Source organism: Aestuariivirga litoralis, assembly GCF_003234965.1.
In the GTDB taxonomy this organism is placed as follows: domain Bacteria; phylum Pseudomonadota; class Alphaproteobacteria; order Rhizobiales; family Aestuariivirgaceae; genus Aestuariivirga; species Aestuariivirga litoralis.
This window is the reverse complement of the sequence record NZ_QKVK01000010.1, coordinates 1-55153: the sequence shown is the minus strand read 5'-3', so window position 1 is coordinate 55153 and position 55153 is coordinate 1. Positions and strand designations below refer to the sequence as shown.

The window sequence follows — 55153 nt, the reverse complement described above, 5'->3', positions numbered from 1 at the left end:
TTCGAAGATCATCCGAAGCGCCGGTCCAGCCAGTCACGGGTGCGGAAGTAGCGCCCGATCCACGGCAGGAACCAGGTGTTGCCGGTGTAGAGCGCATGGTCCGGGAATTCCGGCCGGTCGAAGGCGCAGACATGGTTCACCTTGCCGGCAATCTTGCGCGCCGTCTGGTGGCCGAGATAGCTCATCATCGCCACGCCCGAGCCGTTGCAGCCCAGCGCGTAGTGCATGTTGTCGAACTTGCCCATGTGGGGCATCTCGTCCAGCGTGAAGGCCACGTTGCCGGTCCAGGCATGCGTGATCTTAGAGCCCTTCAGCTGCGGGAAGCGGTCGGTCATGAAGCCATAGAGGATCGGTGCCGTCTCCACCGGGTCGGTATGGCCGAACTTGGCGCGGCCGCCGAAGATCAGCCGCCTGCCATCGGGCGACATGCGATAATAGGTAAGCACGCGCCGGGTGTCCGCGAAGGAGCGGTTCTTCGGGCTGATGGTCGCGGCGAGGTCCGGGGGCAGCTCCTCCGTGGCGATGATGTAGGAGCCGACCGGCACCACGCGCCGCTTCAGCTCCGGCGTCACGTCGCCGGTATAGCCATTGGTGGCGATGATCACGTCGCCCGCCTCGATGCTCCCACGCGGCGTGTCTACCCGCCAGCCGGAACCCGTCTGGGTGAGCTTGGTCGCGGGCGTCTTCGTGGCGATCGGGATGTTGCGCTGCTGGCAGAGATCGAGAAGGCCCTTGAAGAACAGCGCCGGGTGCAGGTGGCCCGCGCGGCCCACCACCATGCCGCCGCGGTAATAGTCGGAGCCGATCTCCTCGCGCTGCCGTTCCGGCGGCACGATGTAGGCTTCCGACTTCGCGGTCTCGTTCAGCAGCTCCACCTTGTGGGCCATGCTGTCGTAATGGCTCTTGCACCAGGCGCCGAGGAAATATCCGGCGCGGTGCCAGCCGCAGTCGATGTTCTCGCGCGCGATCAGGGTCTCGACATGGCTGAAGGCATCGGCCGCGTCGTTGAGGAAGGGGGCGGCCTCCGCGTCCGACATGGCCTTGGCCATGTAGCGCTTGCCGACATTGACGCCGCCCGACACCATGCCGCCGTTGCGCGAGGAGCCGCCGAAGCCCGGCTCATTGGCATCGAGCACGATGCAGTCCAGCCCCTCGCGGTTCAGCTCGAGGGCCGCGTTGAGCCCGGCATAGCCCGCGCCGACGATCACGACGCGGGCCTGCTTCGGCAGGTCCACCTCGGGCAGCGGTTTCGGTTCATGGGCCTCCCACCAGAAGGGGCGGGGTTTGAAGTCCTTGGTGAAAATGGCGCTGTTCATGTGCGCAGATTGCGCGAGGAATGCGGGGGGATCAAGCGGCGCCCAAGCAACCCGGCCTTGCCAAGGGCACTGGGCTGTGGTCCTAACTCCGACCATGAAATCCGTCATCAAGGCCATCGTCTTCCTCATCATGGGGTTCACCGTCATCTTCTATGGCGGTGCGCTGCTGCTGCCGGGGGTGGCACGGGTGGAGCGGTCGATCGACATCGCCGCACCGCCGGAGAAGATCTATGCCATTGCGGCCGACCTGCGGCGCTGGCCGGAATGGTCGGCATGGCTCGAGGCCGATCCGCGCACGCGGTTCAGCTTCGAGGGCGCGGAGCAGGGCGCGGGGCAGGTCATGCGCTGGACCTCCGGCAACCCGATGGTCGGCAGCGGCACGATGACCGTCACCGATGCCTTGCCGCACGTGCGCGTTTCGACCCGCTCTGACTATGCCGGTTTCGGCACCTCCACCGCAGCGATGGATTTCGCCCCGCAGGGACAGGGCACGCGGGTGACATGGCGTTTCGAATCGCAGCTTCCCGGCGTCATCGACCGCTGGGCCGGGCTGGGGATGGACCGGACCGTGGGAGCTGATTACGACGCGGCGCTGAGGAACCTCAGGACACTGGCAGAACGGCCATAACGACTGAAAAGACACTTTTTGGTTGAAATCGGGCGCAATCCGGATAACCCTGCGGCCAGACGCTGCCGAGGTTCCAGATGTTGCGCCTGCTTGCCCTGTCTGCCGGACTGATGATCGCCCTGCTGGGGTTCAGCGAGGGGGCCACTGCGTCCGACACCTGCCAGCGCGCCACGGGCGGAAGATGCAAGACAAGCCAGTCATCGCCGCCCACCAAGACCAAGTCCGGAGCGGTGACGCACAAGAAGGTGCAGGCGCCCGCCAAGGGCAACCACAAGGGCCGGAATGAATACACCGCAGCGCAACGTGAAAAGATGATGGAACGGGCGCGCGAAATCTGCCGGACGCAGTTCGGCGCCCCGTCGCGGGTCTATCGCATCGACTACAAGAAAAACCAGGTGTGGTGCGTTCCACCTGCCTACTGATCTTCTGGCCCGCACGGCCCGCATGCCTTCTGCACTTTGAGCCTGCGCCCCAAATCACCTAAGCTGCGTCGGCTGAATGGGGAAGGACATGGCTGACGGACGGATCGCGCTGGTCACCGGGGCGGCGCAGGGAATGGGTTACGCCGCGGCGAAGAAGCTTCTGGAACTGGGCTTCGGCGGCGTGTTGCTGCTGGACCGCAACGCGGAAAAGCTTGCCGAGGCTGCCACCCGGCTGAACACCCTGGGCCGGGTTGAAACCCTCGCCGGCGACCTGCTGGATGCCAGCCTTCCGGCCCGCGCGGTGGCCGCTGCCATGAGTGCCTTCGGCCGCCTCGACGTACTCATCAACGCGGCGGGCAACACCGAGCGCTGCGGCCTTGACGACACCACGCCCGAGGCCTTCGAACGCCTGTTCGGCGTCAATGCGCGCGCCCCCTATTTCATGATGCAGGAGGCGGTGAAGGCCATGCGGGTGAACCGCTGCGGCACCATCATCAACATGTCCTCCATGCTGTCGCATGGCGGGCCGCCCAACCTCACCACCTATTCGGCGTCCAAGGCGGCGCTCAACATCCTCACCCGCTCCTCGGCGCAGAAGGTGGCGCGCGACGGCATCCGCATCTTCGCCATCAACCTCGGCTGGGTGAATTCCGACGGCGAGCACGCGCTGCAGACGGGCTTTCACAACATGCCGCAGGACTGGGCGGAGGCCATCGGACGGCGCATGCCGGCGGGCCGCATGATCACGCCCGAGGACGTGGCGGGCCTCGTCGCCTATCTCGTCTCGCCCTCGGCCCAGATGATGACGGGGGCCATCATCGATTACGAGCAGATGCCGGTCGCCGTGTTCGAGCAGCATCCTGCCCTTTCACCGGAATGAGTTCGCAAGGGCGCACGCCGCTCCTTCTCCTCACGCTCTCGATCGCCGCCGTCGGCATCCAGGCGCTGATGCTGTCGCCGCTCCTGACCGACATCGCGGCGGGGCTCGGCACACAGGCGAAGGAAATCGGCTTTGCGGCCTCCGCCTATGGCGTGGGCGTGGCCACCGCCGCGCTGCTGGCGGCCCCGCAACTTGGCCGCTGGCCCAAGCGCGGTGCCATCCGCATCGCCTTCGCGCTGCTCGCCGTGTCGCTCTTCCTCTGCGCCTTCGCCTGGGACTGGCGTGTGCTGGCGGGCGCTCAGCTGGTGGCGGGTCTCGCCTCGGGCGTCATCATCCCGGCCACCTATGCGCTGACGGGCGACATCGCCCCGCCGGAGCGGCGCTCGCAGGATTTGGGAAAGGTGCTGTTCGGCTGGTCCATCGCCATGGTGGCGGGCGTGCCGCTGGCCGCCGTGCTCTCGGCCTTCGTCGGCTGGCGCGGCACCTTCCTGATCGTCGGGCTCGTGGCGGCCGCCATGCCGTTTGCAGGGAGTCTTCTTCCACGCGGCTCCGCGCAGGCCACGGCGGAGCGCGTGCGCTACATGGACGTGCTGCGGCTGCCCGGCGCCTGGACCGGTTACCTCGCCACCTTCGCCTACATGATCGCCTTCTACCAGACCTATACCTTCATCGGTGATCATGTGCGCCAGACGCATGGGGCAGGGGCCTGGCTCGGCGGCACCATCTCGCTCGCCTATGGCGTGGGCTTTGGGCTTGGCGTCATCTTCGACAAGTGGATCGACCGCAAGGGCCCGGTCCGCATGCTGCCGCTGGGCCTCGCACTCGTCGGCGTCAACTATCTCGTCCTGCCCTTCGCGGCGGAGCGCATCGTCAGCGTGGCGCTGTGGCCCTTCTTCTGGGGGCTCGCCAACCACTTCTGCATGACGACGCTGGTCTCCTACATGAACACGCTCTCGCCGCGGCTGCGCGGCACGATCATGGGCCTGTTCTCCTTCACCACCTATGTCTCGCTGGGCACGGCGGGTGCCGTCTACGGCCCGGTCTACCAGGCGCACGGCTTCTTCGCGGTGGCTTTCGCCTCTGCGGCGACGGTTGCCGTGGCGGCGGTAATTGCACTGAAGAGGAGCCTGGCCTCGCCAGCCTGAACCGACCATTCATCATGCCCGGGCTCGTTCCGGGCATCCTTTTCCACAGGCGAAGAGGGTGGCCGGGACAAGCCCGGCCATGATGAGGACGGGAGCCTACCCCTGGCTTGCCGCCGCTTCCGCGATGATCCAGTTGCGGAAGGCCCTGGTCATCGGGCGTTCCGCCGTGTCGCGCCGCGTGATCAGGTGATAGGCGAATTGCGCCGGGCTCCGGAGCGAGAGCTCGAAGGGCTTCACCAGCCGCCCCGAGGCGAGGTCGTCCGCCACCAGCGTCGAGTCGCCCAGCGCCACGCCATGGCCATCGACGGCGGCCTGCACGGCGAGCGACGTCTGGCTGAAATGGAGGCCGCGCGTGTCGTTGAAGTCCTTCACGCCCGCCGCCAGCATCCACATGCGCCAGTTGGGCCAGACGGCACCCTGCGCCTCCCATTCGAGGTGGATGAGCGTGAACTGCAGGAGGTCCTTCGGCTCGCGCAGCGGCTTCGCGCCCTTCAGCAGCTCCGGGCTGCAGACCGGGAACAGCGTGTCGTGGAACAGCTTCTCGACCACGAGGCCGGGATAGACCCCGTCGCCGAAGCGGATCGCCACGTCGATGTCCTCCCGGTCGAAATCGAGGGGCTCGGAGGAAACGTCGATGCGCACGTCGGCGCCGGGCATCGACTCGAGGAAGCGGTCGATGCGCGGCACCAGCCACTTGGCGGCAATCGAGGGCGAGGCGGTGACGCGCACCTGGGTCGGGTTCTCCACCTGGCGCAGCTTCTGCAGCGCCCGGGTGAGGCCTTCCAACGCATCCGCGATGGCGGGCTTCAGGATCTGGCCCTGGCGGGTCAGCTGCATGTGACGTGAGGTGCGCTGGAACAGGGGTACACCCACGGCCTCCTCCAGCTCCTTGATCTGGTGGCTCACCGCGGCCGGGGTGACGTTCAGCTCGGCGGCGGCGCGGGTGAAGTTCAGGTGGCGGGCTGACGCTTCGAAGGCCTTTAACGATTGCAGGCCGGGAATGTGGCGTAACATGGGCAATCCTCAAACAACGTTTGAAGATTAATCTAGAAAGCTTCGTTTGTATAGCGAGGGTGCGGGGCCTATTTTCAGTGCCAACAGTTGAGCTCTTAACAAAAGATTGAAGATCATGACCCGCCTCATCGCCACGATGCCCGCCACCCCGGTCTGGACCAGCCTTGGCAGCGCCATGCGCCAGACCCTGCGCAGCCTCACCGCTGCCGCCGACACCTCGGCGCTGGACAGCGAGCAGGCCCGCATCCGCCAGTCGAGCCGCCACTGGCTCGTCGGCTGAACCCTCTCTCCCCTGAAGGCCCCGGGGTCACAGCCGGGGCCATTTTTTTGTGTCGCGTTACTTGCCCTTCCACTGCGGCTTGCGCTTCTCGGCGAAGGCGCGGGCCCCTTCGAGCTGGTCCTCGCTGGAATAGAGGACGTCGACGGTCTTCAGCTTGCGCTTGGTCACCATGTCGAAGGCCTGCTGCACCGGGAGGTGAGCGGTTTCGCGCGTGATTTCCTTGATGGCCGCGAAGACCAGCGGCGGGCCGTCGGCCAGCTGGTCGGCCACGGCGCGGGCGCGTTCCATCAGTTGGTCCGCCGGCACCACCTCGTTGATGAGGCCCCAGTGCTTGGCTTCCTTCGCATCGATGCGCCGTCCGGTGAACAGCATCTCCATGGCGACCGCGTAGGGAATGCGGCGCGGCAGCTTGATCGAGGCTGCATCGGCCACCGTGCCGGAGTTGATCTCCGGCAGCGCGAAGGTCGCGTGCTCGGCGGCGATGATGATGTCGCACGAGATCATGATCTCGAAGCCGCCGCCGAAGGCAAGCCCGTTCACCGCGCAGATCACGGGCTTGTTGAGGCCGGGGAGTTCCTGCAACCCGCCGAAGCCGCCCACGCCATAATCCGAATCCGGCGCCTCGCCCTCGGCCGCGGCCTTGAGGTCCCAGCCGGGGCAGAAGAACTTCTCGCCCGTGCCGGTGAGGATGGCGACGCGCAGCTCCGGGTCATCGCGGAAGGAGGCGAAGACATCGCCCATGATGCGGCTCGTGGCGGCGTCGATGGCATTGGCCTTGCCGCGCTCGATCCTGACTTCGAGCACGCGGCCGCGCCTGGTGACATGGATCGGTTCCGTTGTGGTTTCCTTGATGGTCATGGCGTCCTCATCTTGATCAGGGCATCGACGGCGACGGCGCCGTCCTTCAGAACGAGCAGGGGGTTGACGTCGAGTTCCTCGACCAACCCCCGGTTGGCATTGGCGAAGTCCGCCACCGCCTCGACGGCGCGGAACACGGCCTCCTGGTCGCCCGACTTGCCGCGGAAGCCCTCGACGAGGGTCCACACCTTCAGCGTCTTCAGCGCGCGCTCGATCTCGCTGCGCGTGGTCGGCAGGATCAGCGTCACCGAGTCCTTCAGGAGTTCGGTGAGGATGCCGCCCGCGCCGACGACAAGTGCGGTGCCGAATTGCGGGTCGGAGGTGAGGCCGATGATGAGTTCGGCGACCGCGCCGGTCACCATGCGCTCGACCAGTACGTCGGGTGCGAGCCTGGCCATGCGGGTTGCGGCTTCGCGCACCTCCTCGGCGTTCCGCAGGTTCAGCGCCACGCCGCCGGCCTCGGTCTTGTGGGCAATTGCCGCAGAGGAAACCTTGAGCGTCACCGGGTAGCCGAGCTTCTCTGCGGCGGCCACCGCGTCTCCCGCCGGGCAGACGATGCCTTCGGGAACGGCGAGCCCGTGCTTCTTCAGCAGCTCCTTCGCGGCGGACTCGCTGAACACGTGCTCCTCGCCGCCCTTCCTCATCGGCGGCAGCATCGGCGGCGGCTCCTCCGCTCGCGCCCAGTTGCGGCCGATGAAGGCGGCGGCCTCGAAGGCGGTGAGCGCATCATCGAGGCCCATCATCGGGGCCACTCCCGCTTGCGACAGTTCGTCGGCGAGCGACAGCGGCATGCCTTCCGACAGCGAGGCGACAACGGCGGCACGTGCGCCCGTCGCCTTCGACGCGGCCGCCATGGCACGCGCCGTGGTGGCCCAGCTGTCCGGCTTCATCTTCGGGTGGGTGGGCGTGTCAAGGATCACCATGCCGACGTCGAAGCCGCCCTTCAGCACCTCTGTGAAGGTGGCGGTCAGCTTCTCGGGCTGGCCCCAGATGAAGGTGTGGTAGTCGAGCGGGTTGTCGATCGCCACATATTCGTTGAGCGTCGCGGCGACGCGCGGCTTCGTCTCGGCATCGAAGGGCGGGAAGCTCACGTGTCTCTCCAGCGCCATGTCGGCCACCAGTGCCGCCTCACCGCCCGAGCAGGAGAGCGAAACGAGCCGCGAGTCCGCGATGGGCCCGCCATTGTGCAGGAACTTCAGCGTCTCGGCGAAGGCGGAGACGGACTTCATGCGCGCGATGCCATAGCGCTCGAACAGCGCATCATAGAGCGTGTCCGCCCCGGCGAGCGACGAGGTATGGCTCATCGCCACCTTCGCACCCTGTTCGGAGCGCCCCGTCTTCAGCACCACGATGGGAACCTTGCGGCTCCGCGCGATGGCCGCGGCCCTCGCGAAGGCGGCGACATCCGGCAGGCCCTCGACATGGAGGCCGATCGCCGAGATGCGCGGGTCGGCGGAGAGCGTCTCCACCATGTCATGCATGCCGACGTCCACCTGGTTGCCGATGGAGAACACGGCAGCGACGGGCAGGCCCCGCATCATCATGGTGAAGTTGCAGGCGATGTTGCCGGACTGGGTGATGAGCGCGACGCCACGCGCCACCGGCTCGAGCCCCGTCTCGTCCGGCCACAGGGCTGCGCGGGAAAGCGTGTTGACGAAGCCATAGCAGTTGGGCCCCATCAGCGGCATGCCCCTGGCGGCCTCGAGCAGCTCGCGCTGCAGTTCGGTGTTGCCGGTCTCGGCGAAGCCCGCGGCATAGATGACGGCACCGCCGCAGCCTTTCTTGGCGAGCGCGCGCACCACCTCGATGGTGGGCTCGTTCTTCACCGCGATGAAGGCGGCATCGACGGCTTCCGGAATGTCCTCGGGCGACTTCAGCGTAGGGATGCCGGAGAGCTCGTCACGCTTCGGGTGCACGGCATGGATGGTGCCGGTGAAGCCCAGCTCCCGCGTGCGGCGGATGGCGATGGCGCATTCATTGCCGCCGACGAAGGCGATGGACTTGGGGTTGAGGAGGCGGGTGAGGTTCTTCATGTCATGCTCTTCTTCGGGCCGTCACGCTCCCTTTTACTCGTCACCCCGGCGAAAGCCGGGGCCCAGCTTTGCCGGGCGTGAAGGAAGCTGGGTCCCGGCTTTCGCCGGGATGACGGCCATAAAACTAGCCCCCCAGCGGCCGCAGCAGGGCCCGCGAAATGATGTGCCGCTGGATCTCGCTCGTCCCTTCCCAGATCCGCTCCACGCGTGCGTCGCGCCAGATGCGCTCGAGCGGAAGGTCCGACATCAGCCCCATGCCGCCGTGGATCTGGATCGCCTCGTCGGCGACGAAGGCCAGCATCTCGGTGGCCTTGAGCTTGGCCATGGCCATGTCCATGTCGGTCACGGTCTTGTTGTCGAACTTCCAGGCGGCTTCGAGCGTCAGGAGTTCCGCCGCCTTCAGCTCCAGCGCCATGTCGGCGAGCTTGAAGGACACGCCCTGGAACTTGCCGATCTGCTGGCCGAACTGCTGGCGGTCCACCGCATATTGCTTGGCATGGTCGAGTGCGCGCTCGGCACGCCCGATGCAGGTGGCGGCGACCTGCAGGCGCGTGGCGCCAAGCCAGTCATTGGCCACCTCGAAGCCCTTGTGGATCTCGCCGAGGATTTGGGCTTTGTGCACCCGGCAATCGGTGAACTCCAGGATGCAGTTGTTGTAGCCGCGGTGCGAGACGTTCTTGTAGCCCGGCCTGACGGTGAAGCCCGGCGTTCCCATGTCGATCAGGAAGGCGGTGATCAGCTTCTTCTTGCCGCGCGGGGTCTCTTCCTCACCGGTGGCGGCGAAGAGGATGACGAAGCTCGCCTCGTCGGCATGGCTGATGAAGTGTTTCGTCCCGTTGATGACGAACCAGTCCCCATCCTGCTTGGCGAAGGTCTTCATGCCGCGCACGTCGGAGCCGACACCGGGCTCGGTCATGGCGAGGCAATCCGACTTCTCGCCCTTGACCGCGGGGAAGAGGTACTTCTCGCGCTGCTCTCCCTCGCAGGCCATCAGGATGTTGGAGGGGCGCGCCACGCAGGTCCAGTGCAGCGCGTAATTGGCGCGGCCCAGTTCCTTCTCGTAGAGCACCCAGGTCAGCGTATCGAGGCCCGCACCACCCACTTCCGCCGGCATGTTGGCGGCATAGAGGCCTGCCTCGATGGCCTTGGCCTTGATCTGGTCGCGGAGGTCATGGCGCAGCACGCCTGTCTCCTCGATCTCGGCCTCGTGCGGGTAGAGCTCGTTCTCGACGAAGTCCCGCGTCGTCTTGACGATCATCTGCTGTTCGTCGGAGAGATTGAAATCCATCAGGTCACACTCACTTGATGTGGAAGGTCTCGACATGGCCGTCGATGGCGATGTCCTGACCGTTGATCATGAAGGCGGCGGGCGAGGCGAGGAAGACGGCCAGCGCCGCCACCTCATGAGCCTCGGTCAGGCGTTCGAGCGACTGGTTGCCGACGATCTCCTTGGCCACCACCTCGAAAGGCACGCCGCGCACGTCGGCCTCGCTCTGGATGACGCGGTTGATGCGGTCGCCCTTCACCGAGCCGGGGCAAATCGCATTCGAACGGCAGTTATAGGGGCCGAGCTCGATCGCCAGCGACTTGGTGAGGCCGATGACGCCCCACTTCGCCGCCGCATAGGGTGTCCTATTGCCGAAGCCGTGCTGGCCGGCGTTCGACGACATGTTGAGGATGAGGCCGGACTTCTGCGCCTTCATCACCGGCGCGGCACGCCGGGCACAGAGGAAGTAGCTGTCGAGGCAGATTTCGAGGCATTCGCGCCAGCCCTCGAGTTCGATGTCCTCCACCGGGGCGGTGGGGCCCTTGATGCCGGCATTGTTCACCAGCACGTCGAGCCCGCCCAGGTCTTCGAGCGCGTCATCGAACCATGCGTCGATCTCGCCCTCGCTCCTGACGTTCACCTTGCTCGCGGCGACATCGGGGAACTCCTTGCGGAATTGCGCGAGGGCCGCCTCGTTCACGTCGCAGATATGGACCCTAGCTCCTTCCGCCGCGAAGGCGCGGGCGATGGACTTGCCGATGCCGTCCGCCGCGGCGGTGATCATCACGCGTTGCTGGGGCATTGGAACCTCCTCAGGCCTTGGCCTTCTTCTTCCGGGCTTTCTCTTCGCGGTCGAGCACCAGGCCGGAGCCGATCTTGTGCTTCTTGAACAGCTTCATCATGTCCACCAGCACGGCGTTGCGCTTGGCCTCGATCTCGGAGACCTTGCGCCCGGCGGCCTGCGCCTCGCAACCCTCGACCAGGCGCTTCTCCAGCGCGTCGTTCCACTTGGGGAACTTGAGGTCGGTCCAGTCGAGCTCCAGCGTGGGGTCGAACTGCTTGATGAAGTCGCGCATGCCGCCGGGTCCGCCCGCCACGTGATAGGTGAGGAAGGAGCCCATGAAGGCCCAGCGCATGCCGGCGGAATAGACGATCGAGTCGTCGATGTCCGCTGTCGTGCCGATGTCCTTGTTGAGGATGTGCAGCGCCTCACGCCACAGGGCCTCCTGCAGGCGGTCGCAGATATAGCCCATGATCTCCTTCTTCAGCCGCAGCACATGCATGCCGATGGCCTCGAAGTATTCGCCTGCGCGGTCCATCGCCTCGGCCGACGTCTTCTCGCCGGGCACGAGCTCGACCAGCGGCAGGAGGTAAACCGGGTTGAAGGGATGACCGATCACCACGCGGCCCGGATGCCTGCACTGGCTCTGGAGATTGGTGGGCAGGAAGCCCGAGGAGGAAGACGCGATCACCACATGGGGGGCCGCCACCGCGTCGATGTCGCGGAACAGCTTGATCTTCAGCTCCTCGCGCTCGGGTGCGGCTTCATGGATGAAGTCGGCCTTGGAGGCCATCACCTTCAGGTCGGTTGTGAAGGAGAGCTTGCCCTTCTTCCTGGGCTTGCCCAGCAGCGCCTCGAGCGAGGGCCAGGCCGTCTTGATCTGGGCCTTCAGCCTTTCCTCGGCTGCGGGCGAGACGTCATAGGCGATCACGTCGTAACCGCGGAACAAGAGCCGCGCCGCCCAGCCCGCGCCGATCAGGCCGGTGCCGGCAATGCCGACGGTCTTGATCTTGGGCGCGGCGGCGCTCTTCTTCGCCGGAGCCTTCTTGGCGGGTTTCTTCGCGGGCTTCTTCGCAGCGGCCTTGGCCATGGTGTCTCTCCCTGTCGTTTCTGTTGCCCCTCCCCACAAGGGGGAGGGGGACTTACCGTAACTTACTTCCTTGGCTTCAGCTTCAGGATCTCGCGGCCCTCATCGGGTGAGGCGACCCTGGTGCCGAGGAGCTCGATGATCTTCACCGCCTTCTCGACCAGCGTGCCGTTCGAGGCATGCACGCCGCGCTCGAGCCAGAGATTGTCCTCGAGGCCGACGCGCACGTGGCCGCCGAGCAGCACGGCCTGCGCCACCGCCGGGAACTCGTTGCGGCCGATGCCGAAGGCAGCCCAGACCGCGCCTTCCGGCAGCTGGTTCTTCTGGTAGGCCATGGTCTCGGTGTCATAAGGCGCACCCCACGGGATGCCGAGGCAGAGCTGGAACATCGGCGGGCCGTCGATCAGGCCTTCGGCCACGAGCTGCTTGCCGAACCAGAGGTTACCTGAATCGAAGATCTCCATCTCGGGCTTCACGCCATAGGACTTGATGAGCTTCGCCTGCTCGCGCAGCTGGGCGGGGGTCTGGACGACGATCGAGTTGCCGTCGCCGAAGTTCAGCGTGCCGCAGTCGAGCGTGCAGATCTCGGGGCGGAGTTCCTTCACGTGGATGAGGCGCTCCTCGGGCCCCACGCAATCGGTGCCGGGTCCGAAGTCGAGGGGCCTGGCGCCCGAGCCCACCTCGACGTCGCCGCCCATGCCGGCGGTGAGGTTGATGATGACTTCCTTGTTCTTCGCCCGGATGCGCTCCATCACCTCGGCATAGTATTCGACCTTGCGGGAGCCCTTGCCGGTCGAGGGTTCGCGCACGTGGCAGTGGACCACGGTGGCGCCGGCGCTGGCGGCCTCGAGGGCGGAATTGGCGATCTGCTCCGGCGTCACCGGAATGGCCGGGTGCTTGCCGACGGTGTCACCCGCTCCGGTGACCGCGCAGGTGATGATGACTTTGGGCTGCATGGAATCCTCCTGACTATGGTGGCGGAGGCTAGGCCCGCGGCGAAATCGGCGTTTGACTTTTTCCGTCAGAGGCTTTCCTATTTTCGCCATGGCCCGATATGACGTCGCCTTCCTGCTGGTCCCGAAGTTTTCCATGATCGCGCTCTATGGCGCGCTGGAGCCCTTGCGCGTGGCCAATCGTTTCGCAGGTGCGAACACCTTCTCGTGGCGCTTCGTCTCGGCCGACGGTCAGCCGGTGGCCGCCTCGAACGACATTCCCATCTCGGTGTCGGGCGGTCTTGCCGACATCGGCAAGCCGGACATGGCGGTGATCTCGGCAAGCTACGAGCCGGAGAAGGGCATCACCCGGCCCATGCTCTCCGCCGTCAAGGCGCTGGCGCGGAAGCGCGTGCTGCTGGCGGCGATCGACACCGGGCCCTTCCTGCTGGCTGAGGCCGGCCTCCTCGACGACTATCGCGCCACCTGCCACTGGGAGAGCCTGCCGGGCTTCCGCGAGAGCTTCCCCAGGGTGCAGGCCGAGCAGGCGCTCTATGTCACCGACCGCGACCGCATGACCTGTGCCGGCGGCGCGGCGGCGATCGACATGATGCTGGACTGGATCGGGAGGCTGCTGGGGCGGCCTCTCGCCGTGCTGGTGGCGGACCAGCTGGTGCATTACCGCTCGGCCGAGCAGCCCGGCGCAGCGCGTCTTCCCGCCGCCGCGCGCTATGGCACCACCGACGCGCGGCTCCTGAAAATCATCACCGCCATGGAAGAGCAGGGCGAAGACCCGCTCGATGCGGAGGAGCTCGCGGCGACGGCCAGCATCTCGGTGCGCCAGATGGAGCGCCTCTTCGCGGAAAAGCTGGGCGAGCGGCCGATGGGCTTCTACCTCAAGCTCCGGCTCGAGAAGGCGGAGCGCCTCATCACCTATTCCACCATGAGCATGCGGGAAATCGCGGTGGCCTGCGGCTTCTCCTCGCTGCCGCTGTTCTCGCGCAGCTTCCGGGCGCGCTATGGACGCCCGCCCTCGGCGCTCAGGGCCTGAGCCTCACAGGGGGGATCCCCCCGCCTGCCACTGGCGGATCGCGTCGACGGGCCAGACGAGCATGATGATGTTGAGGGTGAGGTTGTCGCGGATCATGTAGCCGACGAACAGCTCGAGCGCGATGGCGATCGACACCGTGGCCCAGACCGGCAACCTGCTGGCGAGCCAGAAGCCCAGCACCATGGCCATGATGTCGGAGACGGAGTTGAGCACGCTGTCGCCGTAATAGTCGAGCGAGATGGTGGCCTCGCGGTAGCGGTTGATGATGAAGGGCGTGTTCTCGAAGATCTCCCACGCGGCCTCCACCAGCGTGGCGATGACGAGCCGGGTGCCGACGGGCAGGCGGCGCGCCACCAGCCAGAGCAGGCCATAGAACAGGAAGCCGTGAATGAGGTGGGACGGCGTGTACCAGTCCGAGATGTGCTGGGAGTTGCCGGAACTCATCACCTGCCCCTCCCACAGCTTCACGTAGCCGCAGGCGCAGATGGGCACGCGGCCCATCAGCCACAGGGTGACGGCGGTGACCGCGATGATGGCGGCCACGGCAACAAGGCTCGGCCGGGAGAAGCGGGCGCGCGTCACACCGGCACGTTGTCGATGAGGCGCGTCTTGCCCAGCCAGGCTGCGGCGAGGATGCGCAGCGGCTCGTCGCGGTGCTGGGGCGGGGCGAGCGTCTCGGCATTGCGCACCGTGACGTAGTCGACCTTGAAGCCCAGCGTCATCAGCGTGCGGGTGGCGAGCGTCATGGCGGATTGCAGGTCGAGTCCGCCGCGGATGCGCTCTGCGGCGTGGCTGATGCTCGAATGGATGGCGAGGGCCTGCTGGCGCTCCTGCTTCGAGAGGTAGACGTTGCGGGAGGATTTCGCCAGGCCGTCGTCCTCCCGCACCGTGGGGATGCCGACGACCTCGATGGGCAAGTCGAGATCGCGCGCCATGCGGGTGACGACCTTGAGCTGCTGGTAGTCCTTTTCCCCGAACATGGCGAAGTCGGCCCCGGTCTGGGTGAAGAGCTTGGCCACCACGGTGGCGACACCATCGAAGAAATGCGGGCGGAACTTGTCCTCGAGGCCAGCCCTGGCGGGGCCGCCAAGCATGACCGTGGTGCAGAAGCCCTCCGGATAGATTTCCTCCGGGTTCGGCAGGTAGATCATGTGGCAGCCGGCCTGGCCGAGCTTCCGGACATCGCCTTCCTCGTCGCGGGGATATTTGTCGAGGTCCTCGTGGGCGGCGAACTGCTTGGGGTTGACGAAGATGGTGGTGATCACCCGGTCGGCGCGCTTCAGCCCCTCCGCCACCAGATGCGTGTGGCCGGAGTGGATGGCGCCCATGGTGGGCACGACGGAATAGGTGAGGCCCTCGGCGCGCCACCTGGCGGTTTCGCGGCGGAGGGCGGCAAGGGTGCGGACGAGCTTCGGCTTCATGATGCGAGAATCTGGAAATGCCCCGGGAAGCTTGCTTTAGCCTGTCCGGGGCGCGGCCGGGAAGGGTCAGTCATCCGAGCCGAAGCCGATGCCGCGTGCCACGGCGGCGCGGCCGAACTTGTCGCGGATGCGGTCGACCGCCAGTTCCACCCTGGCACGCGCCGCGGTGGTGACGTCGAGCGTCTCCGTCTCCTGCTCGGGCCGCGCTTCGACGAGGCCTGAGATGCCGACCCCGATGAGGCGGAAGGCCGTGCCCGTCGCCTCGCGCTGGAGAAGGGGGAGGGCCGCGTCATAGATGCGGCTGGCCAGGAGCGTCGGGTCGGCGAGCGAGACGTTGCGGGTGCGCAGCCTGAAATCGGCCGTCTTGAGCTTCAGCACCACGGTGTGGCCCGCCACGCCCTCTGCCTTGGCACGGCGCGACACCTTCTCGGCCAGTGGCCAGAGGATGCGTTCGAGTTCGGCGCGATCGGCGATATCGGTGTTGAAAGTGGTCTCGGCGCTGATTGACTTGGAGTGGTCATCGGTCGACACGATGCGCTGGTCCTCGCCGCGCGACAGGTGATAGAGGCGCGCGCCCATCGAACCGTAGCGCCGCATCAGCTCGTTCTTCTCCATCTGCTGGAGCTGGGCGATCATGGTGATGCCGCCCCTGGCGAGTTCCTCCTGCATTGCCTTGCCCACGCCCCAGATGAAGCCGACGGGCTTTGCCGCAAGGAAACTGAGCGTTTCGGCCCTGCCCAGAACCGAGAATCCGCGCGGCTTCTCGAGGTCGGAGGCGAGCTTGGCCAGGAACTTGTTGTGCGACAGGCCGACCGAGGCGGTGATCCCCACTTTCTCCGTGATGCGCTGGATGAGGTGGGCGAGCGTCAGCGCCGGGCTCATGCCATGCAGCCGTGCCGTTCCGGTGAGGTCGAGGAAGGCTTCGTCGATGGAGAGGGGCTCGACCAGCGGCGTCACCTCCAGCATGAGTTCGCGCACCAGCTTGCCGGCGGCGGCGTATTTCGCCATGTCGGGCTTGATCACCAAGGCCTCGGGGCAAAGCTTCAGCGCCTTGAACATCGGCATGGCCGACCTCACGCCATGGATGCGCGCGATGTAGCAGGCGGTGGAGACCACGCCGCGTGTGCCGCCGCCGACGATCACCGGCTTGTCGGCCAGTTCAGGGCGGTCGCGCTTTTCGACCGCGGCATAGAAGGCATCGCAGTCGATGTGGGCGATGGAGAGCTGGTGCAGCTCCGGGTGGCGCAACAGGCGCGGGCTGCCGCAAGCCTTGCAGCGCCGCTCCGCGCCCGCAACGGGCGTGAAGCAGTCGCGGCAGAAGCCCACCGTCGCAGCATCATCTTGCATGCAGAACATGCTAGCGCAGGTCGCCGAATTGGGGAACACTGCCCTCGGGGCTGGTGCAATGAGCGGAGAACGGGATGTACAAGCTCTATAACGTCAAGACTTGGGGATCACTCGCCATCCATTGCCTGCTGGAAGAGATGGAGGCGCCCTATACCAATATCTGGATGTCGCCGGAGCAGGTGCGCGAGCCCGAGTTCCGCTCCGTCAGCCCGCTCGGCATGATTCCGGCGCTGGGGCTGGCCGATGGGCGGACGCTTTATGAATCGGCAGCGATCGTCGCCTTTCTCGTGGCCGCGCATCCTGACAAGCACATGTCGCCGGCGCTGGGCTCGCCCGACTATGGCGAATTCCTCAGCCTGCTCGTGTTCATGAGCACGGAGATCTATGGTTTCGGCAACTTCGCCTTTTCGGCCGCCGACTACGTCGACGACGCAGCCGGGCGCGACATGCTGAAGGCCAGGGTTCGCCAGCGGGTCGATCAATTCTGGGCAATGCTCGAGAAGCGCCTTGCCGCCTCGGGCCCATGGCTGATGGGCCGCGAGTTTTCCGCCCTCGACCTCTACGCCTTCATGCTGTCGATCTGGGGCTCGCCAACCGAGGAGGCGCTGCACGCCAAATGCCCGGCGGTTGCAAAGCTCGCCACGGCGGTGCGCGCACGGCCCAAGCTGAAGGCCGTGCTGGAATCGCATGGCGTGCTGAAGCCGGGCGGCTACGTCTCCTCCGACCTCGCGTAGGGGGTCAGCCTTCAGGCCCCGGGCATCGTCGAAATCAGGCTCATCACGAAGGGCCGCGCTTCGGCCCAGCTGTCGGTGCGCAGCGCCACGTAGTCGAGCGGGTCGATGTGCCTGGCGAAGCGCTGGTCATGAAGGAAGTGGACGAGGTGCACCTCGGGCGCAAATTCATGCGCCGAGGCGATGAAGGCGGGGCTGTCGTCGATGAACACCGTGGTGTTGGCGGCCCTTGCCGCCAGCGCGTGGATGGCGGGCCCCTTGGGGCCGGAATTGGTCACCACGGGGTAGGGCAGGCCGTGGCTCTTCAGGTTCTCGCGGCGGTGGTCGCCCGCCGTGTGCGGCAGGTTGGTGAGCAGCACCACGTCCGCCCTCTCGCCGAAGGCCAGCAGCGCGGCGACGGCGCCGTCGATCTCCTGCATGTGGCGGGTGCGGGTTTCGAAGAAGCTGCCGATCAGCTCCGCCACCTGTGCATCCGGTGCCGGCGCATTGGTCTCGCGCTGGCGGATGTTGCCGTTGAGCGCGAAGCTCGAGGTATCGAGCCACAGTCCGTGGAGGCCGATATAGTCCTCGAAGTCGCGGGTGAAATGCACGATCACCTCGTCGACGTCGCAGATGACCAGCGGCCGGCCGGTGAGGTGCAGGCCAGCAAGCTGGCCCTGGGTGATCTCAGAAATCAACGGCGGCTCCCGGGAGTTTGCGGCGGAGTTCGGCGATGCGCTCGGGGCGAAGCTGCTGCTCTTCGGCAAAAATCAGCAGCAGGCTTTCATCGCCGAGCAAGTGGTCGAGGATGCCGCCCAGAAAGGCGGGCCTGGCCGCACCGGCACGGATCGCCGCGACGTCCAGCCCCGAGAGGTCCATGAATCGCTGCAATCGTTCGCCATCGGAGGCGAGGAAGCCCAGTGCGTTTATCGCAAGGATTTCAGCCTCTTCGGAATTGGTCTTCGTCTTGGGTCTCATCATGGTGAATCACAATTAACCACCCCGGAACCGCGTTGAACAGGGAGCGCTTTGGGTTAAGCTGTTGGTTACCCAAAATGGTCCAGAAATGGGGCATGCAAAGGGGCTTGGGTTGCGGGTCTGCGGGACCCGCGGGAATCCGAGCCAGATGGGTGCGAATGTGTCAGTATCGGCGGGACCGATGAGAACGCCAGAGATGCGACCGGCCATGGCCAAGAAGGTGCTGGTGGTCGAGGACAACGAGTTGAACATGAAGCTGTTCAACGACTTGCTCGAGGCCAATGGCTACCAGGTGATCCAGACGCGGGATGGCCTCTCCGCGCTCGACCTCGCACGCCTGCACCGGCCCGACCTGATCCTTATGGATATCCAGTTGCCCGAAGTCTCCGGCATCGAGGTGACCAAGTGGCTGAAGGAGGATGACGAGCTGCGCGTGATCCCCGTCATCGCCGTCACCGCCTTCGCCATGAAGGGCGACGAGCAGAAGATCCGCGAAGGCGGCTGCGAGGCCTATATTTCCAAGCCGATCTCGGTGGTGAGCTTCCTGCAGACCATCGACAGCTACCTGAAGACCAGGCAATGACGGCCCGCGTCCTCGTCGTCGACGACATCCTCGCCAATGTCCGCCTGCTGGAGGCCAAGCTCGCGGCGGAGTACTTCGAGGTCGTCACCGCCATGAACGGCGCCGACGCGCTGGAAGCGGTGAACCGCACAAGGCCCGACATCGTGCTGCTCGACGTGATGATGCCGGGGATCGACGGCATCGAGGTGTGCCGCCGCATCAAGCAGAACCCGGCAACCCAGCATATCCCGGTGGTGATGGTCACGGCCCTCGACCAGCCCGAGGATCGCGTAAGGGGCCTCGAGGCGGGGGCCGACGATTTCCTGACCAAGCCGGTCAACGACGTGGCGCTGTTCTGCCGCGTCAAGGGCCTGGTGCGGCTCAAGATGCTGACCGATGAGCTGCGCGCCCGCACCGGTGCCGATCCGCTGGGCCTCGCCGCCAGCGAGCCGCCGGCCGAGGCGGTCTCGGGGCGCATCCTGGTGCTCGACAATCGCGTGGCCCCGGCCGAGCGCATCCGCAACCTGCTGTCGCCCCGCCACGAGGTGACGGTGGTGTCCGAGCCGCAACAGGCCTTCGAGGCCTTCGGCGCGGCGCAGGGCGGCTTCGACCTCATCATCGTCAATCTCGATCTCGAGGGCATGGATGGCCTGCGCATCTGCTCGCAGCTCAAGTCGGTGGAGACGACGCGCCAGACGCCGATCCTCATCCTCGTCGACCCGGAAGATCACCAGCGCCTGCTGCGCGCCCTCGACATGGGGGTGAACGACTATCTCATCCGTCCGATCGACCGGCAGGAACTCCTGGCCCGCGTCGCCACGCAGGTGCGCCGCCACCGCTATACCGAGCAGCTGCGCCTCACGGTGCGCGCCTCGATGGAGATGGCGGTGACCGATGCGCTCACCGGCCTCTACAACCGCCGCTATCTCGAAACCCAGCTCACCCAGTTGATCGAGCAGTCGGCCGACCGCGGCAAGGGCCTCTCGATGCTCAGCCTCGACATCGACTTCTTCAAGTCGGTGAACGACACCTATGGCCATGACGCGGGCGACCGCGTGCTGCAGGAAGTGGCCGGCCGCATCCGCGGTTCGGTGCGTGGCGGCGATCTCGCATGCCGCACCGGCGGCGAGGAATTCGTGGTGGTGCTTCCCGGGGCCGACCTTGCGGTCGCCGAAAAGGTGGGCGAGCGGATCCGCAAGGCGATCGCTGCCAAGCCCTTCATGCTGGGGCCCGGCTCGCACCTCACCGTTACCGCCTCGCTCGGCGTGTCGAGCCTGCTCACCACCGAGGACACGCTGGAGGGGCTGCTCAAGCGGGCCGACCGGGCCCTCTATCGTGCCAAGCGCGAGGGCCGCAACCGCGTGGTGCCCGTTGCCGCGTGATGGCATTTGCGCCGCCGCCGTTTCGTTGTAGACCCCCCGGATCATGAGGTCCGCCGAACCCATCCGCGAGGAACTGCCGGAAAGCCGCCGCTGGGGCACCCGCGGCACGGCGGGCGCCACCTTTGCCGGCCAGCTGACCTTCGAGAACGTGTCGCGCCGCTTTGGCCGCACTGCCGCGGTGGAGGATGTGAGCTTCACCCTGAAGCCGGGCGAGATCGCCTGCCTGCTCGGGCCGTCCGGCTGCGGCAAGACCACACTGCTCCGCATCGCGGCGGGAATCGACAAGCCGGATGCGGGGCGCCTGCTGTTCGACGGGCAGGAAATGGCCGGGCCCGAGCGCTTCGTGCCGCCCGAGAAGCGCAACATCGGTCTGATGTTCCAGGATTTTGCCCTGTTCCCGCACCTTTCCATCATCGACAACGTGGCCTTCGGGCTGAATTCGCTGCCGAAGGGCGAGGCGCGCGGCATTGCACTCCACGCGCTGGAGCGGGTGGGGCTCGCCCATTACGCCCACAGCTATCCGCACAATCTCTCGGGTGGCGAGCAGCAGCGCGTGGCGCTGGCCCGCGCGCTGGTGCCGCGCCCACAGGTGCTGCTGATGGACGAGCCCTTCTCGGGCCTCGACCAGCGGCTGCGCGAATCGGTGCGCGCGGAAACGCTGACGCTGCTGCGCGAAACCCGCGCCTCCTGCCTGCTGGTGACCCATGACCCGGTGGAGGCGATGGGACTTGCCGACCGCATCTTCCTGATGCGCCAGGGCCGGCTGATCCAGGCCGGCACGCCGGAGGAGCTCTACCGCCACCCGGCGGATGCTCCCGCCGCCCGCTTCTTCTCCGACACCGACGAGGTGCGTGGCGAGGTGCGGGATGGCCTTGTGGTCACGCCGCTCGGCACCTTTGCCTGCCCCGAGCGGGTGAAGGGCCCGGACGCCCTGGTGCTGATCCGCCCCCAGGGCATCCGCCGGGCCGCGGCAGGGGAGACGGGGGTCGAGGGACTGGTCACCGAAACCCGCTTCCAGGGCGACGACGTCAAGTGCCGGGTGCTGTTCAAGGGCCTCGACGAGCCGCTGACGGCGCTGCTTGGTTCCAAGGCAGCCCCCCAGCGCGGCGAAACAGCGCTGTTCCGGGTCGATCCGGACCATGTTTTCGTCTTTGAATTGGCCAGTTTGCAACCTATCTGAGGGTCATTCCGCCTTGGTTGCGGCGCGCCGGGGTTTCTGCTTTAGTGCCGCGAAACGCGAGGAGAGAGTGTCCTCTCTCCGGATATAGGGAGTTTGTCTTATGGGTTCGCTGTCGATCTGGCATTGGGTTCTCGTCATTCTGGTCGTGGTGCTGCTGTTCGGCCGCGGCAAGGTGTCTGACCTGATGGGCGACGTCGCCAAGGGCATCAAGAGCTTCAAGAAGGGCCTGGCCGACGACGACACCCCCGCCGCCACCACTGCCGATCCCAAGCCCATCGAGCAGCAGACGGCGGTGAAGTCGGAAGCCGAGAAGGCCCAGAGCTGATAGGCACGCCGGCGCGCCTCTAGCCGGAAACGCACATGTTTGATTTCGGGTTCGGCTATAGCGAAATGTTCGTCGTTGCCGTGGTGGCGATCATCGTCATCGGGCCGAAGGACCTCCCCAAGGTGCTGCGCGCGCTGGGCAAGACCGTCGCCAAGATGCGCGGCATGGCCCGCGAGTTCCAGGGTCACCTCGACCAGGCCATGAAGGAAACCGGCTTCGACGAGGTGAAGAAGGAATTCGACAACATCAAGAACCCGGCCAACTTCATCGACCCGACGATGGCCAAGAAGGCCGCCGAGGACACGAACAAGAAGCAGGTCGACGATTTCAAGAAGCTGTTCGGCGACGTGCCGGCGACTGATGCGCCCAAGCCTGCCGCCACCACGGCCTCCACGGACACCCCCGCAGCCGCCTCATGACCCAGCAGGACATCGACGCCTCCGAAGCCCCGCTGATCGAGCACCTGATCGAGCTGAGAACCCGCCTCATCTGGTGCGTGGTCGGCTTCATCGGCGCCTTCATCTTCAGTTTCTTCTTTTCCTCCGACATCCTGCATTTCCTCGTGCTGCCGTTCAAATGGGGCACCGGTCAGGACGTCTCGCTGATCTCCATCAAGCTTCTCGGCGTGTTCCTCGTGAAGCTGAAGATCGCCTTCTTCGGCGGCCTGTTCATCGGCTTCCCGCTGATCGCCACGCAGATCTACCGCTTCGTGGCGCCCGGCCTCTACAAGCATGAGAAGGCGGCCTTCCTGCCTTACCTCATCGCCACGCCCATCTTCTTCATCCTCGGCGCCTCGCTGGTCTATTTCTTCCTCCTCCCGGTGGCGATCCATTTCTTCACCGCACTTGCCGGCACTTCCGGCGTGGCGCTCATGCCCGACATCGAGGCCTATCTCGATTTCGTGATGATGCTGATCCTCGCCTTCGGCCTGTGCTTCCAGCTTCCCGTGGTGCTGACGCTGCTGGGCCAGATCGGCATCCTCAGCTACGACCAGCTGAAGAGCGGGCGGAAATTCGCCATTGTCGGCGTGTTCATCGTCGCCGCCGTGCTCACCCCGCCGGACCCGATTTCCCAGATCGCCATGGCGGTGCCGCTGATGGCCCTCTACGAGGTGTCCGTGCAGGCTGTGCGCTTCATCGAGGCCCGCCGCAAGAAGCGCGAGGCGGCGGAAGAGGCGGCCTGACCTCCGCATTGCGGTCTTCCCGTTGCGGTTCCGCCGTCCTATAGGAGGGCCCGGAAAGAGGACTCGAGACCCATGCATGACATCAAGGCCATCCGCGACAACCCGGCAGCATTCGATTCAGGGCTCGCCCGCCGCGGCCTCGAGCCGGTCGCCTCGCAGCTGCTGAAGATCGACGCCGAGCGCCGCGACCATGTGCAGAAGCTGCAGGACGCGCAGGCCCGCCGCAATGCCGCCTCGAAGGAAATCGGCGAGGCCATGAAGACGGGCGACAAGGCCAGGGCCGAGGCGCTCAAGGCCGAGATGGGGTCGATCAAGGATTTCATCGCCAGCGGGGAGGCGATCGAGCGCGACATCGACCAGCGGCTCACCGCGGCTCTTGCCGTGATCCCCAATATCCCGCTCGATGACGTGCCGGACGGCAAGGACGAGACGGGCAATGTCGAGGTCCGCCGCTGGGGCGTGCCACCCGTCTACAATTACGAGCCGCGCCAGCATTTCGACATCGGCGAATGGCTGGGGCTGATGGATTTCGAGGCCGCCGCGAAGATCGCCGGCGCGCGCTTCGTCATCCTGAAGGGCCAGCTCGCCCGGCTCGAGCGCGCCGTGGCGCAGTTCATGCTCGACCACCAGACGGGGGTAAACGGCTATACCGAGCACTATGTCCCCTACATGGTCAACGACGCCGCCATGTATGGCACCGGCCAGCTGCCCAAATTCGCCGAGGACCTGTTCCGCACCACCGATGGCCGCTGGCTGATCCCCACGGCGGAGGTCTCGCTCACCAACCTCGTGCGCGAGTCCATTCTCGAGGAGAAGGACCTGCCGCTGCGTCTCACCGCCTATACGCCCTGCTTCCGCGCCGAGGCGGGGGCGGCGGGGCGCGACACGCGGGGCATGATCCGCCAGCACCAGTTCTCCAAGGTCGAGCTCGTCTCCATCACCACGCCTGAGCAGTCGCGCGAGGAGCTGGAGCGCATGACGGGTGCGGCGGAGAGCGTTCTTCAGGCGCTCAAGCTGCCCTATCGCGTGATGCGCCTGTGCACCGGCGACATGGGCTTCGGAAGCCGCATGACCTATGACCTCGAGGTTTGGCTCCCGGGGCAGAATGCCTATCGCGAAATCTCGTCCTGTTCCGTCTGCGGCGACTTCCAGGCGCGGCGCATGGATGCGCGCTTCAAGCCGGCGGATGGCAAGGGCACGCGCTATGTCCACACGCTCAACGGCTCCGGCCTCGCAGTGGGCCGCACCATGGTGGCGATCCTCGAGAACTACCAGAATGCCGACGGGTCGGTGACGATCCCAGAGGCGCTCCGCCCCTACATGGGCGGCGCTGAACAGATCACCAGGGGCTGACGCACATGCGCATTCTCGTGACCAACGACGACGGCATCCACGCCCCGGGCCTCGAAACGCTGGAGCGCATCGCGCGCTCCATTTCCGACGACGTGTGGATCGTGGCCCCGGCTGAAGAGAATTCCGGGGCAGGTCACTCCCTTTCGCTCGCCGACCCGATCCGCTACCGCAAGCTCGCCGACAAGCGCTTCGAGGTGGCGGGCACGCCCACCGACTGCGTGGTGATGGCGGCGCGCAAGATCCTGCCCGGTGATCCGGACCTCGTCCTCTCCGGCGTCAACCGCGGCCAGAACATCGCCGACGACGTCACCTATTCCGGCACCATTGCCGCGGCAATGGAAGGGACGCAACTCGGCTTCAAGTCGATCGCGCTCAGCCAGGTGACGGGCATCCACGGCAACGGCTTCTCCTATGAAGTGGCCGAGCACCATGGGCCTGCCATCGTCAAGAAACTGATCAAGCTCAGCTTCGGCCCCGGCATCCTGATGAACGTGAATTTCCCCGACTGCCGCCCCGACGAGGTGCAGGGCGTCGAGGTCACGCGCCAGGGCAAGCGCGACGTGAACCTGCTCACCGTCGACGAGCGGGTCGACATGCGCGGCAACAACTACTACTGGCTGGGCTTCAAGCGTGAGCGCGGCAACCCGCCCGTGGGCACCGACCTCTGGGCCGCCTTCAACCGCCGCATCTCGGTGACGCCGCTGCACATGAACCTGACCCAGACCGAGGCCATGGACGCGGTGCGCGCGGTGCTCGACACCTAGTCTCGCTTCGCTGCTTTCCTACGGCTGCTCGAAATCCCGGATCGGCTCCACATGGCGCACCCGTTCGCGCCAGGAGATGTAGATGGCGCAGGCGATGAGGATGCCGACGCCGACGAAAGTCCACAGATCGGGGAAGTCGCCGAAGATGTACCAGCCCAGCACGGTGGCCATGATCATCTCGGTATAGGCCAGTGGCGCCAGCAGCGAGGCTTCGGCGTGGTCATAGGCGCGGATGATCAGGTAGTGCCCGCCATTGGCAATCGCCGAAAGCAGCACGAAGAAGCCCCACTGGGCCGGTGTCGGCGTCTGCCAGACGAAGACCACGATGACGCTCATGATGATGGCGCCCATCAGGCTGGTATAGAAGGTCGTCACCATGGCAGGCGCCGAACCCGAGATGCGCCGCGTCAGCAGCAGGTAGATGGCGAGGCAGAAGCCTGACGCAAGCGCCATGAAGACGCCGGGGTTCAGTTCCTGGAAGCCCGGCCGGATGATGATCAGCGTCCCGATGAAGCCGATGATCACCGCCACCCAGCGCCGGATGCCCACCGTCTCGCCCAGCACCAGCGGCGAGAGCAGGGTGACGATGAGGGGCTGGACGAAGAAGATCGCCAGCGTGTCGGCGATCGAGAGATAGTGCAGGCCCATGAAGAAGAAGGCCGTGGCGGCGATCATCAGCGTGGCGCGCACCGCATGCATCAGCGGCATGTTGGGGATGAGGCCCCTGGGGCCCGCAAGCTTCAGCGCGAAGGGCATGGTGAGGAAGGCGCCGAAGAACAGCCGCGCCCAGACGATCTGCATCACCGGCACACCCTGCTGGCCGAGGTACTTGGCGATGGCATCGAGGAAGGGCAGCACCGCCATGGCGGTGAGCATCAGGCCGATGCCGACGAGGGTGCGGCTGGAAGCGGGAGTGGTCATGCGGGCATGTCAGGCGGATGGGCTGCCCTTGTGCGCCGGCTGCAGCAGGTCCCACTTGTTGCCGAAGGGATCCTGGAACACCGCAACCGTGCCATAGGCCTCGTGCCGGGGGGCTTCGAGAAAGGCTACGCCTGCCGCCAGGTAGCGTCTGTGGTCGCGCTGGAAGTCATCGGTTTCAAGGAACAGGAACACCCGCCCGCCGGCTTGCCGCCCGATGGCCGCCGCCTGCTCGGGCGAGCCCGGTTCGGTGAGCAGGAGCCGCGCGCCGCCACCGCCCGGCGGCGCAACGGTGACCCAGCGCTTGCCTGAGCCCAGCGCCGTGTCCTCGACGAGGCGGAAACCGAGCGCATCCACATAGAAGCTGAGCCCGGCCTCATAGCTCGGCACCAGCAGGCTGACGGTGGCCAGTGCCTGTTTCATGAAGCCATTCTAGGCGCGCAGCCGCTCGTTCGCGGGATCCCAGATCGAGTCAGGGATGATCCGCGCCTTACGCATCTGCGTGAACATCATCACCTCGAGCTCGGTGCCCACGGCTGCCAGTTCCGGCGGCACATAGGCGAAGGCCAGTGACTTGCCCGTCTTCTGGCCGAAGCCGCCCGATGTCGTGACGCCCACCACCTTGCCGCCGTGGTAGACCGGCTCGTTGCCCACGCAGTCGCTGTCGGTGTTGTCCACCTCCATGTAGACGAGCTTCATGCGCGGGCCCTGCTGCTTCCTGCGCAGTGTCGCCGCCTTGCCGATGAAGTCCTCCTTGTCGAGGCGCAGGAAGCGCTCCATCGAGGCCTCGATCATGTCGATCTCGGTGGTGAGCTCGGAGCCCCAGCCGCGATAGGCCTTCTCGATGCGGAGCGCATTCATGGCATAGGTGCCGAACAGGCGGATGCCATGCGGCTTGCCCGCCGCCATGAGGGCGTCGAACACCTTCGGCATCTGTGCCATCGGCACATGCAGTTCCCAGCCCAGCTCGCCCACATAGTTGACGCGCAGCAGGCGGACGCCGGGCACACCGGCCACCGTCGCCGTCTTGCCGGTGAGCCAGCGGAAGGAGGCATTGGTGAGGTCAATGTCCGTGCACTTCGCCAGCACCTCGCGCGACAGGGGTCCGGCGAGCACCAGGACGCCGAAGTCATCCGTCACGTCGGTGATCGTCACCTGCTCATCCGCGCGCTTGCGCCAGTTCATCTGGTCGAGGTCGTGGAGCTGGGCGACGGCGGCCGAGAGCACATAGAAATGATCGGCGGCAAGCCGTGTCACGGTGATTTCGGATTCGATGAAGCCATTCTCGTTGAGGAGGTGGCCGAGGATGATGCCGCCATCCTTCGCCGGGATCTTGTTGGCGCAGATGCGTTCGAGGAAGGCATAGGCGTCCTTGCCCGTCACCTCGTATTTCGAGAAGGTCGAGAGATCCATCAGGCCCACGCCATCGCGCACGGCAAGCGCCTCTTCCCTCACCGCGGGGAACCAGTTGGAGCGCTTGAAGGAGTATTTCTCCCCTTCGCCGGTCGTGTCGTACCAGCGCGGCCGCTCCCAGCCGAAGATCTGGGCGAACTGCGCGCCCTCGGCCTTCAGCCTGTCGTAGAGCGAGGACTTGCGCAGGCCACGGCCCACCTGGTGCTGCTCCGCCGGCTTGTAGCAGTAATACATGTGGTGATAGTCGGCGACGGAGACTTCCTCGGTGTAGTCCTTGGTCGCCCAGTTGCCGAAGCGGCGCGGGTCGAACTCGCGCATGTTGATCTCGGCCTGGCCATGCACCATCCACTGCGCGAGGTATTTGCCTGCTCCGCCGCCCTGGCAGATGCCGATCGAGGCGCCGCAATGCATCCAGTAGTTCTTCGGGCCCGGGGCAGGGCCCGAGAGATAGACGCCGTCCGGCGTGTGGGTGATGGCGCCGGAGATGATCGACTTGACGCCCGTTTCGCCGAACAGCGGCAGGCGCTCCGTGGCGCGCTCGAGCCAGGGCATGATGCGGTCGAGCTCGGGGGCCTCGAGTTCGCTCTCGTAATCCCAGCGCGGCGGCTTGCCGTCCCAGCACACATGCGCGGTCGCCGTCTCGTAGGGGCCGACCAGCACGCCGTTGGTCTCCTCGCGGAGATAGGCGTGGGAGTAGGGGTCGCGCACCACGGGAAGTTCCATCTCGAGGTCGATCAGCTCCTTGAGCGGCTCGGTGATGACGTAGTGGTGCAGCATGTTGGCGATGGGCACGTTGTGGCCGGTCCAGCTTCCCACCACGTCGCAGTAGGAGCCCGCCGAATTCACCACGTGCTCGCAGTCGATGGTGCCCTGCTCGGTGAACACGCGCCACTCGCCATTGGGCAGCAGCTTGATGTCCATCACCCGGTTGCGCCGCACGATCTCGGCACCCAGCTGGCGCGCACCCGCTGCCATGGCATTGGTGATGTCGGCCGGCGCCACGTGCCCGTCATGCACGGTGCGGAAGGCGGCCTTCACGCCCGTGGTGTCGAGGAAGGGGTGGTGCTGCTTGATCTCTGAGGGGCCGATGATCTCGCATTCGTAGCCTGCGAGCCGCGACACGCCATAGACGTATTTGAGCCAGTTCACCTCCTCGTCGGTGCAGGCGAGCCGGAGGCCGCCGCAGCCATGCCAGGACACGGCCTGTCCGGTGAGTTTTTCCAGCTTCGGGTAGAGCTCGGTGCCATAGACATGCACCTTGGTCATGTTGAGCGAGCCGTTGAAATGCGGGCACTGGCCCGCCGCATGCCAGGTGGAGCCCGAGGTGAGCTCGCCCTTCTCGATGAGGACGATGTCCGTCCAGCCTTCGAGCGCCAGGTGGTAGAGGAGCCCCACGCCCATCACGCCACCGCCAACCACCACAACACGCGCATGCGACTTCATGTCTGTCTCCGGAATCTGCTGGCGAGAGATTAGGCCGGAGGGCCGGTCCGGCTCAAGGTCCAGTCAATCCTGTTCAACCGTCCAAGGCTGATTTCAGGGCGAAATCGGGCCGAGGGTGGTGAGCAGGCCTCAACTCTCAGAGCTTCTGCGCCTCGAACAGCATGAGCCCCGTGGCAATGGCGACATTGAGGGATTCCGCAGCCCCCTTCATCGGAATGCGGACGAGGGTGGAGCAGGCGGCGGCCGCCTCCTCGGACAGCCCCTTGCCCTCGCTGCCCATGACGAGGAGGGAAGGAGTACCGTAGGCGCGGCGATAGGTCTCCGTCGCCTTCAGGTGGGTGCCGACGCTCTCGCCCGGCCAGTCCTTCAGGAGGGACAGGAAGCCCTTCTGGTCCATCCGCACCAGCGGCATGCCGAAGATCGACCCCATGGTGGCGCGCACGCAGTCCGGTCCCCACGGGTCGCAGGACTGGCCGGCGAGGATCACCCCCGACGCCCCTGCCGCGTCGGCGGTGCGGATGATGGTGCCGAGATTGCCAGGGTCGCGCATGTCCTCCAGCGCCAGCCAGACGCCGGTCGGGGTCACGGTCTCCGCCCAGCGCTGGCGGAACACCCCGATCTGCTCCGGCGGGTTCTTCTGGGCGCTCACCTGGCCCATGACGCGCTCATCCACCTGGATCAGCGCCGCCTTGCCCCAGGGTGCGGCCTGGCCCGTGGTGAGAAGATAGACGAGTTCCCAGCCCTCCTGCCGGGCGCGGTCCAGTACCTGCGACCCCTCGGCGACGAACAACCCATGCTCCTGCCGGTGCTTCTTGTCCGCGAGCGAGCGGATCAGCTTGATGGTCGGGTTCTGGGCGGAGGAGACGATGAGCATCCAGCCTACATAGCCGCCTCCCACGCCTCCGTCACCCCGGCGAAAGCCGGGGCCCAGCTTTGCCAAAAACAAGCTGGGTGCCAGCTTTCGCTGGCATGACGGAGGAAGAGGAAGTCGCTATACTCCGCCACCATGAACATCCTGCCCAACATCAAGACCGGCATTTCGGTCTGCCCGCATGACTGTCCCTCCGCCTGCGCGCTCGAGGTGGAGGTGCTGGACGAGCGCACCATCGGCCGCGTGCGCGGGGCGAAGGACAACAGCTACACGCTCGGCGTGATCTGCGAGAAGGTGTCGCGCTATGCCGAGCGCATCCACCATCCGGACCGGCTACTGCATCCGCTGAAGCGCAAGGGGCCGAAGGGCTCGGGCGAATTCCAGAGGATCTCGTGGGACGATGCCCTGGCCGAGACGGCGGAGGCCATGCTGAAGGCCGAGGCCGACTACGGCCCCACCTCCGTCTGGCCCTATTTCTACGCCGGCACCATGGGCTACGTGATGCGCGACGGCATCAACCGGCTGCGCCATGCCAAGGGCTATTCCAACCTGGGCGACACCTTCTGCGTGGCGCTCTCCTGGTCCGGCTATCTGGCGGGAACGGGCTCCGTCTCCGGCGTCGACCCGCGCGAGATGCAGGTGTCGGACCTGATCGTGGTGTGGGGTGGCAATCCGGTGAACACCCAGGTCAACGTGATGACCCACGTCGCCATGGCGCGAAAGAACCGTGGCGCCAGGCTGGCCTGCGTCGACATCTACGAGACCGGCACGATGAAGCAGGCGGACCTCAAGCTGATCATCCGTCCGGGCACCGACGGTGCGCTGGCCTGCGCGGTGATGCATGTGCTGTTCCGCGACGGCCATGCCGACTGGGCCTATCTCGAGAAGTTCACCGACGCGCCGCGCGAATTCGCCGCGCACCTGAAGGCGAAGACGCCGGAGTGGGCCGCGAAGATCTGCGACATCCCGGTGGCCGATATCGAGGCCTTCGCCAGGCTGATCGGTGAAACGAAGCGGACCTTCTTCCGCATCGGCTATGGCTTCACCCGCTCGCGCAACGGTGCGCCCAACATGCATGCGGTCAGCTGCATCCCGGCCGTGACGGGCGCGTGGCAGCATGAGGGCGGGGGTGCTCTCCATTCGAACAGCGGCATGTACCGCATGAACAAGACGATGATCGAGGGCCTCGACGTGAGGAAGCCCGGCATCCGCATCCTCGACCAGAGCCGCATCGGTGCGGCCCTGCTGAACGACCCTTACGACCTGCAGGGCGGCCCGCCGGTGAAGATGCTGCTGGTGCAGAACACCAACCCGGCCTCGGTGGCGCCCGACCAGACCAAGGTGAAGCAGGGCCTGGCGCGGGAGGACCTCTTCACCTGCGTGCACGAGCAGTTCATGACGGAGACGGCGAAGTTCGCCGACATCGTGCTGCCCGCCACCATGTTCCTCGAGCACGACGACATCTACCAGGGCGGCGGCCACTCGCACCTGCTCTATGGCCGCAAGCTGGTGGAGGCGCCGGGCGAGTGCCGCAACAACCATGAGGTGATCTGCGATCTCGCGCGGCGCGTCGGCGCCGAGCACCCGGGCTTCGCCATGAGCCCGCGCGAGCTGATCGACTGGACGCTGGTCAACTCGAAGAAGCCCGGCCTCGATCTGCTCGATCAGGAGAGCTGGGTCGACGTCATGCCCGATTTCGAGCAGGCGCATTTCCTCAAGGGCTTCGGCTTCCCGGATGGCAAGTTCCGCTTCCGCGCCGACTGGCGCAAGGTGCGCTTCCGCTCGACCGAGGTGCCTGTGGGCCCGGTCGAGATGCTGCCCGGTTTCCCCGACCATTGCGAGACCATCGAGGAGGCGACGGCGGACTATCCCTTCCGGCTCGCCACCAGCCCGGCCCGCACCTTCCTCAACTCCACCTTCAACGAGACGCCCTCGTCGAGGAAGCGCGAGGGGCGGCCCACGGTCTTCGTCCACCCGGATGACCTTGCAGCGCTCGGCCTCGCCGATGGCCAGAAGGTGAAGGTCGGCAGCGCCCGCGGCACCGTCACGCTCCACGCCAGGGCCCATGCCGGGCAGCGCCGCGGCGTGCTCATCGCCGAGTCGATCTGGCCCAATGAGGCGCATGAGGACGGGCAGGGGATCAACACCCTGACCGGGGCGGACCAGCCCGCCCCCAATGGCGGCGGCGCCTTCCATGACAACCGGGTGTGGATCCGCGCGGCCTGACGTCGTTAACGATTTCCCAATCCGTGTACGGAGGGAACCCGCGCGCGCCATTCCACGTTGTGGCCGCAATCATGCCCCGAACTCAGCGCCTTTGGGCGCGATAAGGGTGCATCGAATCGAGGTTACACCCATGTCCCGCCGTGCAATGTTGCTCATGGCCGTCCTGCTCGCCGCCGCCACGGCCGCCACCGCCGCCTCCGCCGTTCCCGCTCCCTTGCGGGCCGTGTCGGAGTTCGTGCTGTCGGTGGCTTAGTTTCCGCTGGGCGCTGAGGCCTTCGGGCAGCGCTCGGTGAGGTCCTGGTTCATCAGCCCGTTCCGCCGCGAGGGCGTAAAGTCGCCGCGCACATGGTCCAGCCAGAGTTTCAGGTAGGTGCGCGGGTTTTCCCGGCAGAACACGTCTGGTGCGATTTCCTTCAGCTTCGGCAACCTGTTCCACGGCACGTTGGGGAACGTGTGGTGCTCATGATGATAGCCCGTGTTGAACAGGAAGAGGTTCTGGAACCGGTAATCCGAATAGGTCGGCTCGATCTCGTCCATGCCCTCATGCTCGCTCAGGGACTGCCCCAGGTTCGACACGCCCATCTTTCCCAGGAACAGGGACAGCGACCAGTTGTGATAGAGCCAGCCGAGGAAGCCGAAAGCCATGAACAGGAAGACGTTCACGGCCAGCGACACGGCGACGAACAGCAGGGTGAGGTTGCGCGGCACCTTGCGCGCCCCGATGTGGCGGCTCCTGTCCTTCATGCTGCGCCCCGATGCCCTTTCGTAGAGGGGAACGAGGATCTTGTCGGAAAAGATGAAGCCGAAGGGCAGAAGGTGAAGCACCAGGGTCAGCAGGGTCAGCAGGTGCTGCGTCACCGGGTGTGAGGCCTTGATGGTGCGGCGCGCGTTGAAGCTGCAGATATCCTCGTGCTCGTAGTCACGCTCGTAATTCCCGAGGAAGGGGTGGTGGCTGGTGACGTGTTCATACTGGTAGGTCAGCTGCTTGCCGAAGGACGCCAGGATGAGCTCGAGGCCGAGGTCGAAAGCGAGCTTCGGTCCGGTCCGGTGGAACACCAGGCGGTGAGCCGTCTCGTGCAGAAGCGCACCGGCGGAATGGATGATGAACTGACCCACGAAGAAGGCCGCGAGAAAGCACCAGAGCAGGTTGGTCTGCCCCACGACATAGGCCATGCCCCAGTGCAGCGTCAGCAGCACCGGCACGGCCAGCGCGGTCCAGGGGTTGGGGCCCGCCAGGGCGCGCGCATCCGGATGGCGGCTGATCACCGTCTTCCGCTGGATGTTGTGGCGCAGCGCCTGCGGGGAAATATGTTCCAAGGCCTTCTCCCTGTCGCGGACCGATAGGCAATCCTGAGTGGCACTATTGCCCTGTTCAGGGCAGCCGCGCAATCCGCTCCGCCAGCAGATGGAAGAAGCCGTCAGCCTCCACCTCGCGGATGACGGTGACGTTCGCCGGCCGCTTGGTCACATGCCACCAGTCGATGACCGTGGCCCCCATGGTCAGCTCGGACTCGCATTCGACCGAGACATTCACCAGCCGTCCCTTGAACAGCTCCGGCTTGAGGAGCCAGGCGATCACGCAGGGGTCGTGCAGCGGGCCGCCGTCGGTGCCGTATTTGTTCTCGTCGAAGCGCTCGAAGAAATCGAGCATCGCCGCCGTGGCGGGACCCGACTTGTTCGGCATCCTGCGGAACGCCTCGACGCGTTTTGCCGTGGTCAGCGCCTGGTGGGTGCAGTCGAGCGGGATCAACGTGACCGGGATGCCGCTGTCGAACACCAGCCGCGCCGCATGCGGGTCGACATAGATGTTGAACTCAGCCGCCGGCGTCACGTTGCCCTGCTCGAAATAGCCGCCACCCATGGCCACGATCTGCTTCACCCGGCCCGCGATGCGCGGCTCGCGCACCAGAGCGAGGCCGATGTTGGTGAGGGGGCCCAGCGTACACAGCGTCACGGTGCCCGCCGGGCGCGACATGATGGTCTCGACGATGAAGTCGACAGCGTACTGGCCCTGGAGCGGCATCTGCGGCTCGGGCAGCACGGGGCCGTCGAGGCCGGTCTTGCCGTGCACTTCCTCGGCAGTGACGAGAGGGCGCACCATGGGGCGGATGGCGCCGGCGAAGACCTTGGTCTCCGGCTTGCCGGCCAGTTCGCAGATCTTGCGGGCGTTCTTCTCGGTCAGCGCCAGGGGCACGTTGCCGGCGACCGCGGTGATGCCCAGCACCTCGAATTCAGGGGACGCCAGTGCCAGCAGGATGGCCACGGCATCGTCCTGGCCGGGATCGGTGTCGATGATGATGGGGAGCGGCTTGGTCATTCACGGTCCTCGATGATGCGGTTGGCAAGCCAGGCGAGGGCCTGCGGGTAGATCCTGTGTTCCTGTTCCAGCACGCGCGCGGCGAGCGTGTCGGGCGTGTCTCCCGGCAGCACGGACACTTCGGCCTGCAGCAGCACCGGCCCGCCATCCAGTTCCGGCGTCACCAGGTGCACGCTGCAGCCGGCGACCTTCGCACCGTCGGCAATGGCGCGCTCATGGGTGTGCAGGCCCTTGTAGGCCGGGAGCAGGGAGGGGTGGATGTTGAGGATGCGGCCGTCCCAGCCGGAAATGAACTGCGCCGTGATCACGCGCATGAAGCCCGCCAGCGCAATGGCCTCGACATGCATGGAGCGGAGATATTGGTCGAGTGCGGCCTCGAACGCTTCGCGCGATGGATAGGCCTTGTGGTCGATCACCCTGGTGGCGATGCCGTTCGCCGCTGCGAACTCAAGGCCCTTGGCATCGGCCCGGTTGGAGACGACGCAAACCACCTCCGCCGGGAAGTCGGCGGCCCGCGCCGCCTCCACCAGCGCCATCATGTTGGAGCCGCGCCCCGAGATCAGGATGGCGGTGCGCGCCCTGGTCATTTCACCGCGAGCGCACCCTTCAGCGCCACCTGTTCCTCAGCACCCTTGCGCTTGCGGATGGTCCCGAGCGTGACGACCGTCTCGCCCGAACGCTTGAGCGAGGCCGCGACCTTCCTGGCATCCTTCGCCACCACGACGACGATCATGCCGATGCCGCAGTTGAAGGTGCGCAGCATCTCGCGCTCGGCCACCGATCCCACCTCCTGCAGCCAGCGGAAGACGGGCATATAGGGCACGGCATCGAGGTCGATCTCGGCCACGGTGGTCCTGGGCAGCACGCGCGGGATGTTCTCGATGAAGCCGCCGCCGGTGATGTGGGCGAGCGCCTTGATGGCATCGGTCTGCTTCATCGCCTTGAGGATGGGCTTCACGTAGATGCGGGTGGGGGCGAGCAGGGCATCGCCCAGTGTCACTTTCCGGTCGAAGGGCGCCTTGGACGAATACCTGACCCCGCTCAGCGCCACCAGCTTGCGTACCAGCGAATAGCCGTTGGAGTGCGGGCCCGAGGAGGCGAGGCCGAGGATCACGTCCCCCGGCTTCACATCACGGGGAAGCAGTTTCCTGCGCTCGGCGGCACCCACGGCAAAACCGGCGAGGTCATAGTCGTCACCGTGATACATGCCGGGCATCTCGGCCGTCTCGCCGCCGATGAGGGCGCAGCCGGCCTGCTTGCAGCCGTCGGCGATGCCGGCAATGACCTGTGCCGCAGCCTTCACGTTCAGCTTTCCGGTGGCGTAATAGTCGAGGAAGAACAAGGGCTCGGCACCCTGCACCACGAGGTCGTTCACCGACATGGCCACGAGGTCGATGCCCACCCCATGGTGCCGCCCGGTCTCGATGGCGATCCGGAGCTTGGTGCCCACCCCGTCATTGGCAGCCACCAGCACGGGGTCCTTGAAGCCGCAGGCCTTGAGGTCGAACAGCCCGCCGAAGCCGCCCAGGGCCGAATCGGCGCCTTTCCGGCGGGTGGACTTCGCCAGCGGCTTGATCGCGTCCACAAGGGCATTTCCAGCCGAAATGTCGACCCCTGCGTCGGCGTAGCTGACGCCTTTTCCTGCTGCTTGTTTCGCCCTGCTCATGCCGCTAGTTTGCCCCAAATCTCTGGTGGAGGTGCCCGATGGGGCGTCCTTAGCCCGAAGCGCTCACGGAATAAAGCGCGGAAGGGACGCCGGACAGGTGTGTGGAAAGTTGGGACCGGCAATTTGAACGTCATTCGCATGTTGCAGGGCCGCGCTGTCGCGGCGGCTCTCGCCGGTCTGGTGGCGCTTGCCGCCCTCGTCCTGCCTGTCGGGGCGGGCGGCCCCGTCGAGACCAGCCCCTTCGCGGTCCAGGGGGTGGAGGTGGACGTCACCTCCACCGATGCCAATTCGGCCAAGAACCAGGCGCTGATGGACGTGCAGGTCAAGGCCTTCTTCCTGCTGGTCGAGCGGCTGGGCTCGATGGAGCTTGCCGAGCAGCTGAAGGAGAAGCTGAAGCCGGAGGACATCGCCCCCTTCCTGCGCTCGCTGTCGATCGAGAAGGAAACCTCCGGGCCGGGCCGCTACATCGGCACCTTCACGGTGCGCTTCCTGCCGGCCAAGATGCAGAAGTTCCTGGCGGGCTACAACATCAACGTCCCCGCCCAGCAGGCGGACCCGGTGCTGGTCATCCCCGTCTACCGCGCCCCGGACGGCCTCAAGCTGTGGGAGGACAATCCCTGGCGGCAGGCCTGGATCGACCTCAAGGGCGAGCAGGGCGTCGTCCCGATCATCATTCCGCTGGGCGATCTCGAGGATACCGAGGCCCTCACCGCCGAGGACGCGGTCAATGGCGACACGGTGAAGCTTGATGCCATCCGCAAGCGCTATGACGCGGCCAGCATCCTGGTGGCCCAGGCCCAGCCCACCGAGACGACCGATCTCCACGTCTATATCGAGGGCGACACCAAGCTCGGCCACGTGAACATCAACAAGGTCTACTCGCCCGAACCCGCCGAGGACGGCACCACGCCGCCGGTCGAGACCACCGCCGCCACGGCGTTCCAGAAGGTGCTCTACAAGGCCTATATCGCCCAGGCGGCCAAGGTCGCGGAAGAGAAGGCGGCGCGGGACAATACGCCCCAGTCGCTGGCCGTCACCGTGCCGTTCAGTTCGCCGCGCGAATGGAACGCCATCCGCTCGCGCATCCTCAATACCCCCAATGTCTCGGGCGTCGATCTCTCCAGCCTCGACTTCAACGGCGCCACCATCCGGCTGGTCTACACCCACAGCCTGGAAGAGCTGCAGGGCAACATGCAGCGGGTGGGTCTCAGCCTCTCGCAGGGCGGAGGCGGCTGGGTGATCCAGCCCATGTAGGGCAGGGCCATGCACAACATCCCCAACCTCATCTCGGTCGTCCGGCTGCTGCTGGTGCCGCTCACGGTGTGGCTGATCATCTCGGAAGCCTATGGCTGGGCCTTCCTCACCTTCATGGCGGCGGGCATTTCGGACGGCGTCGACGGCTATCTTGCCCGCCGCTTCGACTGGCGCACCCGGCTCGGCGCCTATCTCGACCCGCTGGCCGACAAGGCGCTGCTGGTCTCGGTCTTCGTCACGCTGGGCTTCCTCAAGCTGATCCCGGCCTGGCTCGTCCTCCTCGTCGTGTCGCGCGATGCGCTGATCGTTGGCGCGGTGCTGCTGTCGCGGCTGATGGACCACCCGGTGCACGTCCACCCGCTGATGGTCAGCAAGGTCAACACCGTGGCGCAGATCATGTTCGCCGTGGCGGTGCTGGGGGTCGCGGCGCTCGGAAAACCGCTGGAAAGCCTGGTGGACTACGGCAGCATTCCCGTTGCCCTGTTGACGGCGCTGTCCGGTGCTGCCTATCTCGCATCCTGGCTGCGCCACATGGCGGAGCATCCCGAGGGGAAGAACCAGCCGTGACGCTGCAAAGACAGGTGCTGATCTGGGCCGCATGCTTCGCGGTGCTGGTGCTTGCGCTGTGGCTGCTCAGCCCCATCCTGCTGCCCTTCCTCGCCGGCTTCGTGCTGGCCTATTTCCTCGATCCGATCGCCGACCACCTGCAGAAATGGGGCCTCTCGCGCCTCACCGGGGCGATGGTGATCGTCGTGGTGGCGCTGATCCTCCTGGTGGCGGCGCTCGTCGTCTTCGTGCCCATGCTGGTCGACCAGGTGGGCCGCTTCGCGGGCGAGCTTCCCGCCATCATCCAGTCGCTCGCCGCAAGGCTCAATGCGTGGGCGCCGGCATGGATGAAGGAAGCGGTCAACAACAGCGGCACCGACATCCAGGCCTCGGTCACGCAATTCGCCGGCAAGGCCGCAGACTGGATCCTGAGCGTGCTGAAGACCCTGCTTTCGGGCGGCCTCGCGCTGGTCAACCTCGTGTCGCTGCTGGTGGTGACACCCATCGTCGCCTTCTACATGCTGGTCGACTGGGACCGCATGATCGCCACCATCGACAGCTGGGTGCCGCGTGACTACGTCGGCACCGTGCGCGAACTGGGGCGCGACGTGAATGCCGCCATGGCCGGCTTCATCCGCGGCCAGGGCACCGTCTGCCTCGTGCTCGGCATCTTCTATGCGGCGGGCCTCACCTTCGCGGGGCTCAAGTTCGGCCTCGCCATCGGGCTTCTCGCGGGTGCGCTCACCTTCATTCCCTATGCCGGGGCGATGACCGGCGGCGTGCTGGCCATCGGCGTGGCGCTGGTGCAGTTCTGGCCGGACTACTGGTCGATCGGCATCGTGGTCGCGATCTTCGCGGTGGGCCAGTTCCTCGAGGGCAATTTCCTGTCGCCGAAGCTCGTCGGCAAGAGCATCGGACTGCATCCGGTGTGGCTGATGTTCGCGCTCTTCGCCTTCGGCTATGCCTTCGGCTTCGTGGGCCTGCTGCTGGCGGTGCCCATGGCCGCGGCGGCGGGCGTCCTCGTTCGTTTCGCGCTGCGCCAGTATCTGGGGAGCCGGCTTTACCTCGGCACGGCGGCGCAGCCCCTTCCATCACCGTCCGATCCGGTGGAGAACCGCCCGGCATGAGCCGCCAGCTGGTGCTCGATCTTCCGTTCCGCGCCGCACTGGGGCGGGACGACTTCCTGGTCACGCCCTCCAATGCCGCGGCCGTGGAAATGATCGACCGCTATCCCGACTGGCCGCATTATGGCGTGGTTCTGGTGGGCGAGGGCGGGTCCGGCAAGTCGCACCTGCTGGAGGTGTGGCGGCAGGCGTCGGGTGCAAGGCTCGTCGCGGCCGCGGCCCTTGGCGACGAGCCGCCCGACCGGCTGCTCGCGGCCGGTGCCCTCGCCATCGACAATGCCCCGGGCGACAGGCTGGACGAGCGCGCGCTGTTCCACCTCTTGAATCTCGCCCGGCAGACCGGCGGGCATGTGCTGATCGCCTCCGAGGCCGATCCGGCGCAGTGGAAGGTGGCGCTGCCGGACCTCGCCTCGCGCCTCAAGGCACTCGCCGTGGCGCGGCTCGATCCGCCGGATGACGCGCTGCTGCGCGGCGTGCTGGTGAAACTCTTCGCCGACCGGCAGCTCGCCGTCGAGGAGCCGGTGATCTCCTACCTCATGCTGCGCATGCCGCGCTCGCTCGACGCCGCCCGCGCCCTGGTCGCCGGTCTCGATGCGCTGGCCCTGGCGGAGAAGGCAGCCGTGACCCGCGGCCTCGCCGCCCGCGTGCTGCAGCAGATGACGGAGCCTGGCCTGTTCCCCGAGGACGGCTGAGGCTCAGGTGCCGAGTTCCGGCCCGTCGGGCTGGGGTGCTGGCGTGTTGCGCATCTCCTCGGCCAGCCGGTCGCGCGCCGCCACATGGTCAAGCTGCGCCTTTTCCAGCACGTCGAGGATGCGCCGCGCCTGCGAACTGTCCCTACCGGCACGTTCGAGCGCCTCGATCAGCAATGTCTGGCGGCGGATGTGGATGAGGCCCTCGGTGACATAGCGTTCGGCCCACTCGAGGTGTTCCAGCAGAGTGGTTCCATCCATGCGTGTGTGTCCCGTTCCCTGGCTCCGGTGATAGGCTCGCCGCGGACCGCGGACAAGCAACCGGAGGCATCGGCAGGCTGTACCACTCGCCCTCACCTCCGGCGCTAACCTTGTGCAAACCGGAGGTTCACCGAACCGTCACAACCCTGTTATAGTGCCGTCCCGGCTCCATTTTCCGAAAGGCGGCCATGAACGAGCATCTGCCCATCGCCGAGACCATCACGGCCGAGGCCCCGCAACGCTTCATCAACCGCGAGATTTCGTGGCTGGGCTTCAACATGCGGGTGCTGGAAGAGGCGCGGAACACCGCGCACCCGCTGCTCGAACGCCTGCGCTTCCTGTCGATTTCCGGCAACAACCTCGACGAGTTCTTCATGGTGCGCGTCGCTGGCCTCGTCGGCCAGGTGCGCGAAAAGCTCACCCAGCACAGCGATGACGGCCTCACTGCCCAGGAACAGCTCGACCGGGTGCGCGCACTCGCCCAGGAGCTGATGGCCGAGCAGGACCGGCGCTGGCACCACCTCACCCAGGAGCTCGCCCAGAACGGCATCGTCATCACCGACGGCTCCGACCTCATGGCGCATGAGAAGTCCTGGCTCGACCAGCGCTTCCTCGAGCAGATCCTGCCGGTCGTCACCCCCATCGCCATCGATCCCGCGCATCCCTTCCCCTTCATCCCCAACCGCGGCTTCATCATCTGCCTCGAGCTGAAGCGGCGGAAGGACGGCGGGCAGATGAACGCGCTGATCCCCATCCCGCAGCAGCTGGACCGTTTCGTCAGGCTTCCGGCGCTGGACGGCCAGCAGGCGGTGCGCTTCATTTCGCTGGAGAACATGCTGAGCCTGTTCATCCCGCGCCTGTTCCCCGGCTACGAGGTGACGGGCAAGGGCGTGATGCGGCTGATCCGCGACAGCGACATCGAAATCGAGGAAGAGGCGGAAGACCTCGTGCGCGTGTTCGAAAGCGCGCTGAAGCGCCGCCGCCGCGGCTCGGTGATCCGCATGGAGGTTGCGGCCACCACGCCGCCCTCGCTGCGCGAGTTCATCGCCGAGGAACTCGACGTGCACCGTGACGCCATCGTCGAATGCGCCGGCCTCGTCGGCTATTCCGACACGCGGCTCCTCATCCTCGACGAGCGGCCGGACCTCAAGTTCAAGCCCTTCATGGCGCGCTTCCCGGAGCGCATCCGCGACCATGGCGGCGATTGCTTCGCGGCGATCCGCCAGAAGGACATCGTCGTCCACCACCCTTACGAGTCCTTCGATGTCGTGGTGCAGTTCGTGCTGCAGGCGGCCAATGACCCGGATGTGGTGGCCATCAAGCAGACGCTCTACCGCACTTCCAAGGACTCGCCCATCGTCGCGGCGCTGGCCAAGGCGGCGGAGGCCGGCAAGTCGGTCATGGCGCTGGTCGAGCTCAAGGCGCGCTTCGACGAGGAAGCCAATATCCAGTGGGCAAGGGACCTCGAGCGCGCCGGCGTGCAGGTGGTGTTCGGCTTCATCGAGCTCAAGACCCATGCCAAGGTCTCGATGGTGGTGCGCCGCGAGTCCGGCGCCATGCGCACCTACGTGCATTTCGGCACCGGCAACTATCACCCGATCACCGCCAAGGTCTATACCGACCTTTCCTTCTTCACCTGCGATCCGGCGCTGGCGCGCGATGCCGCGCGGCTGTTCAACTTCATCTCCGGCTATGCCCAGCCGGAGGACCTCGAGAAGATCGCGATCTCGCCCCTCAATCTCAAGAAGCGGCTGCTCGATCACATCGACGAGGAGATCGAGCATGCCAGGGCCGGCCGTCCGGCGCAGATCTGGGCCAAGCTCAATTCGGTGGTCGATCCCGGCATCATCGATGCGCTCTACCGGGCGAGCGACGCCGGGGTGCAGATCGACCTTGTGGTGCGCGGCATCTGCTGCCTGAGGCCCGGGGTTCCGGGCCTCTCCGAGAACATCCGCGTCAAGAGCATCATCGGCCGCTTCCTCGAGCATTCGCGCATCGTCTGCTTCGGCGGCGGCCATGCGCTGCCCAACAAGCGTGCCAAGGTCTACATCTCGTCGGCCGACTGGATGCAGCGCAACCTCCACCGCCGCGTCGAGACGCTGATCCCCATCGAGAACCCGACGGTGCACGACCAGATCCTCGACCAGATCATGATGGCCAACATGATGGACAACCAGCAGAGCTGGGAGCTCCTCGCCGACGGCACCTCGCGGCGCATCGCGCCGGGGCCGGACGAGGAGCCGTTCAACGCCCATGACTACTTCATGAAGAACCCCTCGCTCTCCGGCCGTGGCCGCAGCCAGGCCCTGCCGCCGGAAATCATCGAACGCGCCAAGAAAAAGAAGACCAGGGCGAAGCCGTGAACTGGGACAACTGGCACAAGGGGTTCCGCACCGAGCCGCCGAAGTACCGGCCGGTGGCGGTCGTCGACATCGGCTCGAACTCGGTCCGCCTCGTGGTCTATGACGGGCTGCGCCGCTCGCCGTCTCCCATCTTCAACGAGAAGATCCTCTGCGGGCTGGGCCGCGGCGTCGCCACCAAGGGCAGGCTGGCGGAAGAGGGGATCACCCGCGCCATTGCCGCCCTCAAACGTTTTCGCGCACTCGCCCGCCAGATCGGCGCCAAGCATGTCTATGCGGTGGCCACCGCCGCGGCGCGCGAGGCGTCGAACGGCCCGCAATTCATCGCCAGGGCGGAAAAGGCGCTGGGCTGCGACATCAAGGTGCTCACCGGCAAGGAGGAAGCGCGCTACGCCGCGCTCGGCGTCATCGCCGGCATTCCGGGTGCCGATGGCGTGGCGGGCGACCTGGGCGGCGGTTCGCTCGAACTCATCGACATCAAGGACGGCAAGCTCAGGGACGGCATCACCCTGCCGCTCGGCCCCCTGCGCCTCATGGACCTCTCCGGCGGCTCGATCGACAAGGCGCGCGAGATCATCGACGAGACCTTCGCCAGGACGGAGATCCTCAAGCTCCTCAAGGGCCGCACCTTCTATGCGGTGGGCGGCACCTGGCGAAACCTGGCGAAGCTCCACATGGCGCAGAGCCATTACCCGCTGCACGTCCTGCATTGCTACCGGCTCACCAAGCCGCAGGCCATGTCCCTGTCCGGCCTCGTGGCGCATCTCTCGCCCACCTCGCTCAGGGAGATCCGCGAAGTCTCGAAGAGCCGGTCCGACACCATGCCCTTCGGCGCCCTGGTGCTCGAGCGCCTGCTGGCGCATTGCCAGCCCTCGGCGGTCGAGATCTCGGTCTATGGCGTGCGTGAGGGCATGCTGTTCTCGAAGCTGCCGGGCAGGAAGCGCAACAGCGATGCGCTGCTCTCCTCGTGCTGGGATTTCGCCCGGCGCTATGCCCGCTCGCCCGAGCACGAGCTCGAGCTCTGCGACTGGACCGACCAGCTCTTCGGTCCCGGCAAGCTTCCGGAGACGGACGAGCAGCGCCGGCTGCGCTATGCCGCCTGCCTGCTCGCCGACATCGGCTGGCGGGCGCACCCGGACTATCGGGCCGAGCGCTCCCTCTCGATGATTTCGCAGGCGGCCTTCGTCGGGGTCGACCATCCCGGCCGCGTCTTCCTCGCGCTCACGGTGTTCTACCGCTATGACGGCGAGGGCGAGGATGGCGACGGCCTCAACCGCCTGCTCGACGACGAGGTGCACCAGCGCGCCCATCTGCTCGCCTCGATCTTCCGGCTCGCCTACATCCTCTCCGCCGCCATGCCCGGCATGCTGCCCAACATCTCGCTCAAGCTCGGCGACAACAAGACGCTCATCCTGCGCCTGCCGAAGAAGCTCGCGGACCTTGCCGGCGAACGGGTGGAAAAGCGCCTCGCGGGGCTTGCCGCCGAAATCGGCCGCACCGGCAAGCTGGTGGTGGGCCGCTAGCGCTCAGCCCACCGCGAAGACGGGTTCCGGCAGGCCACGGATGCCGGTGTCGAAGGCCAGCAGCGCGCCGCCCGGCCCGGTCTCGTCCTCCGCCCGCGTGACGCCGGGGCTCCAGCCGGTTGTCACGTAAAGCGTTGTCATGTCCGGCCCGCCGAAGCCCATCGAGGTGACGATCGGGCAGGGCAGGTCGATCACCATCAGCACCGTGCCGTCGGGTGCAAAGCGCGTCAGCCGCCCGGCGCCGTAATGGGCGCACCACAACCCGCCTTCGGCATCGACGGTGAGGCCATCGGGAATGCCGTCATCGGGCCCCAGCGCCGCGAAGACCCGGCGGTTGCGCAGGACCGGCGTGCCGGGGGCGAGATCATAGGCAAGCAGGCGCCGCCCCACGGAATCGCTGAAATAGAGAACACCGCCATCGGGCGAGAAGGCCGGTCCGTTGCACACGGTGAAGCCGCCATCGCCCAGCCTGGCATTGCCCTCGGCGTCGACGCAGTAGAGCATGCCGCGCGGCTCCGCCTCGGCGAGGTCGAGCGTTCCCACCCACAACCGCCCCTGCCGGTCGATCTTGCTGTCATTGTAGATCACGCCCTCGCGCGCCGCGTTGGGGTCGGCAAAGGGCGTGATGCGCCCCGAACCCGGTTCGAACAGCGCGAGGCCGGTGTCGATTGCCAGCATCACCCGCCCGCCACTGGCGAAGACGAAGGAGCCGATGAAGCTGGTGCCCGGAATGGTCCAGCTCTCGATCCGGCCGTCGCGGCCTAAGCGGTGCAGTATCGGGCCATAGAGGTCCGTCCAGTAGATCGCCTGTTCGGCCTGGTGCCACAGCGGGCTTTCGCCCAGCCGGTCACGCGTCTGGGCCACGATGCGGGGGGTGAGCGTCATGCCGGTCTCCTAGAGCTTCGGGCTGCGGTAGAGCGCCTTGCCATGGGCGCTGATTTCGATGTCGACCATGTATTTGCGCATGCCGGCGGGATTCATGGTGATGCCGAGGCCCGGGGCTGCCGGCAGGTGCACCAGGCCGTCACCGTCGGGGGTCAGGTGCGTCTCGCTCATGTCCCAGGCCACCGACTTGGGCGCAAAGGGATATTCGCAGATGCGGTGGCTCTCGAGCCCCGCATAGGGCTGCAGCGAGGCACAGAGCGCCAGGTGCGAGGTGAAAGTGTGGTTGACATAGGTGACGCCCCGCGCCGCCGCATAATCCGCCGCGCGCTTGGCAGGCCCGATGCCGCCGATCCGCCCGCAGTCGATCTGGATGAAGCCGACCTTGCCATAGTCGATCAGCTGCTGCGCCATGTGGAAGTTGTGCGACGCCTCGCCACCGGCGAGCTTCACCTTGCCGCTCTTCGCCGCCAGCCCGGCATAGGCGCCATAGGCGCCGCCGAGGAAGGGCTCCTCGAACCACACGGTGTTCACCTCCTCGAGCAGCGGGATGCGAAGCGCCGCGGCCTCCACGTCCTCGCGGAAGATCTGGCCCGCATCGATCAGCAGCGTGCCCTCGGGGCCGATCCCCTCGCGCGCCGCCTGGAGGTGGTCGCGGTCCTCCGCCAGCGTGCCGCGGCCGAACGGCCCCCAGCCGCATTTCACCGCGCGGTAGCCCGCCTCGCGCGCCCGCCGGCAGCCGGCCAGCGTCTCCGCCGGCGTGTCGCCGAAAAGCTGCGAGGCATAGGGCAGCTTGGGATGGGCCTTGTCGTAGCCGAGGAGTTCATAGACCGGCGCATTGCGCTTGCGGCCCAGCACGTCCCACAGGGCCATCTCGATGCCGGAAAAGGTGTGGGCGGCCTGCAGCAGGTCCATGCACTCCATCTCCACGGCGGCATGGATCGCCGCGATGTCCGCCGCACTTTCGATGGGCTTGCCCAGCACCACGTCGCGCACCGGCTTGCAGGCGCCATGCGACATCGGCGTCACGAAGGCGGCGATGGAGACCAGCGGCGAGGCCTCGCATTCGCCCCAGCCCTCGACCCCGTCGGCACTGACGCGCACCACGAGCGCATCCTGGCTGCCATCGCCGATGTCCTCCACCTTGGGCATGGAGAGATAGAAGAAGTCGACGGCGTCGATGCTCATGATGGCGTGGTTCCTTGCTGGCTGGGAAAATCTCCGGGACCGTTGACCGGCCCGGCAGGTGTGAAGACATGCAGTGCGATGCTTGCCGAAAGGCGGGCGCCGGGCTCCAGCCGCAGCAGCGGCGCGCGGCACCTTCTGGCTTCGCCAAGGCCCAGCGCGCAGGGCGTGCCATTGGGCTCGATGCCGATGAGGCGGGTGCGGCCGTCCCACGGCGCATCCGGCGTCGCGGCGAGTTCGTACCACAGCCAGGCGAAGGGAAAGCGCGTGCCGTCCCAGGTCAGCAGCACGGCGATGGCATCATCCATCCGGCGGATGGCGGCCCAGTGTGAGGTGAAATCCCCGAGATAGACGACGGAGGCCCAGGGCTCTCGCGGATGGGCGAGGTCGATGCGGCCACCCGCCTTCGCCGGCAGCACGGGCCATGTTCCGCCTGCGCCACGCGCGATGGGGTTGCCGGGCGGATCATAGTGCGCCTCGCAGGCCACCCGCGTCGCGCCACAGGTGATCTCGACGGGCGCGGCCAGCAGGTCGCTGCCGAATGTCGGGTGGTGGCCCCACATCACATCGACGGACCTCTCGCCATCATGGCTGAGAGTCTCCGCGATGGTCAGCGTCCCGCCCTCCACCCGCACCGTCCGGCGCATGGTGGCGGGGAGTGTCGCGAAGCGGCGGGTGAGAACCAGCGCGCCATCGGCCTCCTCGGCCGCCCACGGCGCAACCGAGGCCTCGCCGTGGAAGCCGTGGAACACGCCGTCCACCGTGCAGGCATCGCCCGCATTGGGAAAGAGCAGGGGCCAGCCGCCCGTGTAGCGCGTCAGCCATTCGGGTTCATCGCGCGCGGCAATGCCGGGGAAGGGTGCATCGCTCGTCTCCCACGGCACCTGGCCCAGAACCGACAGGCCCGTCGGCCTGTGGCGCACGGCGGTGATGGTGCCGCCGATGGCGGGGTTCACCGTCACCGCCAGCGACGGGCTTTCGAGCGTCACGAGGCTCACTTGATGGCGCCCGACATGAGGCCGCGGATGAACTGCTTCTGGAACATCACATAGAGGATGAACATCGGCGCGCTGGCGATCACCATGCCCGCCATGGTCAGCGGCACCTGGTTGTTGTAGCGCCCCGAGAACACGCTGATCCCCGCCATCAGCGTGCGCTTGGCATCATCCTGCAGGAAGATGATGGCGATCAGCAGGTCGTTCCACACATAGAGCGAGTTGACCACCACCAGCGTCACCAGCGCCGGCATGGAGAGCGGCAGCACCACCTTCATCAGGATGGTGAACTGTCCCGCCCCGTCGATATGGGCCGCCTCGTAGAGTTCGCGCGGCACGGTGCGGAAGAAGGTGGTGAGGAGGTAGACCGAGAAGGGCGTGATCAGCCCGGCATAGATGATGATGGCGCCGGAATAGGTGCTGACCATGCCGAGCCGCGTGTAGAGCACGAAGAGCGGCACGATCATGACGACCGGCGGCACCGCCATGAGCGAGGTCGAGATGCCGAGCAGCGTGTCGCGCCCGCGGAAGGCCATGGTGGCGATGGCGTAGGCGCCCAGCACCGAGACGGCGGTGGACAGGATGACCGATCCCGCCACCAGCACCGCGCTGTTCAGCATCCAGTGCAGGAAGGGGCTGTCGACCAGCACCGAGCGGAAGTTCTCCAGCACCGGTGCTGCGGGAAAGCCCAGCTTGTCGACGGCATATTCCTCATCCGACTTCAGCGCCGTGACGATCATGTAGATCGTCGGCACCAGGGCGAGGAACGAGGCGATGATCAGCACCGCCTGCTTCACCATGTTGCCGGGCTGCAGGGCGCGCGCGTTCATGGTGACGTCTCCGCCCGCTGGCGCACCTTGAACAGCAGGAAGATCAGCACCCCGGTGACCAGGAACAGCATCACCGAGGCCGCCGCCGCGATGCCCGGCAGGCTCGAGCGGATCAGCGCGTTGAAGATGTAGAGTTCGACCACCTCGGTCGAGGTGCCGGGGCCGCCGCGCCCGCCGCCCATGATGTAGATGTAGGAGAAGACGGCGGCCAGCATGGTGATGACGCTCACCACCACGTAGAACTCGATGACGCCGCGCATCTCGGGGATGATGATGTGCCACAGCCTGTGCCACCAGCCTGCGCCGTCGATCTTGGCGGCCTCGGTCACCGATTCATCGAGGCTCAGCAGGCGGGCGAGGAACAGGATGATGCCGAGGGCGGATTCGCGCCAGATGATGAGGATCATCACCGTCCACAGCGCCACGTCGGAAGAGCCGATCCAGTCCAGCGCCATGAAGTCGAGGCTGAGCCAGCGCAGCATCTCGTTCACCGGGCCGGAGAACTGGAACATCCGCTTCATCACCACCGCGACGATGGGAATGGCCAGCACGAAGGGCACGAAGACGATGATGCGGTAGAGCTTCCAGCCCGCCACCCGCTCCGCCAGCAGCACCGAGACGATGAGCGAGATTGCCACCATCACCGGAATGGCGAGCAGGAGCTGCAGGTTGTGCAGCACGGAGTCCCAGAACAGTGACTGGCCGAGAATGAGCTGGTAGTTGCGAAACCCGATCCACGGCCCGTCGATGCCGCGCACCATCTTGAAGCTGAACTCGAAGATCTTCAGCAGCGGATAGCCGAAGACGAAGCCCAGCAGCGCCACCAGCGGCAGGACATAGAGATAGGGTGTGAGCCGGGACGAAGGCGTCATGAGGCCGCGCAAACAGGGGAAGGGGAGGAGCCGCCGGCCATGCGGCGGCTCCGGCACGTCGCATCAGGTGGGGGAGGAAAGGTCCTTCACCCACTTGCGGTAATTCTCCACCATGTCGGGGTTGAACTCCTTCCACTCCTTCGCCGTGTTGGCGGCCAGTTCGCCCGCCTGTTCGCCGGTCATCGCGCCGGCCACGATCTGCTGGCCGGTGGGAATGGCGGCGCGCTCATAGAATTGTCCCGGCACCAGGTTGGTGACGTTGGAGATGTTGGGTTTGAGCCCCCAGTTCTCCCACAGCCCGCGCACCGAGGGGTCCTGGATGACGCTGGCATCGAAGGTGGTGTTGGAGGGAAGCCAGCTGGTCGCCTCCCAGAAGGCCTTCAACTGGTCGGGCGACTGCAGGAATTCGAGGAAGGCGGCCGCCGCTGCCGGGTCTTCGGCATCCTTCGAGATGCCGAGGCCCTGCACGTCGACCACCGGGGTTGCCGCCAGCTTGCCCTTGCCGAAGACCGGCATGGTCATGTAGCCGATCTTGCCGCCCGTCGCCTTGCTGTCGGCCGGCATGCGCGTGCCGATCGACTGGCCGATGCCGAGCTTTCCCGCCACCACGAGGTCGATGCCGGGATAGAGTTCGAGCGACGACATGTCCTTGTTGAGGAAGCCCTTGGTCTTCAGCTCCTCGAGCTTCACCCAGTGCTCGTGGTACTTGGGCTCGCGGAAGTCGCGGTCGCCGATGAAGAGTTCCACCGCCTCGCCGAAACTGTCCAGCTGCTGGGGCAGGGCATGGGTGATGTACCATTCGCTCCAGTAGCCGTCCTGGATGCCGCCGCCCAGCGCCTCCACGCCGGAGCTCTTCAGCTTGTCGCAGGCAACCAGCAGCTCGTCCCAGGTCTTGGGCGGCGCCTCGGGGTCGAGGCCTGCCTTCTCGAACAGCGTCTTGTTGTAACACCAGAACATCGGCAGCGGGTACCAGCCGGTACGGTAGACGTCGCCGCCGAAATGGCTGAGCAGCGTGGGGTTCGAGGCCGCCAGCACGTCCGGCTTGACCAGGCTGTTGAGGCCGCGCAGGTAGCCCAGCCACACGCTTTCCATGTGGTAGATGCCGTTCCACAGATATTGCACGTCGGGCGCATTGCCGGCGGCGGCGGCCGTCTGGAACTGCGAGATCACCACGGCTGTGTCCTGCAGCATGGGCTTCACGGTCGCGGCCTTGTACTTCGCCACCGAGTCGTTGACGTATTTCTGCAGGCCCGGAAGCTCCTGTTCGCCCCAGTACCACATGTCCATGTCCTTGGCCTGGGCGGCGGCACCTTTCGCCAGGCCGCCCATCGCCGCGCCGCCCGCCAGCATGGCCGAGGTGAGCATCAGGCTGCGGCGGGTGAACATCGGCAGTGATCGCTTGTCCATGTCGTTTCCTTCCTGTCGTTTCCCAGTTGGCTATTCTTGCTGTCTAGAACGTGCTCATCAGGCCGCCGTCGACGACGAGCAGCTGCCCCGTCATGTAGCGGCAATAGTCCGAGGCGAGGAACACCACCGTGCCGGACACGTCCTCCGGCTGGCCGCTGCGGCCGAGCGGAATCTTGCGCTTGTCGACGTACCACTCCACGAATTCCGGCGTCGTCGTCTCGTCGACGCCGTTCACCACCGACATCGGCGTCACCATGAAACCGGGCGCCACCGCATTGACCAGGATGTTGAAGGGCGCCAGTTCCACCGCCATCGACTTGGTATAGGCGATGAGCGCACCCTTGGCGGCATTGTAGGAGCCGCAGAGCCCGCTCGAGGCGAAGCCCTGGATCGAGGAAATGTGGATGATGCGGCCGCGCTTCTGCCGCACCATGACGGGGGCCACCAGCTTCGAGCCCATGTAGACGGCCTCGAGGTTGATGGCGATGGTGCGCCGCCAGTCCTCCAGCCTGTCGTCGAGGATGCTCTTCGTTGCCGGGTTGATGCCGGCATTGTTGACCAGCGTGTCGATGCGGCCATGGCGCGCCTCGATGTCGGCCACGGCGCGGGCATAGGCGTCGTAGTCTGTGACGTCGAAGCTGTGCTGGCTGCACTGCCCACCGCTGCGGGCGATGTCTTCCGCGACCGCGGCCAGGGTCTCGGGGTTGCGGTCGATCAGGGCAGCGAACGCGCCCTCGCGGCTCATCTCAAGGGCAATGGCGCGGCCCAGACCCTGGCCCGCCCCGGTCACCATGCAGATCTGGCCGTTCAGAAGACCCATCGCGCGTCTGCCCCCAGACAGTGCGGCGACTATATGGGGGCGGTTTCTGCGGTCAAGCGCGGCTGCCTGCGGGACCCTGCGCCCCAGCGTTGCGCGCGGCGCAGCCATACCACAACCCGGCACATGACTTGGGCGCCCGCTTGTGTTAGGGCTCCCGCAGTGCAGCAAAAATATTGCACTGCAATGTCACGTCACTGGAAGGCCCATTCATGGCAAAGCCCGGCAAAGCCTCGGAAAAACCCATCCTGATCGATCTTGCCCTGCAGGGCGGCGGCTCGCACGGGGCTTTCACATGGGGCGTCATCGACCGCATGCTGGAGGAGAAGCGCTTCGTCATCGAGGCGATTTCCGGCACCTCGGCAGGCGCCATGAACGCCGCCGTGCTGGCCGATGGCTGGAACAAGGGCGGGGCCGAAGGCGCCAAGGCCGCGCTGGACGCCTATTGGCGCCGGGTTTCGGCTGCTGCTGCCTTCAGCCCCTTCCAGCGAACCCCGCTGGACAAGATGCTGGGCCGCTGGTCGCTCGACAATTCGCCGGCCTATCTCGCCATGGACCTGCTGACGCGCGTCGCCTCGCCCTATGACCTGAACCCCGCGGGCTACAATCCGCTGAAGCCGATCCTCGAGGAGGCGATCGACTTCGACGGCCTCGCGACATCGCCGATCAAGCTCTATGTCACCGCCACCAATGTGCGCACCGGCCGGGCGCGCATCTTCCGCAATGCCGAGATCACGGCCGACGTGCTGCTGGCCTCGGCCTGCCTGCCCACCATGTTCCAGGCGGTCGAGATCGATGGCGAGGCCTATTGGGACGGCGGCTATGCCGGCAACCCCACCATCACGCCGCTGGTGCGCGAGAGCGACGCCACCGACACCATCCTCGTCCAGATCAACCCGCGCGAGCGCGCCGAGGTGCCGAAGACGGCGGCCGAGATCCTCAACCGGCTCAACGAGATCTCCTTCAACTCGCCCTTGATGAAGGAGGTCTACATGATCGCGCTGCTGCGCCAGGTGGCGGATCCCGGCACGGGCGAGGGGGCCCGCTGGGCCTCGATGCGCACCCATCGCATCATGACGGAGAAGCTGGCCGAGCTCGGCGCCTCCTCCAAGCTCAATGCCGAGTGGGATTTCATCGAGATGCTGCACGCCGAAGGCCGGCGTGCGGCCGACCAGTTCATCGCCGAGCATGGCAATGACGTCGGCCACCGCAGCACCGCCGACATCGACGTTCTTCTGCAGGAGCATTGAGCCATGGGTCTCATCGGCATTCTCGCAGGCCTCGCACTGCTCATCGCGCTGGCCTTCCGCGGCTGGAGCATCCTGCTGCTCGCACCCCTCGCGGCCATCGTCACGGCACTGTTCTCCGGTCAGCCGCTGCTGGCGCACTGGACGCAGGTGTTCATGACCAGCGGGGCGGGCTTCATCGCCCAGTTCTTCCCGCTCTTCCTGCTCGGCGCCCTGTTCGGCAAGCTGATGGAGGATTCGGGTTCCGTGTCCGTCATCGCCAGGTGGATGGTGGAGAAGCTCGGCACCGGCCGCGCCATCCTCGCGGTCGTGCTGGCGGGCGCACTCGTCACCTATGGCGGTGTCAGCCTCTTCGTCGCCTTCTTCGTGCTCGCCCCCATGGCGCAGGAGCTGTTCCGCTCGGCTTCGATCCCGCGCCGCCTCATGCCGGCGGCCATCGTGCTCGGCACCTCCACCTTCACCATGTCGGCACTACCCGGCACGCCCTCGATCCAGAACGCCATTCCCATGCCGTTCTTCGGCACCACGCCGTTTGCAGCACCCGGCCTCGGCATCATTGCCTCGCTCGTCATGCTGGGCTTCGGCCTGTGGTGGCTCAACCGCGAACAGGCGCTCGCGGCGGCGCGCGGCGAGGGCTTCGGCGACGGCCGTCCCGCCTCGGCGCGAGACCTCGCCTCGGATGAAAAGCTGCGCGAGCGCGCCACCGCCGCGCGCGAGTTCGACCCCGCCGAGATCGCCAGCGGCGAGATGGCCCTGAAGCCGCCCTCGGTCCTGCTCTCGGCCCTGCCGCTGGTGGTGGTCATCCTCGTCAACATCCTGATGTCCTTCGTCATCCTGCCGCGCGTCAACGCCGAATTCCTGGCGGAACCGCAGTTCGGCGCCACCTCGCTCTCGGCGCTGAGCGGGGTCTGGGCGGTCATCACCGCGCTGGCGGCGGCCATCGTCACCGCGCTGGTCATCAATGTCCGCCGCCTTCCCGCCCTCAAGAGCACGGTCGATGCCGGGGCCAATGCCTCGGTGCTGCCCATCATGTCGGTGGCGAGCCTCGTCGGCTTCGGCGCGGTCGTGGCGGCCATGCCGGCTTTCAAGGAGGTCAGCGACTGGGTGCTGGGCATCGGCGGCGGCCCGCTGGTCTCGCTCTCGGTCGCCGTCAACGTGCTCGCCGCACTCACGGGCTCGGCCTCGGGCGGCCTCACCATCGCGCTCGATGCGCTGGGCGGCACCTTCATGGAGCGCGCCGCGGCGATCGGCATGGATCCGGCATTGCTGCACCGTGTGGCCGTCATCAGCTCCGGAACGCTCGACAGCCTGCCGCACAATGGCGCGGTGGTGACCTTGCTCGCCGTCTGCGGCTCCAACCACAAGGAGGCCTACCGCGACATCGTCATGGTCGGCATCCTCGGCGCCATCCTGGCGCTCATCGTGGTGATCGTGCTGGGCGGGCTGTTCGGGTCGTTCTAACGGGGAAGGGCGCGTATCCCCTTATCCGTCACCCCGGCGAAAGCCGGGGCCCAGCTTTGTCTCAGCAAGAGCTCGAGAGTAAGCGGGGTCCCGGCTTTCGCCGGGATGACGGCATGTCCATCATTCCGCCGCCGCCTTCACGTCGCGCGCCGCCGGCAGCACGCGCACCTTGCCGCCTTCGAAGCCGATCACCGCCTCGCCGCGCTTGATGGCCAGCGCCAGCTCGCCGAACAGCTCGCGCCGCCAGCCGTGCATCAGGTGCACGTCGGCCGTGTCGCTCTCGGCCACCGCATCGATGTCGGAGCTGGAGGCCACGAGCTTGGGCGCAATGCCTTCCTTCTCGCAAACCACCTTGAGGGCGAGCTTCAGCACTTCCGCCGCCGCCTGGGCGGCATCGCTCATCTCGTCGCGGCCATCGGCCGGCTGGGGCAGCGACTTGGGGTCGATGGCGAGGCCCTCGGCCACCGCCTTCTGGATCGCGTCGCCGATGCGCGAGCTGGCCATCCCCTTGGGGAGAGCCCGGAGCTGGTTCAGCGCCTCGCGCGTCTGCGGGCACTGGGTGGCGACCTCGGCGAGGGCATCGTCCTTCAGCACCCGCGAGCGCGGCACGTTCTTCTCCCGCGCCTCGCGCTCGCGCCAGGCGGCGGTCGCCATCAGCACGGCCAGCTGCTTCTTGGAGCGCAGCCGCACCTTGATGCGCTTCCAGGCATCCTCCGGCTCCGTGCGGTAGGTGGCGGGGTTGGTGAGGATGTCCATCTCCTCCCTCAGCCAGTGCTCGCGGCCCGTGCGGTCCAGCTCCTTCTTCAACGCCTCGTAGACGACGCGCAGGTGCGTGACGTCGGCCAGCGCATAGGCCAGCTGCTTTTCGGAGAGGGGCCGGCGCGACCAGTCGGTGAAACGCGAGGACTTGTCGATCTGGGCCTTGGCCAGCTTCCTCACGATGGCTTCGTAGCCCACCTGGTCGCCGAAGCCGCAGACCATGGCGGCGATCTGGGTATCGAACACCGGGTGGGGCACGATGCCGGCGCGGTGGACCATGATCTCGATGTCCTGCCGGGCGGCGTGGAAGACCTTGAGGACCCTGGGATTGTCCATCAGGGCAAAGAATGGCTTAAGGTCGATTCCCGGGGCGAGGGGGTCGATCAGGCCGTGGACGGTCTCGCCGGCCACCTGGATGAGGCAGAGGTCCGGCCAGTAGGTCGACTCCCGCATGAATTCGGTATCGACGGTGATGAAGGTCTCGCTGGCCAGGCTGTCGCAGAGGCGGTAGAGCGATTCGGTGGTGGTAATCAGGTCCATGCCCGCAGGGAAGCGCGATCGCCCGCTCAGGTCAATGGCCTGTGCAGAAAAGTTCTGAGCGGCGGTTTTTCCTTCATTTGCAAGATATTGCGATCTCTTTTGCAAGCTTCGCTGGAGCTTGGGGCCGGCCCCGGCCGGAAGCCCTGTTCGGGCGGTGGGTGGCGGTCGAACAAGCTTCAATCATTCCCTTGACTTGGCAAATCGATCCTTGCATAACGCGCCCACCAAACGGCCCGGGCGACCCCCGGGCTGAATGGCGTTTGGCCTAAGCAGTGTTTGCCCTTTCCGAGGGTTAACCGGGGGAGTGTCCCGAGCGGCAAAGGGGGCGGACTGTAAATCCGCTGGCTTCGCCTTCGTAGGTTCGAGTCCTACCTCCCCCACCACTGCTTGGGGCCTGACGCCACAACTGGGTCGATGGAGTTCGGACACAAGTCTTTCGGGTTTCCCGGGCGGGTGTAGCTCAATGGTAGAGCAGCAGCCTTCCAAGCTGAATACGAGGGTTCGATTCCCTTCACCCGCTCCAAAGTTTGAATCGTGAATGCCGCGAGATGCGGCCAACAGGGTAGACGACGATGGCCAAAGAGAAATTCAACCGCGACAAGCCGCATTGCAACATTGGCACGATTGGCCACGTTGACCACGGCAAGA

General features: G+C 66.3%; 56 protein-coding genes and 2 tRNA genes (1 of these 58 cut by a window edge). 27 read left to right on the top strand and 31 right to left on the bottom strand.

Annotation, left to right across the window (positions count from 1 at the left end):
• On the bottom strand, nt 1–12 hold the beginning of the coding sequence (locus DK847_RS18165; protein WP_111199965.1) for a GNAT family N-acetyltransferase. The gene continues 507 nt to the left of window position 1, outside the view; 12 of the gene's 519 nt are visible here — the first part of the coding sequence; it begins with the start codon at nt 10–12; its stop codon lies off the left edge, out of view.
• A complete protein-coding gene (locus DK847_RS18160) occupies nt 9–1316 on the bottom strand; it encodes an NAD(P)/FAD-dependent oxidoreductase (RefSeq protein ID WP_111199964.1) in 1308 nt (435 codons plus the stop codon). Before DK847_RS18160 ends, DK847_RS18165 begins: the two co-directional genes overlap by 4 nt.
• 94 nt (nt 1317–1410) lie before the next feature.
• On the opposite strand from DK847_RS18160, the gene DK847_RS18155 reads away from it, so the two are divergent.
• The 4 genes from DK847_RS18155 to DK847_RS18140 all read left to right on the top strand — a co-directional run bounded on the left by DK847_RS18155 (nt 1411) and on the right by DK847_RS18140 (nt 4391).
• On the top strand, nt 1411–1944 hold the full coding sequence (locus DK847_RS18155) for an SRPBCC family protein (RefSeq protein ID WP_161957368.1): 534 nt from the start codon (nt 1411–1413) through the stop codon (nt 1942–1944).
• 77 nt (nt 1945–2021) lie between these two features.
• Nucleotides 2022–2366 carry a hypothetical protein gene (locus DK847_RS18150; protein ID WP_111199962.1) on the top strand — a complete coding sequence of 115 codons (345 nt, stop codon included), beginning with the start codon at nt 2022–2024 and terminating at the stop codon, nt 2364–2366.
• A gap of 88 nt (nt 2367–2454) precedes the next feature.
• Nucleotides 2455–3246 (top strand): oxidoreductase, encoded by a 792-nt coding sequence (locus tag DK847_RS18145; RefSeq protein ID WP_161957367.1) that lies wholly within the window; start codon nt 2455–2457, stop codon nt 3244–3246.
• Entirely contained in the window at nt 3243–4391 is a 1149-nt protein-coding gene (locus tag DK847_RS18140; RefSeq protein WP_111199960.1) for an MFS transporter, read from the top strand. The genes DK847_RS18145 and DK847_RS18140 overlap by 4 nt, the downstream gene beginning before the upstream one ends.
• Before the next feature lie 96 nt (nt 4392–4487).
• Here the strand turns inward: DK847_RS18140 and gcvA are convergent, their stop codons facing one another.
• The gene (gene gcvA, locus DK847_RS18135; RefSeq protein WP_111199959.1) at nt 4488–5405 is read right to left on the bottom strand and encodes a transcriptional regulator GcvA; all 918 of its coding nucleotides are present in this window, start codon (nt 5403–5405) and stop codon (nt 4488–4490) included.
• A 115-nt stretch (nt 5406–5520) separates the two neighbouring features.
• Here gcvA and DK847_RS20720 point away from each other — a divergent pair, with 115 nt between their 5' ends.
• A complete protein-coding gene (locus tag DK847_RS20720) occupies nt 5521–5685 on the top strand; it encodes a hypothetical protein (protein ID WP_161957366.1) in 165 nt (54 codons plus the stop codon).
• 57 nt (nt 5686–5742) lie between these two features.
• Here the strand turns inward: DK847_RS20720 and DK847_RS18130 are convergent, their stop codons facing one another.
• The 6 genes from DK847_RS18130 to DK847_RS18105 all read right to left on the bottom strand — a co-directional run bounded on the left by DK847_RS18130 (nt 5743) and on the right by DK847_RS18105 (nt 12667).
• Complete coding sequence (locus DK847_RS18130; RefSeq protein WP_111199958.1) at nt 5743–6543, bottom strand: carnitinyl-CoA dehydratase; 801 nt, start codon at nt 6541–6543, stop codon at nt 5743–5745.
• A complete protein-coding gene (locus DK847_RS18125) occupies nt 6540–8576 on the bottom strand; it encodes an acetate--CoA ligase family protein (RefSeq protein WP_111199957.1) in 2037 nt (678 codons plus the stop codon). Before DK847_RS18125 ends, DK847_RS18130 begins: the two co-directional genes overlap by 4 nt.
• 124 nt (nt 8577–8700) lie before the next feature.
• Nucleotides 8701–9864: an acyl-CoA dehydrogenase family protein gene (locus DK847_RS18120; RefSeq protein WP_111199956.1), complete on the bottom strand. Its 1164-nt coding sequence runs from the start codon at nt 9862–9864 to the stop codon at nt 8701–8703.
• 10 nt (nt 9865–9874) lie between these two features.
• The gene (locus DK847_RS18115; protein ID WP_245414669.1) at nt 9875–10645 is read right to left on the bottom strand and encodes an SDR family oxidoreductase; all 771 of its coding nucleotides are present in this window, start codon (nt 10643–10645) and stop codon (nt 9875–9877) included.
• A 10-nt stretch (nt 10646–10655) separates the two neighbouring features.
• Nucleotides 10656–11714 carry a 3-hydroxyacyl-CoA dehydrogenase NAD-binding domain-containing protein gene (locus tag DK847_RS18110; RefSeq protein ID WP_111199954.1) on the bottom strand — a complete coding sequence of 353 codons (1059 nt, stop codon included), beginning with the start codon at nt 11712–11714 and terminating at the stop codon, nt 10656–10658.
• Between the two features lie 62 nt (nt 11715–11776).
• Nucleotides 11777–12667 (bottom strand): beta-keto acid cleavage family enzyme, encoded by an 891-nt coding sequence (locus tag DK847_RS18105; protein ID WP_111199953.1) that lies wholly within the window; start codon nt 12665–12667, stop codon nt 11777–11779.
• An 88-nt stretch (nt 12668–12755) separates the two neighbouring features.
• Here DK847_RS18105 and DK847_RS18100 point away from each other — a divergent pair, with 88 nt between their 5' ends.
• Complete coding sequence (locus tag DK847_RS18100; protein ID WP_111199952.1) at nt 12756–13694, top strand: GlxA family transcriptional regulator; 939 nt, start codon at nt 12756–12758, stop codon at nt 13692–13694.
• Nucleotides 13695–13697: 3 nt separating this feature from the next.
• On the opposite strand, the gene DK847_RS18095 is transcribed toward DK847_RS18100, so the two are convergent.
• The 3 genes from DK847_RS18095 to DK847_RS18085 form a co-directional block, all read right to left on the bottom strand.
• On the bottom strand, nt 13698–14237 hold the full coding sequence (locus DK847_RS18095; protein WP_245414668.1) for a DUF2585 domain-containing protein: 540 nt from the start codon (nt 14235–14237) through the stop codon (nt 13698–13700).
• A 35-nt stretch (nt 14238–14272) separates the two neighbouring features.
• Complete coding sequence (gene panC, locus DK847_RS18090; protein ID WP_193548212.1) at nt 14273–15115, bottom strand: pantoate--beta-alanine ligase; 843 nt, start codon at nt 15113–15115, stop codon at nt 14273–14275.
• Nucleotides 15116–15181: 66 nt separating this feature from the next.
• A complete protein-coding gene (locus DK847_RS18085) occupies nt 15182–16462 on the bottom strand; it encodes a DNA polymerase IV (RefSeq protein ID WP_111200027.1) in 1281 nt (426 codons plus the stop codon).
• A 74-nt stretch (nt 16463–16536) separates the two neighbouring features.
• Between DK847_RS18085 and DK847_RS18080 the strand changes: the two genes are divergently transcribed.
• A complete protein-coding gene (locus tag DK847_RS18080; protein ID WP_111199949.1) occupies nt 16537–17196 on the top strand; it encodes a glutathione S-transferase family protein in 660 nt (219 codons plus the stop codon).
• An 11-nt stretch (nt 17197–17207) separates the two neighbouring features.
• Here the strand turns inward: DK847_RS18080 and DK847_RS18075 are convergent, their stop codons facing one another.
• Nucleotides 17208–17870 (bottom strand): hypothetical protein, encoded by a 663-nt coding sequence (locus tag DK847_RS18075; protein WP_111199948.1) that lies wholly within the window; start codon nt 17868–17870, stop codon nt 17208–17210.
• Nucleotides 17860–18153 (bottom strand): DUF3572 domain-containing protein, encoded by a 294-nt coding sequence (locus tag DK847_RS18070; RefSeq protein WP_111199947.1) that lies wholly within the window; start codon nt 18151–18153, stop codon nt 17860–17862. The genes DK847_RS18075 and DK847_RS18070 overlap by 11 nt, the downstream gene beginning before the upstream one ends.
• Nucleotides 18154–18358: 205 nt before the next feature.
• On the opposite strand from DK847_RS18070, the gene DK847_RS18065 reads away from it, so the two are divergent.
• From DK847_RS18065 to surE, 8 genes are all read left to right on the top strand, one after another.
• The gene (locus tag DK847_RS18065) at nt 18359–18733 is read left to right on the top strand and encodes a response regulator (RefSeq protein ID WP_111199946.1); all 375 of its coding nucleotides are present in this window, start codon (nt 18359–18361) and stop codon (nt 18731–18733) included.
• The gene (locus DK847_RS18060; RefSeq protein ID WP_111199945.1) at nt 18730–20094 is read left to right on the top strand and encodes a PleD family two-component system response regulator; all 1365 of its coding nucleotides are present in this window, start codon (nt 18730–18732) and stop codon (nt 20092–20094) included. Before DK847_RS18065 ends, DK847_RS18060 begins: the two co-directional genes overlap by 4 nt.
• A 43-nt stretch (nt 20095–20137) precedes the next feature.
• Nucleotides 20138–21274: an ABC transporter ATP-binding protein gene (locus DK847_RS18055; RefSeq protein ID WP_111199944.1), complete on the top strand. Its 1137-nt coding sequence runs from the start codon at nt 20138–20140 to the stop codon at nt 21272–21274.
• Between the two features lie 100 nt (nt 21275–21374).
• The gene (locus DK847_RS18050) at nt 21375–21599 is read left to right on the top strand and encodes a twin-arginine translocase TatA/TatE family subunit (protein ID WP_111199943.1); all 225 of its coding nucleotides are present in this window, start codon (nt 21375–21377) and stop codon (nt 21597–21599) included.
• A gap of 35 nt (nt 21600–21634) precedes the next feature.
• Entirely contained in the window at nt 21635–22018 is a 384-nt protein-coding gene (tatB, locus tag DK847_RS18045) for a Sec-independent protein translocase protein TatB (RefSeq protein ID WP_111199942.1), read from the top strand.
• Entirely contained in the window at nt 22015–22782 is a 768-nt protein-coding gene (gene tatC / locus DK847_RS18040; RefSeq protein WP_111199941.1) for a twin-arginine translocase subunit TatC, read from the top strand. Before tatB ends, tatC begins: the two co-directional genes overlap by 4 nt.
• A 72-nt stretch (nt 22783–22854) precedes the next feature.
• The gene (serS, locus tag DK847_RS18035) at nt 22855–24135 is read left to right on the top strand and encodes a serine--tRNA ligase (RefSeq protein WP_111199940.1); all 1281 of its coding nucleotides are present in this window, start codon (nt 22855–22857) and stop codon (nt 24133–24135) included.
• A gap of 5 nt (nt 24136–24140) precedes the next feature.
• On the top strand, nt 24141–24899 hold the full coding sequence (gene surE / locus DK847_RS18030) for a 5'/3'-nucleotidase SurE (RefSeq protein WP_111199939.1): 759 nt from the start codon (nt 24141–24143) through the stop codon (nt 24897–24899).
• A gap of 18 nt (nt 24900–24917) precedes the next feature.
• Here surE and DK847_RS18025 read toward each other — a convergent pair whose 3' ends face one another.
• The 4 genes from DK847_RS18025 to DK847_RS18010 all read right to left on the bottom strand — a co-directional run bounded on the left by DK847_RS18025 (nt 24918) and on the right by DK847_RS18010 (nt 29571).
• Nucleotides 24918–25820 (bottom strand): DMT family transporter, encoded by a 903-nt coding sequence (locus tag DK847_RS18025; RefSeq protein WP_111199938.1) that lies wholly within the window; start codon nt 25818–25820, stop codon nt 24918–24920.
• A 9-nt stretch (nt 25821–25829) separates the two neighbouring features.
• Nucleotides 25830–26240 (bottom strand): VOC family protein, encoded by a 411-nt coding sequence (locus tag DK847_RS18020; RefSeq protein ID WP_111199937.1) that lies wholly within the window; start codon nt 26238–26240, stop codon nt 25830–25832.
• A 9-nt stretch (nt 26241–26249) separates the two neighbouring features.
• A complete protein-coding gene (locus tag DK847_RS18015) occupies nt 26250–28673 on the bottom strand; it encodes an FAD-dependent oxidoreductase (RefSeq protein WP_111199936.1) in 2424 nt (807 codons plus the stop codon).
• Between the two features lie 136 nt (nt 28674–28809).
• Nucleotides 28810–29571 (bottom strand): TrmH family RNA methyltransferase, encoded by a 762-nt coding sequence (locus DK847_RS18010; protein ID WP_245414667.1) that lies wholly within the window; start codon nt 29569–29571, stop codon nt 28810–28812.
• A 108-nt stretch (nt 29572–29679) separates the two neighbouring features.
• Between DK847_RS18010 and DK847_RS18005 the strand changes: the two genes are divergently transcribed.
• Together DK847_RS18005 and DK847_RS21050 are read left to right on the top strand one after the other, a co-directional pair.
• The gene (locus tag DK847_RS18005; RefSeq protein WP_111199934.1) at nt 29680–31770 is read left to right on the top strand and encodes a molybdopterin-containing oxidoreductase family protein; all 2091 of its coding nucleotides are present in this window, start codon (nt 29680–29682) and stop codon (nt 31768–31770) included.
• A 130-nt stretch (nt 31771–31900) separates the two neighbouring features.
• Nucleotides 31901–32023, top strand: coding sequence for a hypothetical protein (locus DK847_RS21050; RefSeq protein WP_280956416.1), 123 nt, complete (start codon nt 31901–31903; stop codon nt 32021–32023).
• Here the strand turns inward: DK847_RS21050 and DK847_RS18000 are convergent.
• Genes DK847_RS18000 through purM form a run of 4 tightly spaced genes read right to left on the bottom strand, consistent with a single transcriptional unit; the run spans nt 32020 to nt 35753 of the window.
• Nucleotides 32020–33087 carry a fatty acid desaturase gene (locus DK847_RS18000; RefSeq protein WP_111199933.1) on the bottom strand — a complete coding sequence of 356 codons (1068 nt, stop codon included), beginning with the start codon at nt 33085–33087 and terminating at the stop codon, nt 32020–32022. The genes DK847_RS21050 and DK847_RS18000 overlap by 4 nt on opposite strands.
• A 55-nt stretch (nt 33088–33142) precedes the next feature.
• Entirely contained in the window at nt 33143–34087 is a 945-nt protein-coding gene (locus DK847_RS17995) for a nucleoside hydrolase (RefSeq protein WP_111199932.1), read from the bottom strand.
• A complete protein-coding gene (gene purN / locus DK847_RS17990) occupies nt 34084–34674 on the bottom strand; it encodes a phosphoribosylglycinamide formyltransferase (RefSeq protein WP_111199931.1) in 591 nt (196 codons plus the stop codon). Before purN ends, DK847_RS17995 begins: the two co-directional genes overlap by 4 nt.
• Nucleotides 34671–35753, bottom strand: coding sequence for a phosphoribosylformylglycinamidine cyclo-ligase (purM, locus tag DK847_RS17985; protein ID WP_111199930.1), 1083 nt, complete (start codon nt 35751–35753; stop codon nt 34671–34673). Before purM ends, purN begins: the two co-directional genes overlap by 4 nt.
• A 138-nt stretch (nt 35754–35891) precedes the next feature.
• Here purM and DK847_RS17980 point away from each other — a divergent pair, with 138 nt between their 5' ends.
• The 4 genes from DK847_RS17980 to DK847_RS17965 are packed head-to-tail and all read left to right on the top strand — an operon-like array spanning nt 35892 to nt 39369.
• On the top strand, nt 35892–37007 hold the full coding sequence (locus tag DK847_RS17980; RefSeq protein ID WP_111199929.1) for a DUF2066 domain-containing protein: 1116 nt from the start codon (nt 35892–35894) through the stop codon (nt 37005–37007).
• A 9-nt stretch (nt 37008–37016) separates the two neighbouring features.
• Nucleotides 37017–37574, top strand: coding sequence for a CDP-alcohol phosphatidyltransferase family protein (locus tag DK847_RS17975; RefSeq protein WP_111199928.1), 558 nt, complete (start codon nt 37017–37019; stop codon nt 37572–37574).
• The gene (locus tag DK847_RS17970; protein WP_245414666.1) at nt 37571–38680 is read left to right on the top strand and encodes an AI-2E family transporter; all 1110 of its coding nucleotides are present in this window, start codon (nt 37571–37573) and stop codon (nt 38678–38680) included. Before DK847_RS17975 ends, DK847_RS17970 begins: the two co-directional genes overlap by 4 nt.
• Nucleotides 38677–39369: a P-loop NTPase family protein gene (locus tag DK847_RS17965; RefSeq protein WP_111199927.1), complete on the top strand. Its 693-nt coding sequence runs from the start codon at nt 38677–38679 to the stop codon at nt 39367–39369. The genes DK847_RS17970 and DK847_RS17965 overlap by 4 nt, the downstream gene beginning before the upstream one ends.
• Before the next feature lie 3 nt (nt 39370–39372).
• Here the strand turns inward: DK847_RS17965 and DK847_RS17960 are convergent, their stop codons facing one another.
• Nucleotides 39373–39627 (bottom strand): hypothetical protein, encoded by a 255-nt coding sequence (locus DK847_RS17960; protein WP_111199926.1) that lies wholly within the window; start codon nt 39625–39627, stop codon nt 39373–39375.
• A 188-nt stretch (nt 39628–39815) separates the two neighbouring features.
• On the opposite strand from DK847_RS17960, the gene DK847_RS17955 reads away from it, so the two are divergent.
• Entirely contained in the window at nt 39816–41990 is a 2175-nt protein-coding gene (locus DK847_RS17955; protein ID WP_111199925.1) for an RNA degradosome polyphosphate kinase, read from the top strand.
• A complete protein-coding gene (ppx, locus tag DK847_RS17950; RefSeq protein ID WP_245414665.1) occupies nt 41987–43510 on the top strand; it encodes an exopolyphosphatase in 1524 nt (507 codons plus the stop codon). The genes DK847_RS17955 and ppx overlap by 4 nt, the downstream gene beginning before the upstream one ends.
• Before the next feature lie 3 nt (nt 43511–43513).
• Here ppx and DK847_RS17945 read toward each other — a convergent pair whose 3' ends face one another.
• From DK847_RS17945 to DK847_RS17915, 7 genes are all read right to left on the bottom strand, one after another.
• Entirely contained in the window at nt 43514–44395 is an 882-nt protein-coding gene (locus tag DK847_RS17945) for an SMP-30/gluconolactonase/LRE family protein (RefSeq protein WP_111199924.1), read from the bottom strand.
• A 9-nt stretch (nt 44396–44404) separates the two neighbouring features.
• On the bottom strand, nt 44405–45580 hold the full coding sequence (locus DK847_RS17940; protein WP_111199923.1) for a mandelate racemase/muconate lactonizing enzyme family protein: 1176 nt from the start codon (nt 45578–45580) through the stop codon (nt 44405–44407).
• Entirely contained in the window at nt 45577–46575 is a 999-nt protein-coding gene (locus tag DK847_RS17935) for an aldose epimerase family protein (protein WP_111199922.1), read from the bottom strand. Before DK847_RS17935 ends, DK847_RS17940 begins: the two co-directional genes overlap by 4 nt.
• A complete protein-coding gene (locus tag DK847_RS17930) occupies nt 46572–47402 on the bottom strand; it encodes a carbohydrate ABC transporter permease (protein WP_111199921.1) in 831 nt (276 codons plus the stop codon). Before DK847_RS17930 ends, DK847_RS17935 begins: the two co-directional genes overlap by 4 nt.
• Nucleotides 47399–48274, bottom strand: a complete 876-nt coding sequence (locus DK847_RS17925) for a carbohydrate ABC transporter permease (protein ID WP_111199920.1) — start codon at nt 48272–48274, stop codon at nt 47399–47401. Before DK847_RS17925 ends, DK847_RS17930 begins: the two co-directional genes overlap by 4 nt.
• Before the next feature lie 63 nt (nt 48275–48337).
• Nucleotides 48338–49681 carry an ABC transporter substrate-binding protein gene (locus tag DK847_RS17920; protein WP_111199919.1) on the bottom strand — a complete coding sequence of 448 codons (1344 nt, stop codon included), beginning with the start codon at nt 49679–49681 and terminating at the stop codon, nt 48338–48340.
• A 43-nt stretch (nt 49682–49724) separates the two neighbouring features.
• Nucleotides 49725–50501, bottom strand: coding sequence for an SDR family NAD(P)-dependent oxidoreductase (locus DK847_RS17915; protein WP_161957365.1), 777 nt, complete (start codon nt 50499–50501; stop codon nt 49725–49727).
• A 209-nt stretch (nt 50502–50710) separates the two neighbouring features.
• On the opposite strand from DK847_RS17915, the gene DK847_RS17910 reads away from it, so the two are divergent.
• Together DK847_RS17910 and DK847_RS17905 are read left to right on the top strand one after the other, a co-directional pair.
• On the top strand, nt 50711–51748 hold the full coding sequence (locus tag DK847_RS17910) for a patatin-like phospholipase family protein (protein ID WP_111199917.1): 1038 nt from the start codon (nt 50711–50713) through the stop codon (nt 51746–51748).
• Nucleotides 51749–51751: 3 nt separating this feature from the next.
• Nucleotides 51752–53206, top strand: coding sequence for a GntP family permease (locus DK847_RS17905; RefSeq protein ID WP_111199916.1), 1455 nt, complete (start codon nt 51752–51754; stop codon nt 53204–53206).
• Between the two features lie 120 nt (nt 53207–53326).
• Here DK847_RS17905 and rnd read toward each other — a convergent pair whose 3' ends face one another.
• Nucleotides 53327–54499 carry a ribonuclease D gene (gene rnd, locus DK847_RS17900; RefSeq protein WP_425358700.1) on the bottom strand — a complete coding sequence of 391 codons (1173 nt, stop codon included), beginning with the start codon at nt 54497–54499 and terminating at the stop codon, nt 53327–53329.
• 304 nt (nt 54500–54803) lie between these two features.
• Here rnd and DK847_RS17895 point away from each other — a divergent pair.
• Together DK847_RS17895 and DK847_RS17890 are read left to right on the top strand one after the other, a co-directional pair.
• Nucleotides 54804–54888 (top strand) — tRNA-Tyr (locus DK847_RS17895).
• 66 nt (nt 54889–54954) lie between these two features.
• A tRNA-Gly gene (locus DK847_RS17890) sits at nt 54955–55028 on the top strand.
• The last annotated feature ends 125 nt before the right edge of the window (nt 55029–55153 follow it).

Excerpts from the sequence above, each read along its gene's own strand:
- DK847_RS18160 (WP_111199964.1), bottom strand. The coding sequence starts at position 1,316 with ATGAACAGCGCCATTTTCACCAAGGACTTCAAACCCCGCCCCTTCTGG.
- DK847_RS18155 (WP_161957368.1), top strand. The coding sequence starts at position 1,411 with ATGAAATCCGTCATCAAGGCCATCGTCTTCCTCATCATGGGGTTCACC.
- DK847_RS18150 (WP_111199962.1), top strand. The coding sequence starts at position 2,022 with ATGTTGCGCCTGCTTGCCCTGTCTGCCGGACTGATGATCGCCCTGCTG.
- DK847_RS18145 (WP_161957367.1), top strand. The coding sequence starts at position 2,455 with ATGGCTGACGGACGGATCGCGCTGGTCACCGGGGCGGCGCAGGGAATG.
- DK847_RS18140 (WP_111199960.1), top strand. The coding sequence starts at position 3,243 with ATGAGTTCGCAAGGGCGCACGCCGCTCCTTCTCCTCACGCTCTCGATC.
- gcvA (WP_111199959.1), bottom strand. The coding sequence starts at position 5,405 with ATGTTACGCCACATTCCCGGCCTGCAATCGTTAAAGGCCTTCGAAGCG.
- DK847_RS20720 (WP_161957366.1), top strand. The coding sequence starts at position 5,521 with ATGACCCGCCTCATCGCCACGATGCCCGCCACCCCGGTCTGGACCAGC.
- DK847_RS18130 (WP_111199958.1), bottom strand. The coding sequence starts at position 6,543 with ATGACCATCAAGGAAACCACAACGGAACCGATCCATGTCACCAGGCGC.
- DK847_RS18125 (WP_111199957.1), bottom strand. The coding sequence starts at position 8,576 with ATGAAGAACCTCACCCGCCTCCTCAACCCCAAGTCCATCGCCTTCGTC.
- DK847_RS18120 (WP_111199956.1), bottom strand. The coding sequence starts at position 9,864 with ATGGATTTCAATCTCTCCGACGAACAGCAGATGATCGTCAAGACGACG.
- DK847_RS18115 (WP_245414669.1), bottom strand. The coding sequence starts at position 10,645 with ATGCCCCAGCAACGCGTGATGATCACCGCCGCGGCGGACGGCATCGGC.
- DK847_RS18110 (WP_111199954.1), bottom strand. The coding sequence starts at position 11,714 with ATGGCCAAGGCCGCTGCGAAGAAGCCCGCGAAGAAACCCGCCAAGAAG.
- DK847_RS18105 (WP_111199953.1), bottom strand. The coding sequence starts at position 12,667 with ATGCAGCCCAAAGTCATCATCACCTGCGCGGTCACCGGAGCGGGTGAC.
- DK847_RS18100 (WP_111199952.1), top strand. The coding sequence starts at position 12,756 with ATGGCCCGATATGACGTCGCCTTCCTGCTGGTCCCGAAGTTTTCCATG.
- panC (WP_193548212.1), bottom strand. The coding sequence starts at position 15,115 with ATGAAGCCGAAGCTCGTCCGCACCCTTGCCGCCCTCCGCCGCGAAACC.
- DK847_RS18085 (WP_111200027.1), bottom strand. The coding sequence starts at position 16,462 with ATGCAAGATGATGCTGCGACGGTGGGCTTCTGCCGCGACTGCTTCACG.
- DK847_RS18080 (WP_111199949.1), top strand. The coding sequence starts at position 16,537 with ATGTACAAGCTCTATAACGTCAAGACTTGGGGATCACTCGCCATCCAT.
- DK847_RS18070 (WP_111199947.1), bottom strand. The coding sequence starts at position 18,153 with ATGATGAGACCCAAGACGAAGACCAATTCCGAAGAGGCTGAAATCCTT.
- DK847_RS18065 (WP_111199946.1), top strand. The coding sequence starts at position 18,359 with ATGGCCAAGAAGGTGCTGGTGGTCGAGGACAACGAGTTGAACATGAAG.
- DK847_RS18060 (WP_111199945.1), top strand. The coding sequence starts at position 18,730 with ATGACGGCCCGCGTCCTCGTCGTCGACGACATCCTCGCCAATGTCCGC.
- DK847_RS18055 (WP_111199944.1), top strand. The coding sequence starts at position 20,138 with ATGAGGTCCGCCGAACCCATCCGCGAGGAACTGCCGGAAAGCCGCCGC.
- DK847_RS18050 (WP_111199943.1), top strand. The coding sequence starts at position 21,375 with ATGGGTTCGCTGTCGATCTGGCATTGGGTTCTCGTCATTCTGGTCGTG.
- tatB (WP_111199942.1), top strand. The coding sequence starts at position 21,635 with ATGTTTGATTTCGGGTTCGGCTATAGCGAAATGTTCGTCGTTGCCGTG.
- tatC (WP_111199941.1), top strand. The coding sequence starts at position 22,015 with ATGACCCAGCAGGACATCGACGCCTCCGAAGCCCCGCTGATCGAGCAC.
- serS (WP_111199940.1), top strand. The coding sequence starts at position 22,855 with ATGCATGACATCAAGGCCATCCGCGACAACCCGGCAGCATTCGATTCA.
- surE (WP_111199939.1), top strand. The coding sequence starts at position 24,141 with ATGCGCATTCTCGTGACCAACGACGACGGCATCCACGCCCCGGGCCTC.
- DK847_RS18025 (WP_111199938.1), bottom strand. The coding sequence starts at position 25,820 with ATGACCACTCCCGCTTCCAGCCGCACCCTCGTCGGCATCGGCCTGATG.
- DK847_RS18020 (WP_111199937.1), bottom strand. The coding sequence starts at position 26,240 with ATGAAACAGGCACTGGCCACCGTCAGCCTGCTGGTGCCGAGCTATGAG.
- DK847_RS18015 (WP_111199936.1), bottom strand. The coding sequence starts at position 28,673 with ATGAAGTCGCATGCGCGTGTTGTGGTGGTTGGCGGTGGCGTGATGGGC.
- DK847_RS18005 (WP_111199934.1), top strand. The coding sequence starts at position 29,680 with ATGAACATCCTGCCCAACATCAAGACCGGCATTTCGGTCTGCCCGCAT.
- DK847_RS21050 (WP_280956416.1), top strand. The coding sequence starts at position 31,901 with ATGTCCCGCCGTGCAATGTTGCTCATGGCCGTCCTGCTCGCCGCCGCC.
- DK847_RS17995 (WP_111199932.1), bottom strand. The coding sequence starts at position 34,087 with ATGACCAAGCCGCTCCCCATCATCATCGACACCGATCCCGGCCAGGAC.
- purN (WP_111199931.1), bottom strand. The coding sequence starts at position 34,674 with ATGACCAGGGCGCGCACCGCCATCCTGATCTCGGGGCGCGGCTCCAAC.
- purM (WP_111199930.1), bottom strand. The coding sequence starts at position 35,753 with ATGAGCAGGGCGAAACAAGCAGCAGGAAAAGGCGTCAGCTACGCCGAC.
- DK847_RS17980 (WP_111199929.1), top strand. The coding sequence starts at position 35,892 with ATGTTGCAGGGCCGCGCTGTCGCGGCGGCTCTCGCCGGTCTGGTGGCG.
- DK847_RS17975 (WP_111199928.1), top strand. The coding sequence starts at position 37,017 with ATGCACAACATCCCCAACCTCATCTCGGTCGTCCGGCTGCTGCTGGTG.
- DK847_RS17965 (WP_111199927.1), top strand. The coding sequence starts at position 38,677 with ATGAGCCGCCAGCTGGTGCTCGATCTTCCGTTCCGCGCCGCACTGGGG.
- DK847_RS17960 (WP_111199926.1), bottom strand. The coding sequence starts at position 39,627 with ATGGATGGAACCACTCTGCTGGAACACCTCGAGTGGGCCGAACGCTAT.
- DK847_RS17955 (WP_111199925.1), top strand. The coding sequence starts at position 39,816 with ATGAACGAGCATCTGCCCATCGCCGAGACCATCACGGCCGAGGCCCCG.
- DK847_RS17945 (WP_111199924.1), bottom strand. The coding sequence starts at position 44,395 with ATGACGCTCACCCCCCGCATCGTGGCCCAGACGCGTGACCGGCTGGGC.
- DK847_RS17940 (WP_111199923.1), bottom strand. The coding sequence starts at position 45,580 with ATGAGCATCGACGCCGTCGACTTCTTCTATCTCTCCATGCCCAAGGTG.
- DK847_RS17930 (WP_111199921.1), bottom strand. The coding sequence starts at position 47,402 with ATGAACGCGCGCGCCCTGCAGCCCGGCAACATGGTGAAGCAGGCGGTG.
- DK847_RS17925 (WP_111199920.1), bottom strand. The coding sequence starts at position 48,274 with ATGACGCCTTCGTCCCGGCTCACACCCTATCTCTATGTCCTGCCGCTG.
- DK847_RS17920 (WP_111199919.1), bottom strand. The coding sequence starts at position 49,681 with ATGGACAAGCGATCACTGCCGATGTTCACCCGCCGCAGCCTGATGCTC.
- DK847_RS17915 (WP_161957365.1), bottom strand. The coding sequence starts at position 50,501 with ATGGGTCTTCTGAACGGCCAGATCTGCATGGTGACCGGGGCGGGCCAG.
- DK847_RS17910 (WP_111199917.1), top strand. The coding sequence starts at position 50,711 with ATGGCAAAGCCCGGCAAAGCCTCGGAAAAACCCATCCTGATCGATCTT.
- DK847_RS17905 (WP_111199916.1), top strand. The coding sequence starts at position 51,752 with ATGGGTCTCATCGGCATTCTCGCAGGCCTCGCACTGCTCATCGCGCTG.